General features: G+C 53.0%; 59 protein-coding genes and 4 pseudogenes (2 of these 63 only partly in view). 49 read left to right on the top strand and 14 right to left on the bottom strand.

Going from position 1 to position 55,763, the window contains the following annotated elements:
- Positions 1–457 carry the 3' portion of a tRNA(1)(Val) (adenine(37)-N(6))-methyltransferase TrmN gene (gene trmN, locus BFV63_RS16430; protein ID WP_003860724.1) on the top strand. The gene continues 281 nt to the left of window position 1, outside the view, so only the last 457 of its 738 coding nucleotides appear in the window; its start codon lies off the left edge, out of view; the stop codon is at positions 455–457.
- Here trmN and nadB read toward each other — a convergent pair.
- On the bottom strand, positions 442–2,061 hold the full coding sequence (gene nadB / locus BFV63_RS16425; protein WP_045330529.1) for an L-aspartate oxidase: 1,620 nt from the start codon (positions 2,059–2,061) through the stop codon (positions 442–444). The genes trmN and nadB overlap by 16 nt on opposite strands.
- 425 nt (positions 2,062–2,486) lie before the next feature.
- Here nadB and rpoE point away from each other — a divergent pair, with 425 nt between their 5' ends.
- The 5 genes from rpoE to BFV63_RS16400 all read left to right on the top strand — a co-directional run bounded on the left by rpoE (position 2,487) and on the right by BFV63_RS16400 (position 6,831).
- On the top strand, positions 2,487–3,062 hold the full coding sequence (gene rpoE, locus BFV63_RS16420) for an RNA polymerase sigma factor RpoE (RefSeq protein WP_006176728.1): 576 nt from the start codon (positions 2,487–2,489) through the stop codon (positions 3,060–3,062).
- 31 nt (positions 3,063–3,093) lie between these two features.
- A complete protein-coding gene (rseA, locus tag BFV63_RS16415; protein WP_003860719.1) occupies positions 3,094–3,744 on the top strand; it encodes an anti-sigma-E factor RseA in 651 nt (216 codons plus the stop codon).
- Positions 3,744–4,697, top strand: a complete 954-nt coding sequence (gene rseB / locus BFV63_RS16410; protein ID WP_003860717.1) for a sigma-E factor regulatory protein RseB — start codon at positions 3,744–3,746, stop codon at positions 4,695–4,697. The genes rseA and rseB overlap by 1 nt, the downstream gene beginning before the upstream one ends.
- Positions 4,694–5,170 (top strand): SoxR-reducing system protein RseC, encoded by a 477-nt coding sequence (rseC, locus tag BFV63_RS16405; RefSeq protein WP_069597573.1) that lies wholly within the window; start codon positions 4,694–4,696, stop codon positions 5,168–5,170. The genes rseB and rseC overlap by 4 nt, the downstream gene beginning before the upstream one ends.
- A gap of 431 nt (positions 5,171–5,601) precedes the next feature.
- Positions 5,602–6,831, top strand: coding sequence for a tyrosine-type recombinase/integrase (locus BFV63_RS16400; RefSeq protein ID WP_006811608.1), 1,230 nt, complete (start codon positions 5,602–5,604; stop codon positions 6,829–6,831).
- Here BFV63_RS16400 and xis read toward each other — a convergent pair.
- The 5 genes and pseudogenes from xis to BFV63_RS23490 form a co-directional block, all read right to left on the bottom strand.
- On the bottom strand, positions 6,809–7,063 hold the full coding sequence (gene xis, locus BFV63_RS16395; RefSeq protein WP_229692509.1) for an excisionase Xis: 255 nt from the start codon (positions 7,061–7,063) through the stop codon (positions 6,809–6,811). The two genes, BFV63_RS16400 and xis, sit on opposite strands and share 23 nt — an antisense overlap.
- Positions 7,064–7,139: 76 nt before the next feature.
- Positions 7,140–7,382: a DUF4060 family protein gene (locus BFV63_RS16390; protein ID WP_045896629.1), complete on the bottom strand. Its 243-nt coding sequence runs from the start codon at positions 7,380–7,382 to the stop codon at positions 7,140–7,142.
- Positions 7,369–8,061, bottom strand: coding sequence for a hypothetical protein (locus BFV63_RS16385; RefSeq protein WP_241866034.1), 693 nt, complete (start codon positions 8,059–8,061; stop codon positions 7,369–7,371). The genes BFV63_RS16390 and BFV63_RS16385 overlap by 14 nt, the downstream gene beginning before the upstream one ends.
- A gap of 34 nt (positions 8,062–8,095) precedes the next feature.
- Positions 8,096–9,254: pseudogene (locus tag BFV63_RS16380) on the bottom strand (RecT family recombinase); the annotation flags it as partial.
- Positions 9,217–9,339 (bottom strand): hypothetical protein, encoded by a 123-nt coding sequence (locus BFV63_RS23490; protein WP_257785626.1) that lies wholly within the window; start codon positions 9,337–9,339, stop codon positions 9,217–9,219. The pseudogene BFV63_RS16380 and the gene BFV63_RS23490, both read right to left, overlap by 38 nt.
- 183 nt (positions 9,340–9,522) lie before the next feature.
- On the opposite strand from BFV63_RS23490, the gene BFV63_RS16375 reads away from it, so the two are divergent.
- The 7 genes from BFV63_RS16375 (at position 9,523) to BFV63_RS16345 (ending at position 12,546) form a co-directional block, all read left to right on the top strand.
- Positions 9,523–9,756, top strand: coding sequence for a DinI family protein (locus BFV63_RS16375; RefSeq protein ID WP_045332197.1), 234 nt, complete (start codon positions 9,523–9,525; stop codon positions 9,754–9,756).
- Positions 9,757–10,160: 404 nt separating this feature from the next.
- Positions 10,161–10,760, top strand: coding sequence for a DUF1367 family protein (locus BFV63_RS16365; protein ID WP_069597571.1), 600 nt, complete (start codon positions 10,161–10,163; stop codon positions 10,758–10,760).
- Between the two features lie 5 nt (positions 10,761–10,765).
- Entirely contained in the window at positions 10,766–10,966 is a 201-nt protein-coding gene (locus BFV63_RS16360) for a hypothetical protein (protein ID WP_017692885.1), read from the top strand.
- A 2-nt stretch (positions 10,967–10,968) separates the two neighbouring features.
- Positions 10,969–11,250, top strand: a complete 282-nt coding sequence (locus BFV63_RS16355; RefSeq protein WP_017692886.1) for a hypothetical protein — start codon at positions 10,969–10,971, stop codon at positions 11,248–11,250.
- Entirely contained in the window at positions 11,247–11,603 is a 357-nt protein-coding gene (locus tag BFV63_RS16350; protein WP_006811583.1) for a RusA family crossover junction endodeoxyribonuclease, read from the top strand. Before BFV63_RS16355 ends, BFV63_RS16350 begins: the two co-directional genes overlap by 4 nt.
- Positions 11,600–11,737 carry a YlcG family protein gene (locus BFV63_RS23130; protein WP_006811582.1) on the top strand — a complete coding sequence of 46 codons (138 nt, stop codon included), beginning with the start codon at positions 11,600–11,602 and terminating at the stop codon, positions 11,735–11,737. Before BFV63_RS16350 ends, BFV63_RS23130 begins: the two co-directional genes overlap by 4 nt.
- Positions 11,734–12,546, top strand: coding sequence for an antitermination protein (locus tag BFV63_RS16345; RefSeq protein ID WP_006811581.1), 813 nt, complete (start codon positions 11,734–11,736; stop codon positions 12,544–12,546). Before BFV63_RS23130 ends, BFV63_RS16345 begins: the two co-directional genes overlap by 4 nt.
- Before the next feature lie 143 nt (positions 12,547–12,689).
- Here the strand turns inward: BFV63_RS16345 and BFV63_RS16340 are convergent, their stop codons facing one another.
- Positions 12,690–13,061, bottom strand: a complete 372-nt coding sequence (locus BFV63_RS16340; RefSeq protein WP_006811580.1) for a hypothetical protein — start codon at positions 13,059–13,061, stop codon at positions 12,690–12,692.
- Between the two features lie 506 nt (positions 13,062–13,567).
- Here BFV63_RS16340 and BFV63_RS16335 point away from each other — a divergent pair.
- The 12 genes and pseudogenes from BFV63_RS16335 to BFV63_RS16275 form a co-directional block, all read left to right on the top strand.
- A complete protein-coding gene (locus BFV63_RS16335; protein ID WP_006811579.1) occupies positions 13,568–14,539 on the top strand; it encodes a P63C domain-containing protein in 972 nt (323 codons plus the stop codon).
- Between the two features lie 178 nt (positions 14,540–14,717).
- Complete coding sequence (locus BFV63_RS16330) at positions 14,718–15,104, top strand: phage holin family protein (RefSeq protein WP_063155753.1); 387 nt, start codon at positions 14,718–14,720, stop codon at positions 15,102–15,104.
- Complete coding sequence (locus BFV63_RS16325) at positions 15,091–15,372, top strand: phage holin family protein (RefSeq protein WP_022651286.1); 282 nt, start codon at positions 15,091–15,093, stop codon at positions 15,370–15,372. The genes BFV63_RS16330 and BFV63_RS16325 overlap by 14 nt, the downstream gene beginning before the upstream one ends.
- Positions 15,372–16,001: a glycoside hydrolase family 19 protein gene (locus BFV63_RS16320; RefSeq protein WP_023304238.1), complete on the top strand. Its 630-nt coding sequence runs from the start codon at positions 15,372–15,374 to the stop codon at positions 15,999–16,001. The genes BFV63_RS16325 and BFV63_RS16320 overlap by 1 nt, the downstream gene beginning before the upstream one ends.
- A gap of 7 nt (positions 16,002–16,008) precedes the next feature.
- Entirely contained in the window at positions 16,009–16,278 is a 270-nt protein-coding gene (locus tag BFV63_RS16315) for a hypothetical protein (RefSeq protein WP_023314673.1), read from the top strand.
- A 1,095-nt stretch (positions 16,279–17,373) separates the two neighbouring features.
- A complete protein-coding gene (locus tag BFV63_RS16300; protein WP_063155751.1) occupies positions 17,374–17,604 on the top strand; it encodes a hypothetical protein in 231 nt (76 codons plus the stop codon).
- 219 nt (positions 17,605–17,823) lie between these two features.
- The gene (locus BFV63_RS16295; RefSeq protein WP_047721184.1) at positions 17,824–18,804 is read left to right on the top strand and encodes a terminase small subunit; all 981 of its coding nucleotides are present in this window, start codon (positions 17,824–17,826) and stop codon (positions 18,802–18,804) included.
- Positions 18,782–18,982, top strand: a pseudogene (locus BFV63_RS22755) (terminase large subunit domain-containing protein); the annotation flags it as partial. The gene BFV63_RS16295 and the pseudogene BFV63_RS22755, both read left to right, overlap by 23 nt.
- Positions 18,981–19,280, top strand: a pseudogene (locus BFV63_RS23195) (phage tail tip fiber protein); the annotation flags it as partial. The pseudogenes BFV63_RS22755 and BFV63_RS23195, both read left to right, overlap by 2 nt.
- Positions 19,281–19,323: 43 nt before the next feature.
- The gene (locus BFV63_RS16285; protein ID WP_069597569.1) at positions 19,324–19,638 is read left to right on the top strand and encodes a hypothetical protein; all 315 of its coding nucleotides are present in this window, start codon (positions 19,324–19,326) and stop codon (positions 19,636–19,638) included.
- Positions 19,639–20,238 carry a phage tail fiber protein gene (locus BFV63_RS16280; RefSeq protein WP_234794286.1) on the top strand — a complete coding sequence of 200 codons (600 nt, stop codon included), beginning with the start codon at positions 19,639–19,641 and terminating at the stop codon, positions 20,236–20,238.
- A 323-nt stretch (positions 20,239–20,561) separates the two neighbouring features.
- Positions 20,562–21,032 (top strand): annotated as a pseudogene (locus BFV63_RS16275) (phage tail fiber protein); the annotation flags it as partial.
- Here BFV63_RS16275 and BFV63_RS23445 read toward each other — a convergent pair.
- On the bottom strand, positions 20,998–21,732 hold the full coding sequence (locus BFV63_RS23445) for a phage tail fiber protein (protein WP_232969905.1): 735 nt from the start codon (positions 21,730–21,732) through the stop codon (positions 20,998–21,000). The pseudogene BFV63_RS16275 and the gene BFV63_RS23445 sit on opposite strands and share 35 nt — an antisense overlap.
- A 145-nt stretch (positions 21,733–21,877) precedes the next feature.
- On the opposite strand from BFV63_RS23445, the gene BFV63_RS16265 reads away from it, so the two are divergent.
- From BFV63_RS16265 to acpS, 11 genes are all read left to right on the top strand, one after another.
- On the top strand, positions 21,878–22,426 hold the full coding sequence (locus tag BFV63_RS16265) for a recombinase family protein (protein WP_058670589.1): 549 nt from the start codon (positions 21,878–21,880) through the stop codon (positions 22,424–22,426).
- 116 nt (positions 22,427–22,542) lie between these two features.
- Positions 22,543–22,965: a hypothetical protein gene (locus tag BFV63_RS23125; protein ID WP_006811569.1), complete on the top strand. Its 423-nt coding sequence runs from the start codon at positions 22,543–22,545 to the stop codon at positions 22,963–22,965.
- Positions 22,966–23,724: 759 nt separating this feature from the next.
- The gene (locus BFV63_RS16260) at positions 23,725–25,449 is read left to right on the top strand and encodes a FliC/FljB family flagellin (RefSeq protein WP_063155750.1); all 1,725 of its coding nucleotides are present in this window, start codon (positions 23,725–23,727) and stop codon (positions 25,447–25,449) included.
- A gap of 145 nt (positions 25,450–25,594) precedes the next feature.
- Entirely contained in the window at positions 25,595–26,527 is a 933-nt protein-coding gene (locus BFV63_RS16255; protein ID WP_048240400.1) for an RNA-guided endonuclease InsQ/TnpB family protein, read from the top strand.
- 976 nt (positions 26,528–27,503) lie between these two features.
- Positions 27,504–29,309 carry a translation elongation factor 4 gene (gene lepA, locus BFV63_RS16250; RefSeq protein WP_003860714.1) on the top strand — a complete coding sequence of 602 codons (1,806 nt, stop codon included), beginning with the start codon at positions 27,504–27,506 and terminating at the stop codon, positions 29,307–29,309.
- Positions 29,310–29,324: 15 nt separating this feature from the next.
- On the top strand, positions 29,325–30,299 hold the full coding sequence (lepB, locus tag BFV63_RS16245; RefSeq protein WP_003860712.1) for a signal peptidase I: 975 nt from the start codon (positions 29,325–29,327) through the stop codon (positions 30,297–30,299).
- A gap of 223 nt (positions 30,300–30,522) precedes the next feature.
- Positions 30,523–31,203: a ribonuclease III gene (gene rnc / locus BFV63_RS16240; protein ID WP_003860711.1), complete on the top strand. Its 681-nt coding sequence runs from the start codon at positions 30,523–30,525 to the stop codon at positions 31,201–31,203.
- Entirely contained in the window at positions 31,200–32,105 is a 906-nt protein-coding gene (gene era, locus BFV63_RS16235; RefSeq protein WP_003860709.1) for a GTPase Era, read from the top strand. The genes rnc and era overlap by 4 nt, the downstream gene beginning before the upstream one ends.
- Positions 32,106–32,122: 17 nt before the next feature.
- A complete protein-coding gene (gene recO / locus BFV63_RS16230; RefSeq protein ID WP_003860708.1) occupies positions 32,123–32,830 on the top strand; it encodes a DNA repair protein RecO in 708 nt (235 codons plus the stop codon).
- 75 nt (positions 32,831–32,905) lie between these two features.
- A complete protein-coding gene (gene pdxJ / locus BFV63_RS16225; protein ID WP_003860707.1) occupies positions 32,906–33,637 on the top strand; it encodes a pyridoxine 5'-phosphate synthase in 732 nt (243 codons plus the stop codon).
- Positions 33,637–34,017, top strand: coding sequence for a holo-ACP synthase (gene acpS, locus BFV63_RS16220; RefSeq protein ID WP_003860706.1), 381 nt, complete (start codon positions 33,637–33,639; stop codon positions 34,015–34,017). The genes pdxJ and acpS overlap by 1 nt, the downstream gene beginning before the upstream one ends.
- Here acpS and BFV63_RS16215 read toward each other — a convergent pair.
- Both BFV63_RS16215 and BFV63_RS16210 read right to left on the bottom strand, forming a co-directional pair.
- Positions 34,014–34,274, bottom strand: a complete 261-nt coding sequence (locus BFV63_RS16215; RefSeq protein WP_003860704.1) for a YfhL family 4Fe-4S dicluster ferredoxin — start codon at positions 34,272–34,274, stop codon at positions 34,014–34,016. The genes acpS and BFV63_RS16215 overlap by 4 nt on opposite strands.
- Before the next feature lie 56 nt (positions 34,275–34,330).
- The gene (locus tag BFV63_RS16210; protein WP_003860702.1) at positions 34,331–35,179 is read right to left on the bottom strand and encodes a MurR/RpiR family transcriptional regulator; all 849 of its coding nucleotides are present in this window, start codon (positions 35,177–35,179) and stop codon (positions 34,331–34,333) included.
- 118 nt (positions 35,180–35,297) lie between these two features.
- On the opposite strand from BFV63_RS16210, the gene murQ reads away from it, so the two are divergent.
- The 4 genes from murQ to tadA are packed head-to-tail and all read left to right on the top strand — an operon-like array spanning position 35,298 to position 38,771.
- Positions 35,298–36,194 carry an N-acetylmuramic acid 6-phosphate etherase gene (gene murQ / locus BFV63_RS16205; RefSeq protein WP_003860700.1) on the top strand — a complete coding sequence of 299 codons (897 nt, stop codon included), beginning with the start codon at positions 35,298–35,300 and terminating at the stop codon, positions 36,192–36,194.
- 9 nt (positions 36,195–36,203) lie between these two features.
- Complete coding sequence (locus BFV63_RS16200; RefSeq protein WP_023314660.1) at positions 36,204–37,568, top strand: PTS transporter subunit EIIC; 1,365 nt, start codon at positions 36,204–36,206, stop codon at positions 37,566–37,568.
- Positions 37,569–37,571: 3 nt separating this feature from the next.
- Positions 37,572–38,207 carry a phosphatidylglycerophosphatase C gene (yfhb, locus tag BFV63_RS16195; RefSeq protein WP_048240402.1) on the top strand — a complete coding sequence of 212 codons (636 nt, stop codon included), beginning with the start codon at positions 37,572–37,574 and terminating at the stop codon, positions 38,205–38,207.
- A 24-nt stretch (positions 38,208–38,231) separates the two neighbouring features.
- A complete protein-coding gene (gene tadA / locus BFV63_RS16190; protein WP_022651606.1) occupies positions 38,232–38,771 on the top strand; it encodes a tRNA adenosine(34) deaminase TadA in 540 nt (179 codons plus the stop codon).
- On the opposite strand, the gene mltF is transcribed toward tadA, so the two are convergent.
- Positions 38,659–40,209, bottom strand: coding sequence for a membrane-bound lytic murein transglycosylase MltF (mltF, locus tag BFV63_RS16185; RefSeq protein ID WP_022651605.1), 1,551 nt, complete (start codon positions 40,207–40,209; stop codon positions 38,659–38,661). The genes tadA and mltF overlap by 113 nt on opposite strands.
- A 267-nt stretch (positions 40,210–40,476) precedes the next feature.
- Here mltF and purL point away from each other — a divergent pair, with 267 nt between their 5' ends.
- From purL to glnB, 5 genes are all read left to right on the top strand, one after another.
- The gene (gene purL / locus BFV63_RS16180; protein ID WP_057059256.1) at positions 40,477–44,364 is read left to right on the top strand and encodes a phosphoribosylformylglycinamidine synthase; all 3,888 of its coding nucleotides are present in this window, start codon (positions 40,477–40,479) and stop codon (positions 44,362–44,364) included.
- Between the two features lie 532 nt (positions 44,365–44,896).
- Positions 44,897–46,330 carry a two component system sensor histidine kinase QseE/GlrK gene (gene qseE / locus BFV63_RS16175; RefSeq protein WP_114079442.1) on the top strand — a complete coding sequence of 478 codons (1,434 nt, stop codon included), beginning with the start codon at positions 44,897–44,899 and terminating at the stop codon, positions 46,328–46,330.
- Positions 46,327–47,079 carry a two-component system QseEF-associated lipoprotein QseG gene (qseG, locus tag BFV63_RS16170; RefSeq protein WP_045894651.1) on the top strand — a complete coding sequence of 251 codons (753 nt, stop codon included), beginning with the start codon at positions 46,327–46,329 and terminating at the stop codon, positions 47,077–47,079. The genes qseE and qseG overlap by 4 nt, the downstream gene beginning before the upstream one ends.
- Positions 47,076–48,413, top strand: a complete 1,338-nt coding sequence (gene glrR / locus BFV63_RS16165; RefSeq protein ID WP_003860687.1) for a two-component system response regulator GlrR — start codon at positions 47,076–47,078, stop codon at positions 48,411–48,413. The genes qseG and glrR overlap by 4 nt, the downstream gene beginning before the upstream one ends.
- An 80-nt stretch (positions 48,414–48,493) precedes the next feature.
- Positions 48,494–48,832, top strand: a complete 339-nt coding sequence (glnB, locus tag BFV63_RS16160; RefSeq protein ID WP_003860685.1) for a nitrogen regulatory protein P-II — start codon at positions 48,494–48,496, stop codon at positions 48,830–48,832.
- Positions 48,833–48,908: 76 nt separating this feature from the next.
- Here the strand turns inward: glnB and hmpA are convergent, their stop codons facing one another.
- A complete protein-coding gene (hmpA, locus tag BFV63_RS16155) occupies positions 48,909–50,099 on the bottom strand; it encodes an NO-inducible flavohemoprotein (RefSeq protein ID WP_048240406.1) in 1,191 nt (396 codons plus the stop codon).
- 304 nt (positions 50,100–50,403) lie between these two features.
- Here hmpA and glyA point away from each other — a divergent pair, with 304 nt between their 5' ends.
- Positions 50,404–51,657, top strand: a complete 1,254-nt coding sequence (gene glyA, locus BFV63_RS16145) for a serine hydroxymethyltransferase (RefSeq protein ID WP_003860678.1) — start codon at positions 50,404–50,406, stop codon at positions 51,655–51,657.
- Between the two features lie 53 nt (positions 51,658–51,710).
- Here glyA and BFV63_RS16140 read toward each other — a convergent pair whose 3' ends face one another.
- The gene (locus BFV63_RS16140) at positions 51,711–52,133 is read right to left on the bottom strand and encodes a DoxX family protein (RefSeq protein ID WP_003860675.1); all 423 of its coding nucleotides are present in this window, start codon (positions 52,131–52,133) and stop codon (positions 51,711–51,713) included.
- Positions 52,134–52,305: 172 nt separating this feature from the next.
- Between BFV63_RS16140 and BFV63_RS16135 the strand changes: the two genes are divergently transcribed.
- Complete coding sequence (locus BFV63_RS16135) at positions 52,306–53,445, top strand: 3-phenylpropionate MFS transporter (protein ID WP_048240408.1); 1,140 nt, start codon at positions 52,306–52,308, stop codon at positions 53,443–53,445.
- On the opposite strand, the gene csiE is transcribed toward BFV63_RS16135, so the two are convergent.
- The gene (gene csiE / locus BFV63_RS16130; RefSeq protein ID WP_003860672.1) at positions 53,446–54,723 is read right to left on the bottom strand and encodes a stationary phase inducible protein CsiE; all 1,278 of its coding nucleotides are present in this window, start codon (positions 54,721–54,723) and stop codon (positions 53,446–53,448) included.
- 125 nt (positions 54,724–54,848) lie between these two features.
- Here csiE and BFV63_RS16125 point away from each other — a divergent pair, with 125 nt between their 5' ends.
- Together BFV63_RS16125 and BFV63_RS16120 are read left to right on the top strand one after the other, a co-directional pair.
- Positions 54,849–55,487: a DUF1007 family protein gene (locus BFV63_RS16125; protein ID WP_048240409.1), complete on the top strand. Its 639-nt coding sequence runs from the start codon at positions 54,849–54,851 to the stop codon at positions 55,485–55,487.
- Positions 55,478–55,763 carry the 5' end (the start) of a nickel/cobalt transporter gene (locus BFV63_RS16120; protein WP_045330514.1) on the top strand. The gene runs 695 nt beyond the window's last position, so the window shows 286 of its 981 coding nt (coding positions 1–286); it begins with the start codon at positions 55,478–55,480; its stop codon lies beyond the right edge, outside the window. Before BFV63_RS16125 ends, BFV63_RS16120 begins: the two co-directional genes overlap by 10 nt.

Here is a 55,763-nt window from a genome sequence, read left to right as displayed (position 1 = left end):
GGCAGAACGCATCAGGGTAGAATGCGCCGATGTCCTGACCTGGGCGCCGGAGCAGACCGCGCGTTACGATTTGATTGTCAGCAATCCGCCGTATTTCACGCCAGGCGTGGAATGTGGCACGCCGGAACGCGAGCAGGCACGTTACACCGGCTCGCTCGATCACAAGGCGCTACTGACCAGTGCGGCGGAGCTCATCTCGGAAGAGGGATTTTTCTGCGTGGTCTTGCCTGAAAGCACGGGTAATACCTTCATTGAGATCGCACATGAGATCGGCTGGAATCTGCGTCTTCGTACCGATATTTCGGATACGGAAGGACGCTTACCGCACCGCGTGTTGCTGGCACTCTCGCCGAAAGAGGGCGAGTGCTTTATCGACAGGATGGTCATTCGTGGGCCAGACCAGCGTTATTCCGAAGATTACACAGCTCTGACCCAGGCCTTTTATCTGTTTATGTGAACCTGCGGCGTCAACACCGACGGCCCGGACGTTTCAAGCGGTTCGGGATAGTCCAGCGTATAATGCAGGCCACGGCTCTCTTTGCGCATCATTGCACAGCGCACAATCAGCTCGGCAACCTGCACAAGGTTGCGCAGCTCCAGCAGATTATTAGAAACGCGGAAGTTGGCGTAATATTCATCGATTTCCTGCTGCAACATCATGATGCGGCGTAACGCGCGTTCCAGACGCTTCGTTGTACGTACAATCCCGACATAATCCCACATGAAAAGCCGCAGCTCGTGCCAGTTATGCTGGATTACCACCAGTTCGTCCGGGTTTTCTACCCGACTTTCATCCCATGCCGGCAAGTGTGTTGTCGGACGTGCATAGGGCATGCGTTTGGTAATATCTTCCGCAGCCGACCACCCATACACCAGACACTCCAGCAGCGAGTTTGAGGCCATGCGATTCGCACCATGCAGGCCGGTATAGCTGACCTCGCCGATCGCATACAAACCATCCACGTCGGTACGACCATGATCGTCAACCATCACCCCGCCACAGGTATAGTGGGCGGCAGGTACAATCGGCACCGGATCGCGGGTTAGATCAATACCCAGACTCAGCAGCTTTTCATAAATCATCGGGAAGTGCTGGCGAATAAAGTCTGCCGGTTTATGGCTAATGTCCAGATACATACAGTCCACGCCAAGCCGCTTCATCTCGTGGTCAATGGCGCGGGCCACGATATCCCGCGGTGCCAGTTCACCTCGGGGGTCGAAGTCCGGCATAAACCTGGAACCGTCCGGACGCTTCAGATACGCGCCTTCGCCACGCAACGCTTCAGTTAACAGGAAGTTACGCGCCTGCGGGTGGAACAGGGCGGTAGGATGGAACTGATTAAACTCCAGATTCGCCACGCGGCAACCTGCGCGCCAGGCCATGGCGATACCGTCTCCGGAGGCGATATCCGGGTTAGTCGTGTACTGGTAAACCTTGGAGGCGCCGCCGGTGGCCAGCACAACGGCTTTTGCCAGGCAGGTTTCCACCTTCTCTTTATTCCGATTCCACACCCATGCGCCGACAACACGGCGCGTGCCGGGCAGGCCAATTTTATCGGAAATAATCAGGTCGACGGCGTTGCTGCGCTCCAGTACCCGAATATTGGGATGGCTGAGGGCTTTGCTGACCAGCGTGGTTTCAACCGCTTTTCCGGTTGCATCAGCAGCGTGCAGAATACGGCGGTGGCTGTGCCCGCCTTCACGGGTCAGGTGATAGCTCTCTTCACCATTAGGCTGAACCTGCGTATCAAACAGCACGCCCTGATCGATAAGCCATTGCACGCAGTGGCGGGCATTGCTGGCGACAAACTCTGCGGCATGCTCATCCACGATCCCAGCACCGGCAATCAGGGTGTCTTCTACGTGCGAGGCAATGCTATCCGTTTCATCAAACACCGCGGCAATACCGCCTTGTGCATAGAAGGTGGAACCTTCGCTCATCGGCCCTTTACTCAGCACGATTACGTTCTGATGTTCCGCCAGGCGCAGTGCGAGGGAGAGGCCGGCAGCACCGCTGCCAATGATCAGTACATCACAATGAAGTTCAGGCGTCGTGTTCATGATGTTTGTTTAATTTACTAAACATGGTGTGGGGAGAATAGCATTGCGATGCGAGATATCGCACGTTTTTTTTGAGGTGTGTTGCAATGACTAAACGGAATCCCGGAGGTTAAATCTGCGCTAAATGGCCGGAAATATTTTGCGAAGCAGATCGTTAGCTTCAGATTTTGTGGTGAAATAAAGCCTGTGTTGCGTTACTCTTCTGACGATAAAGTTAATGATTCTTGTCAGAAAGCGGGTGCGTATCGTGAACAGACTTATAATGAGAGAAAATGAATGGTCTGCGGCGCGATGAACAAAAACAAAGGCGTTACGGAACTTATTGAAGAACAGACACTCTAATTCGGTGCTTGCTCAAAGTGCAATGTTGTTAGAGTGGCGTTTCGATAACGCGTGGAATTTGGTTTGGGGAGACATTACCTCGGATGAGCGAGCAGTTAACGGACCAGGTCCTGGTTGAACGGGTCCAGAAGGGAGATCAGAAAGCTTTTAACCTACTGGTGGTGCGCTACCAGCATAAGGTAGCGAGTCTGGTTTCCCGCTATGTACCGTCAGGCGATGTTCCTGATGTTGTACAAGAGTCTTTTATTAAGGCCTATCGCGCGCTGGATTCATTCCGGGGGGATAGTGCTTTTTATACCTGGCTGTATCGTATTGCAGTCAATACGGCTAAGAATTATTTGGTTGCTCAGGGCCGGCGTCCGCCTTCAAGTGATGTTGACGCTATCGACGCAGAAAACTTCGAAAGTGGCGGCGCGCTGAAAGAAATTTCGAACCCTGAGAACTTAATGTTGTCAGAAGAACTGAGACAAATCGTTTTTCGCACGATCGAGTCGCTCCCGGAAGATTTACGCATGGCAATTACGTTACGGGAGCTGGATGGCCTAAGCTATGAAGAGATAGCCGCCATCATGGATTGTCCGGTCGGCACGGTTCGTTCACGAATTTTCCGTGCGCGAGAAGCCATTGATAATAAAGTTCAACCGCTTATCAGGCGTTGACGATAGCGGGATACTGGAAAAGGTATTAGGCATGCAGAAAGAAAAACTTTCCGCTTTAATGGATGGTGAAACGCTGGATAATGAGCTGCTCGATGAGTTGTCTCATTCTCCCGAAATGCAACAGACCTGGGAGAGCTATCATCTTATCCGCGACACGCTGCGCGGTGATACCAGTGAGGTTCTCCATTTCGATATCTCAGCACGCGTTATGGCGGCCATTGAGAACGAACCTGTTCATCAGACCACGCCGCTGATTCCTGAAGCGCAGCCTGCACCTCACCAGTGGCAGAAAATGCCGTTCTGGCACAAGGTGCGTCCATGGGCCAGCCAGCTCACCCAGATGGGGGTCGCTGCGTGCGTATCGCTTGCAGTTATCGTTGGGGTCCAGCACTATAACACTCAGTCTGAAGCCAATCAGCAACCTGAAGCGCCAGTGTTTAATACGCTGCCGATGATGGGTAAAGCCAGCCCGGTTAGCCTGGGCGTACCGGCAGATGCCTCCGCAAGCGGCGGACAGCAACAGCAGGTACAGGAGCAGCGCCGTCGCATTAATGCGATGTTGCAGGATTACGAGTTGCAGCGCCGTCTGCACTCCGAGCAGCTTCAGTTTGAGCAGGCCCAAACCCAGCAGGCTGCTGTGCAGGTGCCAGGAAACCAAACTTTAGGAACGCAATCGCAGTAATGAAGCAACTTTGGTTCGCCATGTCTTTGATGGCGGGTAGCCTGTTCTTCTCTGCTAACGCCTCGGCTGATGTTTCATCCGGGGCGTTGTTGCAGCAAATGAATCTGGCCAGCCAGTCACTCAATTACGAGTTGGCATTTATCAGCATCAATAAGCAGGGTGTCGAATCGTTACGCTATCGCCACGCCCGCCTTGATAACCAGCCGCTCGCCCAGCTTTTACAGATGGATGGCCCGCGTCGGGAAGTGGTCCAGCGTGGGAACGAAATCAGCTATTTCGAGCCTGGCCTTGAGCCGTTTACGCTCAATGGTGACTACATCGTTGACTCCCTGCCGTCGCTCATTTACACCGATTTTAAACGTCTCGCCCCCTACTATGATTTTATCTCGGTGGGGCGAACGCGTATTGCCGACAGGCTGTGCGAAGTGATCCGCGTTGTTGCGCGGGATGGGACGCGTTACAGCTATATCGTCTGGATTGACGCAGAGACGAAGCTGCCGATGCGCGTTGATCTGCTCGATCGCGACGGTGAAACGCTGGAGCAGTTCCGTGTGATCTCCTTTGACGTAAACAGTCAGGTCGGCAACAGCATGCAGAATCTGGCCAAAGCCAGCCTGCCGCCTTTGCTTTCCGTGCCTGCCGGCGATTCTGTCAATTTTAACTGGGTACCATCCTGGATCCCGCAAGGGTTCAGCGAAGTTTCCAGCAGTCGTCGCCAGCTGCCTACTATCGAAACTCCGGTTGAGTCGCGACTCTATTCCGATGGGCTGTTTAGCTTCTCGGTGAATATTAATCGCGCTACGGCGAACAGTTCCGAACAGATGCTCCGTACCGGTCGCCGGACGGTCAGCACGACGGTGCGCGATAATGCGGAAATTACCATTGTCGGTGAATTACCGCCGCCAACGGCAAAACGTATTTCAGACAGCATTAAATTCAGGGCTGCGCAATGATTAAAGAGTGGGCCACGGTCGTATCCTGGCAGGATGGCGTAGCGCTTGTTAGCTGTGACGTTCAAGCATCATGCAGCAGTTGCGCTTCGCGAGCCGGTTGCGGCAGCCGCGTGTTGAATAAGCTGGGGCCGCAAACGTCGCACACTATTACTGTGCCGAGCGCTCAGCCGCTGGTGGCAGGGCAAAAAGTGGAGCTCGGCATCGCTGAAGGTAGCCTGCTCACTTCCGCCATGCTGGTTTACCTTTCTCCGCTCGCAGGCCTGTTCGTGATGGGCGGGGTTTTCCAGATGCTGTTCGGCACAGATTTGGCCGCCATGTGCGGGGCCGCGTTGGGCGGCGTGGGCGGGTTCTGGCTTGCTAAAGGCGTTTCCCCAAGGCTTGCCGCCCGGGAAGCGTGGCAGCCTGTCATCCTCAGCGTTGCACTGGCACCCGACCAACTTCGTGTTGAGACGCTCTCTTCTGAGGCCCGGTGATCTGCCGGGCTTTATTATTATTTACATCGCCATAAAGAAAACGCCGTCTCTTCGCGCTATACCTGGCTCTAAGTGCAGTTCCAGCTGACGAGGATGTAGTGTAGAATGCTGCGTTTTCGCACTGAAAAACGTCAGGCTAAGAACAGCGGCCTCCAGGAATTCGTAAGGCATAATTATTTAACTATATGAAGAACATACGTAACTTTTCGATCATTGCTCACATCGATAATTGATACCCCGCCAGCCTTCGCAAACCTCCGACAAAAACGCCTCAAGATCCCCATCAAATCAGCCTTTCCAAAAATTATACTGTTTGCATGTACAGTCAACCTACGACATCATAAGTCATGGTTTTTGTGTCCACCAGTGCGTCCATATTCTATGATGGACACATAACCTCCCGTTCTGATGGACACACGCAGGGACAAATCATGGCTATTTCAGATAGTTATCTAAAGTCGTGCCTTGGGCGCGAACGAGACAAAGTTGAAGAAAAGGCAGACCGTGATGGTCTGTGGGTACGCATCTCCAAAAAGGGGGCCGTTACTTTTTTCTACCGATTCCGCTTCCTGGGCAAACAGGACAAGATGACGATCGGCAGCTATCCGGAGTTCGGATTAAAAGCCGCGCGCGATGAAGTCGCAAAGTGGGCAGCTATTCTTGCCCGTGGCGAAAACCCTCGGATCAGGCAAAGCCTCGATAAAGCCAAGATTAACAGCCAGTACACCTTCGAAGAGCTGTTCCGTGAATGGCACTCAATGGTCTGCATTCAGAAAGAATCAGCCGGGCAGGTCCTCCGCTCGTTTGAACTGCACGTTTTCCCCAAGCTCGGGAAATACCCTGCGCATCAGCTCACGCTACACAACTGGCTCACTGTCCTGGACAGATTGGCCCAGGGTTACAGCGAGATCACCCGGCGCGTGATCAGCAACGGCCGACAGTGTTATTCCTGGGCAGTGAAACGGCAACTGCTGGAAGTTAACCCGCTGTCAGAAATGTCTGGGCGTGATTTCGGCATCCAGAAACAAATGGGTGAGCGAACCCTGGACCGTAAAGAACTGGCGATTGTCTGGCGAGCCATTGAGGATTCCCGCCTCATTGAGCGAAACAAGATCCTCTATAAATTGTCTCTGATATGGGCGTGCAGGGTTGGCGAACTCCGGCAGGCTGAAGTCGCACACTTTGATTTTGAAGAAGGGATCTGGACTGTTCCATGGGAAAACCACAAGACAGGGCGGAAGACAAAGAAACCGATAATTCGACCTATCATCCCGGAAATGCTCCCGCTGATAAAACGGGCCATTGAGCTGGCGCCAGGACGCTTTGTTTTTTCAAAATATGAAGACAAGCCGATGAGTGAAGGCTTCCATATGAGCATCAGCAGTAACCTGGTTAAGTTCATGCTCAAGGCCTATAACGAGCAGGTCCCACACTTTACTATTCATGATCTGCGCAGGACTGCGCGAACGAATTTCTCAGAGCTAACCGAGCCGCATATCGCCGAAATAATGCTTGGCCACAAACTGCCTGGTGTGTGGTCAGTGTACGACAAGCACACCTATGTTGAGGAAATGAGAGTGGCATATGGTAAGTGGTGGGCCCGACTTATGAGCATCGTCGAGCCCGACATTCTGGAGTTCACGCCGCGTCAGGTCGGGTGAGACGGCCTTTATCATCACGGGTTAGGTTCAGGTGAGACATCGGCTTACGGGTTGATCGTGACATCTCTTTAATCTGCCAGGCGGTGACTTTGGTTCTGAGCCATTTATTGGGTCCACCCATGTAAGCGCAATCTGGCTCAGGGAAAGGGTTCTCGTTTGGGGCTCTTTTCCTGTAGCGTTCGAGCGTACGTGAGGAAATACACAGCTGCCCGCAGATGTCTTTAGTGCTCATCAGCTCAAATTTATTCGTTGCTTTGCTCATCTTCGTTCTCCAAGGGCCCCAACCGGGGCCGTTTGATAATTCTTTATCAGGACGCCTGGCCGGGAAGGGCACGCAAGCGGCGCATGCCTGTCATTGCCGTGGCCACATAGCTCGCCTTGCGGTTCACCACCTCCACCCAGACCTTCACGCCTTCAACCTTCACCGTATACGTCTCTTTCATCTTGCTGCGCCCATAGTCGCCGTATCTTTGCTGGTGAGCAGCCAGCGCGATTTCGCATGCCTGACGCGCTAACGGGGATTGCTGACTACCACGATTAATTAGTCGCATGCTCATCTCCTTCGATACGGTTAAACTCGACCACCCAGACCCAAGGATTTCTATCCCATTCACCAGAGCCGTAAATGGAATCCCAGAGCGTAGCGAATGATCCCCTGGCGCTTAGCTGATGCTGCGTCCAGCCCGGCTGGTAATGTTTCCAAAAACCTTCACGCAATCGGGCAACACCTTCTGATCGGGCCTCCTCTTCGCTGATGCTCTTTAACTGCTCGACCCGAACGCCGGTAATCTCCAGCGTGATGCGGGACGCCCAGCGCGGCATGTGGATTGACGGGCGCCAGCCACAATGCAGATTGTCGTCAGCGTCAAAAAACTCAGGAGCTGGCTTTCCATCAGCTTTGTAGACACAAAATTCTGGCTTTTTGAATTTCGAAGAATCTTCCTGATAGGCTTCCATTTGCTCGAAATCAAAGAGAGGCCCTTGGAAGGTCTCCCGCACCCATATGCGATCGCCTGGTACTCCGTACGTGCAGCATTCCCTGATTAGTTCGGGAACATCTTCCGGGTAACAACCGATAAACTTCTTCCCGATCTGAATGAATTTTGAAATTGGGTCTCTTCCGACCGTGCAGTCCTTAATAATCCTACGTGTCTGGGTCTTACGGCCGTCGAGGATGGCGCGCACCATCTCGCCGTTAAAAATCATCCCACGTTCAATAATTTTCGTCATATCGTTACTGGGAGGGCGGACCCTCCCGCCTCCCTTAGTCCACGTATTCCGGTTTCATATCCGCCAGGGTGATGCTGAACTGATCGTGCAGCTCGTCGCCTAGGTGACGCTTTGAAGATGCGAGCACACGCTCGGCTTCCGTGAACCGCTCTATCGCGTCCGGTTCTTCCGGAGAAGGTAGGGAGTTGATAGCCGCCTCAACCTTGTTACGTGCATCGACCAGGTAGTACCGCTTAACGGCTTTGTTTTTCAGCTCGGTGAACAGTGCGGATCCAAGCGTCGCTTTAGCGGTTTCGATGTCGGCACGGACCGCTTTGGCGCTATCTACGTCCTGAGCGGCTTCAATGCGGTCGCGGAAATCCTTGGCCAGAGTGTCGATATTTTCTGAAGACTGATGCGTATTCTGTGGGCTAGATACGTTGTCCGCAGCAATTTCAGCCATGCTCATTCGCTGCGGCGCCGGATTTATTTCTTTCTCAGTGCGCTGCTCAACTTCGTCCGGACTATAGACGCCGAGGATGACTTCAGGGCAATACAGGCGAGCCCAGTACTTCACCGCCAGATAAGCGATCTGTTGCTTAGGATTGGAAACCCAGAGCGGTGAGTTGCGAGTGACAATTCCTGAAAGGTAAACAGGTTCACCCCAGGTGATTTCAGATTCACCTCGCAAAATGGCGCCAACCTGTACAAATAAGCCGTTTTCATCTTCATCATTCCAGCCACGGATGCGTTCTGTGACAGTGTATTCCCCGTTTTTCCCATGCTTTTTACGCTGAATCTCTTTCGTTTTTGCGCATCGCTCCCATTCGCCGCCGTAGCGGTAGTGGAAGCGTCCGCGAATAGCGCTTGAACTGGCAATCACAGCGTTGATCAGTTGAGCTTCATATCCCAGTACGCCGTTAACCAGATGTGTTTTTTGCGCCACTGCGTAAGGATTCATACCCCATTGCATAGCCTGCATGACAATCGCCATGCAATCGGCAGGCTTCCCTGCCAGGTGTGCAGGAACAGTAACCTGAGAGTCAGCCATCAGGTTTGCAAAGGCGGTAAGCTGCCCAAGAGCCTGCACATTGAAAATTGCATTGCTGGCAGAGATTGTGTTTGGAGCCTGCTGCTCAGCAGTTACGATATTCATGTTTTCCATCATCATTCCCCTTATGCCTGAGTACGCAGCGCTTCGAGGCGGCGCTGGTCGAAGTCGTTCAGTTCGTCGGTGTAGTCGGCAGTGATAGGTGCTGGCCATTCACCTGTGTCGAATCCGGTTGCGATAGCGCGCATCGCTTTACGGTATTCCAGTGCTATTGAGCAACGTATGTTAAAGCAACTAATAACCTGCCTTATTCGGCAGGTTTTTTTATGTCCAAAGCCTTCTATTTTTAACATTTTGTGCTCTTAACAGGTTGATCATTCTGAGTTTGCGGGTTACTGTATAAAAACACAGTATGTGCAAAGGAGGCCACCATGAAAATTGAGTTAACCATTGATCGCACAAAGAAACTTCCAGATGGAGCAATGCCAGCGCTGGAAAAAGAACTGCTAAAACGGCTGCGGAATCAGTTCGAGGATTGCAGTCTGGTTGTTCGTCGTGCTGGTTCGGATGGGTTAAGCGTTTATGGTGGGGCAAAGGAAGCGAAGAAGACGGTTGAAGGTATCCTTCAGGAAACCTGGGAAAGTGCAGACGACTGGTTCTATTAAGGGTGTACTCAGGGGTAGCGCGCATTTTTAGAATACCGCAATTTGCGAATCCCTTTGATGCTGCTGCCGACAATTTCTAATCGCGTCTGTATGTCGCTCAGGGGGATTCCGTGGAGGGTGTAGTTCAGTCAGATCTGCGAGTGACCATAACCGATGGGAAAGGAAGGGAGTTGCTGTCCTTCAAGTTGGGGGCGGAAGAGCGCTATATAATTTCCACCAAAGATTGCTCCATAACTCACAGAAAACTAAGCAGGGATGATCATTACTGGTCCAAAGAAACCATTATGGAAGTTGTAAGGGAAATGGCTTCTAAAAATTGACTTGTCACTACGTACGCAATCATAATTCTTGAGCTGGCCTGAACAACCAGCAACCTGACCGCGATGCGCCACGGAGTGAACACCATGGCGCAGTTACAACTCATTAAGCAGTCCTCAGGGATCCTGATCCCGGCTACGCCGGAGACCAGCGATTTGCTGCAATCAAAAATCAAGCTCGGCGCCGTGCTGGTGGCCGACTTCAAACAGGTACGCAATCCTGCGTTTCATCGTCGCTTCTTCGCTCTGCTGAATCTGGGCTTCGAATACTGGGAGCCTACCGGCGGCGCAATCTCCTCCAACGAGCGCAAGCTGGTTACCGGCTACGCTAAATTCCTGGCTTCCTATGGCGGAAACGAAGGCGCACTGCTCGATGCCGCTGAGCACTATCTTGAGCAGGTTGCGAGCCGCCGCGTAACAAACGGGATCAGCCTCTGTAAATCCTTCGATGCATACCGCGCCTGGGTGACTATTCAGGCCGGGCATCATGACGCTATCAAACTTCCGGATGGCACACTTCAGAAGCACCCACGCAGTATTTCATTCGCCAACATGGACGAAATTGAGATCCAGCAGCTGTACAAGGCCGCGCTTGATGTCCTCTGGCGCTGGATATTATCCAAGGCATTCAGGGACCAGCGCGAGGCGGAGAACGCCGCTGCGCAACTCATGAGCTTCGCGGGGTGACGGGAATGAAGAAGACCTGGTTCCATCATACCGATTGCACAACCCAGCAGTCCGAAGAACTTATTGCGGAATACCAGCGCCGCGGCGTGAAGGTAGAGCGCAACCTGAACTCAGATTATCTCACCTGGACCGTCAGCGCCCGGCTGCCTGAAGGCAATAAACCACCGCGTATAAATCGCCGGTGGCAAAACCGGATATGGGGGTGAGCATGGCTATTTATCGCAGCAAAAAATGGCTCGCCGCCGTCGGCCAGATCGAGCGTTGTGTTCTTTGTGGAGCATGGGGGACGCAGGTGGCACACCGGAACGAAGGGAAAGGCATGGGATTAAAAACCGATGACTGTGCGACAGCTGCGCTCTGCGTTTGCTGTCATGACAGCATTGATAACGGAAATAAGCTGAACAGAGATGAGCGTCGGCAGCTTATGGACCGCGCGATTGTTCTGACAGTGATTGAAGTTGCCCGCCGCGGGCTGGTGGTGCCCGCATGAAAATTTACGAAATTACGCCGATTGGCAAACCCCGAATGACCCAGCGAGACCGATGGCATAAACGCCCGGCAACGGCTGCTTACTGGGCATACAAAGAGCAGGTCCGGCTGCTGGGCATTAAATTGCCTGAAGCCGGATATCACGTCACTTTCGTTATCCCCATGCCAAAGAGCTGGAGCAAGGCAAAGCGGGAGCAATATGTCGGCCAGCCTCATCAACAAAAGCCGGACAAAGACAACTTGGAAAAAGCTTTGCTGGATGCAGTGTTTGACGAGGATAGCCATGTCTGGGACGGGCGGGTTACCAAAATCTGGGGAGAAACCGGGCAAATTATCATCGGGGAGGCCACATGAAGCCAGAAACGCTTGAGGTACTACGCGCGCGCTGGCAGCGCCTTCGCATTTACCGCTACCGGGGATCGGTGCTGGTGGATTACCGCATCTTCCGTAATTACATCAGAATTGAATCAAAGCAGAGGGGCACATGAAACTGGAAGCAGCACTTAAACATTTTAGTCCTCAGGGAATGCATATCAGCGAAGATGTAAAGGGAACCTCTCCGGATCGTCTCACCGGCACTGATGTTATGGCGGCCATTGGCACCACCAGCAGCCGTGCGCGCTTCGGCCTGGCTGCTTTCTTCGGCAAAGCCGGCATTAGCAAAACAGATGAACAACTCGCAGTTCAGGCGCTGGCGCAGTTTGCCATTAAAAACGCCCCTAAAAATGTCCGCAAAGCCGCTGGCGATAAGCTCGGAGCCTGCATGTTGACGCTGGCGCAGTTTGCTTTCGCGGAGTATTCCTGTTCGGCGGCTACCAGCGTGATGTGTCACAGCTGTTGTGGTACCGGCCGGACCACTAAAGAGCAGGTCACCCGCAAGGTTTCGTACCCTTGGGGTAAAGCGCCATACTGGGCCAGCCGCTCCCGTGCCGTTCGTCCGTCTGACTGGGAGCTGTGGACAGAGGTAACAGAGGTTGTACCGGCGGTCTGTGATGTTTGCGAAGGCAAGGGAACGATAAGCGCCCGTTGTCGTTGCGGCGGCATAGGTGAAGTGGTGGACCGTAAAGCAACGAAGGAACGTGGCGTACCAGTTTTCAAAACGTGTGAACGTTGCTCTGGTATTGGCTTCTCTGCTATCTCCTCGGCGACGGTATATCGCGTCATTCTGAAGCGACTCCCTGACCTTCATCAGTCATCATGGTCGCGTAACTGGAAACCACTCTTTGAAATGCTTGTGGACACGCTGCGCAAGTGGGAATGTCAAGCGGCTGTCGAATTCGAGAAGGCAACAACTTAATAATATGATCGAAGCAAATGACGACGCATTTTTGCATGTTAGGGTTGACTTTGCATAAAAATGTCCTGTATGATTTCCACAGTTGATTATTGCGACCAAATGAAATTAAACCCGCTTTAGTGCGGGTTTTTGTAGCTAATTCATTAATTTCCACAGACAAGATCAGCTATGTAAGCGGCTGCACTTGAGCCACCTTTAACATAATCATATTTTCCAGCAACTTTTCCGCTCATTTCATACATTGTTATTTCACCAAACTCATTTTTGCATGCTTTAGAAGGAATGGTGAAATGAGAGTAGAGAATTTTCGCACTGGAGTTCTTGGAAATTGGAACTTCTTGTATGATTATTGACCGAATACCTTTGTTTTCAGTCAATGAACGTTCCTTACCATAGAAGTTGAAATTGTTTGTATTTGTCAGAAAGATCCAGCCGTCAATTTTGTCAGCTGTGTATGCAGGAAGAGAAGAAATAGCTAATAAAAATGCTCCTGCTAACTTCAATTTTTTATGCATTAATGGTTTTCCTCGTTATCCATTTTTGACTGGTACGCTTAAAGATGACACATCATCATTTGGTGATCAGGTTATCGGCACCATTCGCAAGCTATTTAATTAAAATTTCTGGTCGTGATCCGGCGTGCCTTTGCCATATCCGCGTCATGAGTTACACGATGGGTCACAGAACCTTCCGAGTGTGAGCCATAGGAATATGGCAAAGCGATTTTTTACCGCGATGCTATAGTTAAAGTGGCATTCGATAATGCTCTCGATACTGAAAATACTGGGTGGGGAGACACCCGCTTCGCAGAGACAACTGCATGACCCATGACCAGCAACCCAATGCTGGTCTTTTTTTTCCACTGGTCAGTGCACGGAGCTTCTACCTCTGTGGTTCAAGGTTCGAATCCTCGATGGTGGACCATTAAGCACTACAACATTCGTTTACTGAAGGCTACCATCCGTCGGCCTTTTATATGCTCTTGACTATGCAAGCATGTTTTACAGAAAGGTGCTTGCATATGTCAGGCGACAAGAAAGATCCAAAGGGTAAAGCTAAGGGCGGGGTTGCCAGGGCGAAGTCTCTTACTAAAGAGCAGCGTTCTGACATTGCCAAAAAGGCTGCTGCTGCAAGGTGGAGGGATAAAATTCACAAAGCCACCCATATGGGTAATTTCAAAGATGAATTTGGAATAGATGCTGAGTGTTATGTCTTAAGTGATGAATCGAAAACCGCAGTAGTTACTAAGGCTGGACTTGCTCGACTTTTAGGTATCGGCAACTTCGCAAGGGATGTCGATAAACTACTAAGCGCTGGTTACATGAAGGAGTTTGGTGGTCCAAGTTTAAAAGCGAAAATTGAAAATCCTATTAATTTTCAATATAGTGGGCAGTCCAAAAACATCAATAACGCTCATGGGTTTGATATTGATGTGATCGTTGATATCGGAAAGGCGCTGATAGATGCAAAAAGTGCCGATGCTCTGCCACCGTCTAGAATCCCTGCTGCCGATACAGCTCAAAAACTAATAAATGCTTCCGCTAAATCAGGTATAAAAGGCGTAGCCTATGCATTGGCCGGTTATCGACCTGAAGTTCAAGAGGTAATCGATGCTTTTAAGGCATTTGTACGAGAGGAAGCCCGCCAATATGAGAAAGAGTTTCCCGACGAGTTGTATGAGGAATGGTATCGGTTATATGGACTTAATCGTCCGGAAAAAGGCAGGCCGATCCGCTTTGGACAGTTGACTAATATGCAAATTTACGTCCCACTGGCTAAGAGTAAGGGGAAGATATTAGAGCAAATTCGCGCCAGTAGGGATGAGAATGGAAAGCAATCAGATAAGTTACACCTCTTCCTTTCTGAAATTGGCGTCAAGGCCTTACGACAACACATCGGCAAACTTCTTGGCGTTGCAGCAATGAGCGACAACAAAGAGGAGTATGAGGCCGGCATTGAAAAAGTTTTTGGCCGTATCAAGCCAGAATTATAAACTTTCTGCCCGGCCACCGCGCCGGGTTTTTATTGTCTAAAGTCTTTCCCAATACTGCCGATAATCTTCGTTCTGAAATTGAAAAAAATAAATATCTGCATTCGTTGCCCGCTCCCGTGCGGGCTTTTTTTATTCCCCTCATTACTGAGAGGATACACAGCTATATGAGGGGAGACCTATGTCCGATCCATTTTCCGGCACAGGGCTGGCCGGTTTAGCTTTGACTGGAGCCAGTGTTTACGGTCTATTGACCGGAACTGATTACGGTGTTGTTTTTGGAGCATTTGCAGGCGCAGTATTCTACATAGCGACAGCGGCTGACCTGAGTGTGTTACGTCGCCTGGCATACTTCTTCGTGTCGTATATCGTCGGCATTCTTTGTTCGGGGTTGTTGGGGGCAAAACTCACATGCTGGACGGGGTACACCGAGAAGCCTCTGGATGCTATTGGTGCCGTAATAGCTTCTGCGTTAGCCGTTCAAATCCTTACGTTCCTGAACAAGCAGGACATCGGCTCGCTGGTGGCGCTGATAACGCGCCGGGGAGGTTCAGGTGGTACTAAATGACCCAACAGCAACTATCAACGCGCTGCTCTGCGCCGGAGTTGTAATTACTCTGATGTTTTACCGCCGTGGTGATTCGCGGCATCGGCCATGGATTTCGCGTTTAGCCTGGCTGATTACCGTCACTTACAGCGCTGTACCGCTGGCGTACCTGTGTGGGATCTACCCGCATTCATCATGGGCCACCATTGCGGCCAATATCATATTCCTTTCCGTGCTGGTGGCCGTCAAAGGCAACGTTGCACGTCTGGTTGATCATCTGAGGCACTAATGAACCAATCACAATTTCAGAAGGCGGCTGGTATCAGCGCCGGATTAGCTGCGCGCTGGTTTCCGCATATCGACGCCGCCATGAAGGAATACGGCATCACCGCACCGCTTGATCAGGCCATGTTTATTGCCCAGATGGGGCATGAAAGCACCAGATTTACCCGACTGGTGGAGAACCTGAATTACGCGGTTGAAAACCTGGTACCGACGTTCGGCAGCCACCGCATCACTCAACAGCAATCCGCCGCACTTGGCAGAACGGCAACGCAACCGGCAAACCAGAAAGCGATCGCCAATCTGGTATACGGTGGTGAGTGGGGAAAAGAACACCTTGGCAATCAGGTCGCTGGTGATGGCTGGAAATATCGCGGTCGTGGGCTGAAACAGATTACCGGCCTGAGCAACTATCGCAGTTGTGGCCAGGCGTTGAAACTGGACCTTGTTACTCATCCGGAGCTGCTTGAAAAGGATGAATACGCCGCGCGCTCTGCCGCATGGTTCTATGCCTCCCGCGGTTGCCTTCTTCATTCCGGCGACATTGAGCGCGTGACACTGTTAATCAATGGCGGCCGCAACGGGCTGGATAAACGCCGTGCGCTGTTTAATCTGGCGAAATCAGTTTTGGTGTGAGGTGAGAGTGGGTATCGAAACGATAATCGGGCTGGCCGCACTGGTGATTTCCGCCATTGCAGGCGCTTTTGGCCTGGGCCATATTCGCGGCACCAGCAAAGCTGAAGCGAAAGCCGACCAGCAGCGCACCAAAGATAACGCAGCGGCAACGGTCGCAGCAGCCGAACGCCGGGTAGAAGCAACGAAAGAGGCCAGCAATGTACAGCAGACTGTTAACCATATGTCTGACGACGATGTTGATCGCGAGCTGCGGGACAACTGGACCCGTAAGGGTTGAGGTAGCCGATACGTCTTGCGACTGGGTTAAACCCATCTACTGCACAGCGCACGACTGGGATGTACTGGACAGGCAGACGAAGCGCGACATCCTGGCGCATAACAAAGCGTGGCAGGCGAACTGCAAGTAGGCCTTAATTGAAAGATAACTAAATAAATTTTCCAAATGGTCGTTATATAGAGAGTGTGTTTAATTAAGGGGGCAAACAATGCCTTTTCTCATGGTGTTCTTTGTTGTCATTATGGTGTTACTCCTCTGGAAGGCAGGAATACCCCAGGCTATCATTATGTTAATCATACCCATCATGTTTAGTACTTTGGGAGGTATGGTTGCCGCCGTGGGAGTAAGCGCGTTCGCTACACCTATTGTTGGAGTGCCTGTTGGAATCGTTGTATTTTTAATGTTGATGGGTAAGTTTTTATCCAGGAGGTAACCTAAATCCAATACTGAGGACAGGCATGTCACATGAATAGCTATGGCTTTCTTATGCGCATTCTTCATCTATTACAAAGCTCATCTGCTGGTTGCTAATGATGATAAAATGCAGAGTCCCATGGATTTTGGGGTAGGAAAAGCCTGGATATGATGCTAGAAATCATAACATTAAAAAGACCGTGAGATGCAGTATGAAAATCTTAGGATTGGATGAGTACAGAACCCTTCGTGAGGGAGGGACAATGAAGTATTTTGAACTGGAACGCATGCCTAACAGCACTTGGGCTGCCATTTTCGAAAGTTTGTTTGCCGAAAAGGATGAAAAGGCATGGGTAGAGGGTTACTGCATTGTAACGAACTGCTCAAACAGTGAAGTATCCACCCGGTTCATATACTTGAAAGAAAAGTGCGAAGAAGCGAACTCTATATACAGGGTTAAGCATTCTGCACTATAACTAATTAAAGAAAGTTAAACTCCTGGTGATTTGTTTGCTGCCATTTTCACTTCTTTCAGAATTGAATTCAGGTGAATGAGTTAAAAAAGACTTTTGGGCTATTAAAGGTAACGTAAATCACAGGCAAAAGATTCGTCAATGTGATTGAGTGTTCATGGGACTAACAATCTTCTCTTGTAAGGAATTATGTGTAGAAGGAGATTTTATGGCACAGCTATTGATTTTTGCTGATGATGAGCCTGCTAAGTTGCTGAAAATTCGAAGTTATCGGAGCAAGATTCTTTATCTGTATGCTAATGATGAGGTGAGGTGTTTGGATGTGGTGATTTTTTTTTCAACTTTTCTGAAAGGCGAAAGTGGAGCCATATTGGTGGCAGCCGACAGATACGTGAGCAGGAAAGAAATTATCGAGGCTTATGATGCTCTGCTTGGTTGAAAGCAGCGAGACTGGCGCGTAGCAGTAGGATGGGGCATGCTTGGTTCTATACGTCAGTAGAGTGATACAGGAGTTCATATCGGCCAGACGAAGCGTGATGCTACTTTAATCCAGCGGGTGAGCGCTTAATATTGTTTGTCCCAACGGTTCGAACCCATTTCTGATTACCACATTCAAGCCACTGGCACTCGCTGGTGGCTTTTTTTATTGGAGTGAATAATGGCAAAACCGGACTGGGGAGAGCTTCAGCAACGGTTCCTGTCCGAACATGCCGCAACCGGCGTATCACCAAAGGAATGGTGTGAAGCGCAGGGACTGAACTACGCTACCGCCCGACGATATATCAAAAAAACTTCTGCGCAAAAACCTGCGCAGAAAAAAATGCGCACTGCGCAGAAAGATAAAAGCGCAAATGAACTGGTGGATGATGATGGACTTACTGCTCAGCAGTGCTTATTTGTCGCGGAGTATCTGAAGGACAACAACGCCACCGCTGCCGCTGCACGTGCTGGTTATAGTGACCCAAACTACGGCCGTCAGCTCATAACGAATCCTAACGTTGCGCAGGCCATTGCGCATCAGCAGAAAGCCTCCATTGCGCGCACGCTTGGCGGTGCCGATGAAGTCCTCGCGCAGATTTGGCAGCTCGCCACCTTCGATGCAAACCAGCTTTCACAGTATCGTCGCGGCGCGTGTCGTTACTGCTGGGGATTCGGTCACCAGTACCAGTGGCGCGATATGGTGGAGTTCGAAGAGAAACGCCTCGAAGCGCTTGAACGGAAAAGTCGCGAGCCCGTCGATGTAGGCGGCTATGGCTACGATCACACCAGAGAAGCTAACCCTGGCTGTCCGCGCTGTAACGGCGATGGTATTGGTCAACCGTATTTCCCTGATACACGAAAGCTCCCGGCAACTTCTCGGCTCGCTTACTCCGGCGTAAAAGTCGGTAAGAACGGCGTCGAGATAACCGCTATCAGCCGTGAGCGAATGTTCGAAGCCGTAATGAAACGGCTTGGCCTGGCGGATAGCGAGTTCGCTCAGCGTCTCCAGCAGATCGAAATCGACCGCCGGTTGCTGGAAGTGGAAAAACTCCGCAAAGAGCTGGCCGGTGATGGTGATGATGACGAACCGACCCCAGTGCAGATTAATATCAACGTAGTGGACGCGAGGGCGGAAGATGGGGATCAGCCCGACACTTAACATTCCTCAGGCGCGTTTCCTCGCGATGCAGCACAAATTCAAAGCCTACGTTGCCGGGTTCGGTTCCGGCAAGACGTGGGTGGGTTGTGGCGGCATCTGTAAAGGGATGTGGGAGCATCCGAAAATCAACCAGGGCTACTTCGCTCCAACATATCCGCAGATTCGTGACATCTTCTACTCACCAGGCCGGAGCGACCGTTACGCTTCCGTTCGTTATTCAGAACGGGCAGGTGTTCATCAGAGACGCGCTGATAGGTGATGGCACCATCAACAACAACAAGATCGGCAACTACATCCAGTCCAATAACTATGTCGCTGGCTCAGTCGGATGGAGGCTGGATAAGGGAGGTACGTTTGAGAACTACGGTTCGACAGCTGGTGAGGGGGCCATGAAGCAGACTAATCAAACGATCAGTGTCAAGGATGCCAACAATGTGTTGAGGGTGCAGATAGGGAGAATCACTGGCACATGGTAACGGGAGGCCTCTTACGGGGCCTCTTTTTTTTCAGGAGGACTGGATGGCGGAATATGGTGTTCAGACATGGGACGCCTCAGGCAATGTTAATAATTATGGCGTTAAGCCTGTCAGCGTTTGTGGCTATCTCCAGCTGGCCCAGAACCAGAAAACAGCCTCTTACACCGTAGCGCTTCCACCGGGTTGCAGGCTGACCTATTTTCAGAGCATGAACGGCGAACAGTTTGGTACGAGTCGGAGGAAGATCACCATTTCAGGGGGAACCGCAACAGTGTCAGCAGTAGGCGATACCGACTACTCAGCAGGGACTGAGCCTGCGGCAGCGGCTTATCTCATTTTCCAGATCGAGAGGGCATAAATGGCGGAGTATGGCGTTTTACTGACGACGACCAGCGGGGAAGTATGGGTGACCGCGAACAGCTCGCCAATCGCTCTACAGGAACGAAAGATAGCGGCACTTCAGGGAACATCGGGGTTTAATACCAAAGTGACGCACACATTCCCCGCAGGTCAGCCTGTTAAGGCTGCCTCCCCAGTAGTTAAGTTGTTTGCAGACGGTTCGTTTGAAACTAATGACGAATCAGAGGGCTGCACTGTAACCCGTCTGGCTACCGGCCAATATCTGGTGGAAGGGTGTCAGGGGCTGAACTCAGACGCAGCATGGGGCGGCATCGATGGAGGTTTTGACATCCCAACCGATCGCAACAAGCAACCGCTTATCTGGCTGGATTATGAAGTTAACGCCGATGGTTCTTTACTGGTGAAAACCTATCACCGTACTCACCCTGATGCGCCAGCTTTCGGCAGGAACGAAATAGAAGGCGTAAGTGATGGTGATCCGGCCGACATCCCCCGCGACCAGTTTGTATCCGTTCGTGTCGAAATGCCTGCCGATTCTTTATACAACCAAAAAATCAGAGCAGCAGAGCTGGCCATGATTGCCGATGCGGGTGAATAAAGGTCGGTTTGGGAAGTGCAGCTATTCTTGATTCTGGGGCAGGACTGAATCAGGTGCTTACATCAACGAATGATGGCACTAAAAGTTTTGGGTTAGGAGCAACGTATCCATCTGTCAGCACTAATGGCCAAGTGGCTACAGATTCAACGGGGTTTTACAGACAAAATAATACAACGGGCTCCAATTTCTTTGGGCATTGGGGGGCTGGGGTTGGGATTATGTATAGCTCCCCAACTAAATTTAATATTTTCGTCAGGCAAGATGGCCAAATTTATTTCAATAAAGTTTCATCTGGATCAGAAGACTGGAGAGCTATAGCCAAGACAACACTTAACACGACTGTCGATAGCAATGGTTTCCTTAAAACGGCCTCACCCGTCGTTAAGATTTTCAGCAGCGGTAGATGTGAAACTAATGAAGAATCGGAAGGTTGTACTGTAACTCGCATGAAAACTGGAGAGTATCTGATCGAGGGCTGCATGGGAATGAACTCAGATGCTGCCTGGGGAGGTGTTGATGGTGGGTTTGTTATCCCTAAAGATCGCAATGGGCAGGCATTAATATGGCTTGACTACGAGGTAAATGCCGACGGGTCAGTGCTCGTGAAAACATTCCACCGGGAATACCCGACAGCACCGATATTTGCGAGGAACTCACGGGAAGGTTTAGTAGATGGTGAACCGGCCGATATTCCGGCCGATCAGTTTGTCAGTGTCCGGGTAGAGATGCCGCAAAACAGTATCTGGAATCAGCGTGTGGCTATGGCTGAAGTTCCTGATTTATCCGCTGATTAAAGGCAGAATCATCTGGCATATCCAGGCGAACATCGATCCAACTGTTCACCGGCACGTCCATCGGTTCCCCTTTCGTTTTGACGATCTCCACGCCATCGCTCAGCATGTATTTCTGTTTAAACAAGCGGATAGTCAGTCCGCCGCTTTCAGTCTGCTCCGCTTCAACAACACCCATCTCGCCCATGCCGCCAGGGTCCATTGGCGGCAGCAGCTGCCAGCCTTCTGATGCCAGTCCATCCGAACCGGTAAGAATATATACCCCAACATCCAGCCGAGAGATTTTGATCCCTTCAGCCTCGGCGTTCGCCGTACCGCACCCGCACCAGACAAAACCTGATTCATCTATATCAGTGCGTTGACATTCCTCCTGGCTTTTCACAATACGGGCAACCGGTGAAGCAGCCTTAAGAGTTCCGTCGCTGGCTTTGGTGGTATTACCATCATCGTAAACTTTTCGCCAGGCATTGAAACTGAGAGCCTCTCGAGTGCGCCAAAAGAAACCAATTTGCCCCCTGGCTGCAAACTGTGCAGCATAACCTGCATCGGCATGGTGAGATGCATTTACTCCATAAAATAATGTATTTTGAGCTGGAGCGTCGGTCTGACTGGAAACGAATGAGGATCTACCTTGCCTTGCAATATCTCCCCAGGAAATTGAGTTTACACCTCCAGCGCCAAGACCCCATGCACCGTTAATCAACGTAACCCCGACTGTGGTGTCAATTGTGGAGGATTGAGCCTCTTTCGTTGCGCTACTTCCCAAACCGACGTTTTATAGATTGCCCTGCGGCATCCATGCCGATAACTTCACCTGATTTTTTTGCAGAAAATATTGGGTGAAAAATATGCAAATTGGCTACGTTAGGGTGTCAACAAATGACCAAAACACAGATCTTCAGCGACAAGCTCTCGAACGCGCAGGATGTGAACAGGTTTTTGAGGAAAAAATGAGCGGGACGGTAGCGAACCGGCCAGCGCTTAAAAAGCTTCTTCGTACGCTGAGTGAGGGCGATACGCTGGTAGTGTGGAAGCTGGATCGCCTCGGGCGAAGCATGCGAAATCTGGTACTGCTGGTCGACGAACTCCGGCAGCGCGGCATCCACTTCAAAAGCCTTACGGACAGCATCGACACTTCCAGCCCAATGGGGCGTTTCATATTCCACATCATGTCAGCCTTGGCCGAGATGGAGAGGGAGTTAATCGTGGAACGCACCCGGGCAGGACTGGCGGCAGCCCGGGAGAAAGGGCGCATAGGCGGCAGAAGGCCGAAGTTAACCCCTGAGCAATGGGCGCAGGCTGGCAGGCTGATCGCAAACGGAATGGACAGAAAGCAGGTGGCGATTATTTACGACGTTGCGGTGTGCACCTTGTATAAAAAATTTCCGGCGCGGTAGGGGTAGAGGAAAAAAATATTGAACATTTAATCCAATTTTCGGAATAAAGTATTGAAATGATGTAATAAAGTTGTTGAAATTTTGGTAAGCGGTTGGGTTGAGCATTGGGGGTATTCATGGCAAAAACAGATTCTATTACACCTGAAGAGTTTAGGGCTATTCACTTTGAATTGTCTAAAATCTCATCAACATGGGCAGACTTATGGCTAACATTGTTTTCTCTCCGTGCTGAAGGCAGCAGGGTGATTACTATTAGATATTCCGATATCGAAGATGACATGCTGCACTTGGCTGGAACTCCAAAATTTGAGCCACGAACAATTAGATTAAATTTATTGCTTTCTAAGTTAATTGCGTACAGAAAGGATTGCAATCCTTCTGATATTTATGTTTTCCAGAGTAGATCAAATCGAGTTAAAGGATTAGCTAGGCCTGTGACTGTAATAGCAATGAATAATGCCTTAAAACAAGCATCCAAATATGTAACAAGGAAAAACATCACCATGAAAAGTGCTTTAAGGGTGATCGGAAGGAACTAGATGGACGGGGGTTCATACACTACATACCCACCTGTGTATGGAAGGTTAGGGCGATGGTCTATGAGCACGTCCTTTATCAAGTCATTATTCATCCCTGATGCTTTTCGATTTACTACTCGATTGGATGTAAGATATGTACATGCATGAATCTTAGGAGGGATTTCGAGTAAGTAAAATGAGATCCTGATCAGAATAAATCAAACCTGGCATTGAGTAGAGTAAATAATAAAGCAGCGCATGCAAGATTTAAGAGTATAACAAAACGGGCGGAAACATTCACTGAACAAATCTCCTGATCATGTATTAGACAGAGAATGACTGTAATGTAAAACCATCTTACATACACCTACTAAAAAAGACAGATAAAACAAGGTGCCATCCGATGAGATAGCTAAGCATTTGCGCCTTGGATAGGTCTTACCATCGGAGCATCGGGTTATGCTCGCTTGTTGAGTGCTGAGAAATGAAGAGATTAGAGGTTTATAAGAGGTAGCCAGTTTGTCAAACGAGATAGTTTATTTACGATGCTCAACATATTGAATTATATGGCTTTATTATGGTGGGTTGAAGGGCATTAAAACGAAATTATCACAAGCATACAGTTCTGTTTCGCTTGGGGCCTGAAAGCAGATGGGGACGGTTTTCACTTTTTCTTCTAAAGGTCCAGAATACTTTGCCGATAGTGAACATAGCGGCGCAGGAGCCAAATGGTGCAAGCCGTAAACTTAATTTAAGTTCAGTCAAATAGGAATTACTATCATGGCACAAGTCATCAATACCAACAGCCTCTCGCTGATCACTCAGAACAACATCAACAAGAACCAGTCTGCGATGTCAACAGCCATTGAGCGTCTGTCATCCGGCCTGCGTATCAATAGTGCAAAAGATGACGCTGCTGGCCAGGCGATTGCCAACCGCTTCACCTCTAACATTAAAGGTCTGACTCAGGCTGCGCGTAACGCCAATGACGGTATTTCTGTTGCGCAGACCACTGAAGGCGCACTGTCTGAAATCAACAACAACTTACAGCGTATCCGTGAACTTACCGTTCAGTCTTCTACAGGTACTAACTCCCAGTCTGACCTGGACTCCATCCAGGACGAAATCAAATCCCGTCTGGACGAAATTGACCGCGTTTCCGGTCAGACTCAGTTCAACGGTGTGAACGTGCTGGCAAAAGACGGCTCCATGAAAATTCAGGTTGGCGCGAACGATGGCCAGACCATCACTATCGACCTGAAAAAAATTGACTCGTCTACTCTGAACCTGACTGGCTTTAACGTTAATGGTGAAGGTTCAGTAGCTAATAAGGCAGCAACTAAAGCTGATTTGACAGCTGCTCAGCTCACTACAACAGCTGCTGGCGGTTCTATCGCTGCTCCTGCTGCAGATGCTAATGGCGTAACTAAGTATACAGTAAGCGCGGGATTGAACGAATCTACCGTAGCTGACGTGTTTGCTGGCTTAGGTGATACTGCCGTAGTTAATGCTAATATTACCAGTGGTTTCGACGCTGTTACTGGTAGTAACTATACGTATCATAAAGATACTAATGATTTTACATTCAATGCTACTATTGCAGCTGGTGACGCAACAACTCCAAGTAATAGCGCCAAGTTACAATCTATCCTGACTCCTAAAGCAGGTGATACCGCTAATCTGAACGTTAAGATTGGTACAACATCTGTAGATGTTGTTCTGTCAAGCGATGGTAAAATCACTGCGAAAGATGGTTCCAAGCTTTTCATTGGTATTGATGGCAACCTGACTCAGAACAATGCTGGTGCTGATATTAAGCCTGCAACTCTTGATGCTCTTACTCAAAACACAACTACTCCTGCGGCGGCAGTTCCAGTCACCATTACGACCGAAGATAAGACTGAAATCAAATTAGCGGGTGCAACTGTTGCTGGTCAGAGTGGTGCAATTGTAGTTACTGGTGCCCGAATCAGCGCTGAAGCTATGCAGTCTGCTACCAAAACGACTGGTTTCACAACTGGCACAACGACAGTAGCAGCTAATACTGGCAAAGTTACAATTGGTGCTAAGCAAGCTTACACTCAGACTGACGGTACGTTAGCTGCCAAGAATGAAACTGAGATTTTCCTGCAGAAAGACGGCTCCATTACTAACAATTCCGGTAAGGCTGTATATGTACAGGAAGATGGGAAATTCACCACAGATGCAGCAACTAAAGCAGCAACCACTGCTGACCCACTGAAAGCGCTGGACGATGCTATTGCCTCTATCGATAAGTTCCGTTCTTCTCTGGGTGCAGTACAGAACCGTCTGAGCTCTGCTGTGACCAACCTTAACAACACTACCACTAACCTGTCTGAAGCGCAGTCCCGTATTCAGGATGCCGACTATGCGACTGAAGTGTCGAATATGTCCAAAGCGCAGATCATTCAGCAGGCTGGTAACTCCGTGCTGTCCAAAGCTAACCAGGTTCCTCAGCAGGTTCTGTCTCTGCTGCAAGGCTAATTTCATATTAAGTGTCAAAGCCCCATATATGTGGGGCTTTTTTATTGGCTGAATAAGGTCGTTAAAAGTAGTCAAATCCTTTAATCAAAGCTCGCACGATGATTTAGCATTTCACCAGTTTCGCTCCGTTTACACAGGTCCAGTTGTGATTAAAAAACAGGCATTCAAATTTTTGCTTGAACCAAACAAAGGTCAGTTATCTGACTTTTTGGCCTTTGCTGGTTCCTGTCGTTTTGTTTACAACAAAGGCCTTGCTCTTCTTAACGAGAGTTACCGTTCGGGTAAAAAATTCATAGGCTACAATCAGCTGGCTTCTGAATTAGTGCAATGGAAGAATGAAGAGAGCCTTTCTTGGTTGAAAGAAGCTCCATCTCAGTGTTTACAGCAATCGTTAAGAGATTTAGACAGAGCATTCAGAAACTTTTTCACCGGCAAATCACAATATCCAAAGTTTAAAAAGAAAGGTCGGCATGATTCTTTCCGTATACCATGCCAAAGGGTTAGAGTAGATCAAGAAAAAAAACTGGTATCTCTCCCTAAAGTCGGCTGGGTAAAGTATCGCAAGAGCCGTGAAATCATTGGTGATTTAAAAAATGCAACTATTTCCCTTAATCAGGGGAAATGGTATATCAGTTTTAATACAGATCAAACAGTTCCTGATCCAATACACCCCTCTGATATCAAAACTACAATTGTACTTAATAATGTGAATAGCGTTCATCTGTCATCTGGGGTTGGCGGTGATAACACTTACCAAGCGGAAGAAAGGAAAAAGTTAATCCGTCTCAATAAAACACTGGCGAGAAGAAAGAAATACAGCAAAAATTGGCTAAAAACCAAAGGTAAAATTGATAGAGTAAGATCAAAGGCAGCAAGGATAAGACTTGATAATATCCATAAAGCAACCACGGCAATTTGTAAAAATCACGCAGTTGTTGAGGTTGTGAACTTGATGGATTCTGTATCTGCCAAGAACGATAAGACTCTGAGTATGAGATACGAATTTGTCAGGCAGTTGATATACAAACAAGAGTGGCTAGGTGGTGAAATTATTCGCCGAGAAAGTAAACTCTTGTAACGGTTTTTTTCCGTGATGATGTTGTACTATGTGATGAATTTTAAGCGGCAGGGCATGTCGTTTATGCTTGTGGAGGAAGGTTAATTCAACTTCCGTTGAAGCAAGAATCTCTTGATTGTTATTGAGAATGTCAACGTCTGGTCCAATACTTTACAAGCGGAAGTATATAAGTGTGTTGAAATGGATTTGCGAGTTTTCGGTTGTGAAAGCTAAAAGCTAACTCAAAACGTAATTTATAAACTACTCGGTATCTCAACTAGTACCTCCCCTCAGTGATTCTTGAAAATAGGCTTAAAACTTACTGGGTCAGCGACAGACTCAGGTTACCAAGCTTGTTTACAAAATAGAATTACTTGACTGCTCTATTGGCTGTGTACGGAACAATGAGTGAAAATTGAAGTATAGGAGCAATTTACGAGGCAGAAAAAGAAGATAAAAAAAGCTGAGTAAAACACGCAATATCCTTAATAGAACGAGTTAAGTAAACTGCCGCCCGTCTTATGCAAAACGGGCGGCGAATGGCCGGTGATGGGGCGATAGTAAGAGTTGCAGAGCGAGCTTCGAAACTGATAAAGGCTTTGCGGTAATCGAACCTGTAATGAAGAAGACGCCAAGTGATGTGTTGTTGATTCTGTGCGACTGCCACACACAGTTTGCCAATCTGATGGGGCTGTCACTCATGACAGATGATGGCGAAGCGAGCGAAGGTGCTGCTCTGGAAGGGGGAGGTGCTTGGCAGAGTGACGTTCTTCATCAACCGCGCGCTGGGTGATGATGACTGCCCAACAATTTAATTTACATTGCTTAACTGTAGGCACTCGTTATCACTCAATGAACAGGAGATCGTATGCTGACGATTTGGGCGCTACAGTGTAATATGCATGCCAGTCGTTGATGGGGTAGTTACTGTGGAGTGTCCACCGCTGTGTCCATCAAGAAGATTTAATCCGCATAGCGAGTAAATAAATCCATACATATGAAGAACATAAGAAATTTCTCCATCATTGCTCACATTGACCACGGTAAGTCGACGCTGTCTGACCGTATTATCCAGATTTGCGGTGGCCTGTCTGATCGTGAAATGGCAGCCCAGGTTCTGGACTCCATGGACCTGGAACGCGAACGCGGTATTACCATCAAAGCGCAGAGCGTGACGCTCGACTATAAAGCTTCCGATGGTGAAACCTATCAGCTGAACTTTATCGACACCCCAGGGCACGTTGACTTCTCTTATGAAGTGTCACGCTCGCTGGCGGCCTGCGAAGGCGCGCTGCTGGTGGTGGATGCCGGACAGGGCGTAGAGGCCCAGACGCTGGCAAACTGCTACACCGCCATGGAAATGGATCTCGAAGTGGTGCCGGTTCTGAATAAAATCGACCTGCCAGCCGCCGATCCTGAGCGCGTAGCGGAAGAGATTGAAGACATCGTCGGTATTGATGCGACCGATGCAGTGCGCTGCTCGGCGAAAACCGGCGTCGGCGTTCCGGATGTACTGGAACGTCTGGTGCGTGATATTCCGCCGCCGGAAGGTGACCCGGATGCGCCGCTACAGGCGCTGATCATCGACTCCTGGTTTGATAACTACCTCGGCGTTGTTTCGCTGGTGCGTATTAAAAACGGCACCATGCGTAAAGGCGACAAAATCAAGGTCATGAGCACCGGCCAGGTCTACAACGCTGACCGTCTGGGCATCTTCACGCCAAAACAGGTTGACCGTACCGAGCTGAAATGCGGCGAAGTGGGCTGGCTGGTCTGTGCCATTAAAGACATCCTCGGCGCGCCGGTGGGTGATACCCTGACCGGTGCACGTAACCCGGCAGATAAAGCGCTGCCAGGCTTCAAAAAGGTGAAACCGCAGGTTTATGCGGGTCTGTTCCCGGTCAGCTCTGACGATTACGAAAACTTCCGCGATGCGCTCGGAAAGCTGAGCCTCAACGATGCCTCCCTGTTCTACGAGCCAGAAAGCTCAACGGCGCTGGGCTTCGGCTTCCGCTGTGGCTTCCTCGGTCTGCTGCACATGGAGATCATTCAGGAACGTCTGGAGCGTGAATACGATCTGGATCTGATCACCACCGCCCCGACGGTTGTCTACGAAGTAGAAACCACGTCTAAAGAGGTGATCTACGTCGACAGCCCGTCCAAGCTCCCGCCACTGAATAATATTCAGGAACTGCGCGAGCCTATCGCAGAGTGTCACATGCTGCTGCCGCAGGAGTTCCTCGGCAACGTGATCACCCTGTGTATTGAGAAGCGTGGCGTGCAGACCAACATGGTTTACCACGGTAACCAGGTGGCGCTGACCTATGAAATTCCGATGGCGGAAGTAGTGCTCGACTTCTTCGACCGTCTGAAGTCTACCTCCCGTGGCTATGCGTCGCTGGACTACAACTTCAAACGCTTCCAGGCCTCGAACATGGTTCGCGTGGATGTACTGATCAACGGCGAGCGTGTTGATGCCCTGGCGCTGATCACCCACAACGATAACGCACCGTACCGTGGTCGTGAGCTGGTTGAGAAGATGAAAGATCTCATCCCGCGTCAGCAGTTTGACATTGCGATTCAGGCGGCCATTGGTAACCACATCATTGCCCGTTCAACCGTGAAGCAGCTGCGTAAAAACGTTCTGGCTAAGTGCTATGGCGGCGACGTCAGCCGTAAGAAAAAGCTGTTGCAGAAGCAGAAAGAAGGTAAGAAGCGTATGAAGCAGGTCGGTAACGTTGAGCTGCCGCAGGAAGCATTCCTTGCCATCCTTCATGTTGGTAAAGACGGTAACGGTAAATAACCTTAAGGAGTTGGCATGGCGAACATGTTTGCCCTGATCCTGGTCATCGCTACCCTGGTGACAGGTCTGTTGTGGTGCCTGGATAAGTTTATCTTCGCCCCAAAACGCCGTGAACGTCAGGCTGCCGCGCAGGCAGCCACGGGCGATGCGCTGGACGCGAAAACCCTGAAAAAAGTCGGCCCAAAACCGGGCTGGCTGGAAACAGGGGCATCGGTATTCCCGGTGCTGGCGATTGTGCTGGTGGTGCGTTCATTTATCTATGAACCGTTCCAGATCCCGTCAGGATCGATGATGCCAACGCTGCTGATCGGTGATTTCATTCTGGTTGAGAAGTTTGCCTATGGCATCAAAGATCCGATCTACCAGAAAACGCTGATCGAAACGGGTCATCCGAAACGTGGCGACATCGTGGTGTTTAAATATCCGGAAGATCCACGGCTGGATTATATTAAACGCGCGGTAGGTCTGCCGGGCGATAAAGTAACCTACGATCCGGTGGCGAAAGAGGTGACCATTCAGCCAGGCTGTAGCTCTGGAACTGCATGTGAAAATGCGCTGCCAGTCACTTACTCCAACGTTGAGCCAAGTGATTTTGTGCAGACCTTTGCCCGCCGTAACGGCGGTGAAGCGACCAGCGGATTCTTCCAGGTGCCCAAAGGTGAAACCAAAGAGAACGGTATTCGTCTGGTTGAACGGAAAGAAACGCTGGGCGATGTCACTCACCGCATTCTGACCGTGCCAATCGCACAGGATCAACTGGCAATGTACTACCAGCAGCCAGGCCAACAGCTGGCGACCTGGATTGTGCCACCGGGACACTACTTCATGATGGGTGACAACCGCGATAACTCTGCGGACAGCCGTTACTGGGGCTTTGTGCCGGAAGCGAATCTGGTCGGTAAAGCAACGGCTATCTGGATGAGTTTTGAGAAGCAGGAAGGCGAGTGGCCGACCGGCGTTCGCCTGAATCGTATTGGCGGAATTCATTAATTTTCGTCAAAAATAACACGTAGCGGCTTTTATTCGCCGCTACGTGAATTATTTCAGCGATAAATCTCTTTGAACTAACGACATCCCCTGTCGTTGTGTATAGAATATTCCCCCGAAGTTTAAGGTTGGCCCTGCAAGGGTGCCACGGCACACGAAACCGCGTTGGTTTTCTCAGGTCGGTTTCGTGTGCTGCATTTTTGACGCATTCATTTATTGGTATCGCATGAACCCCATCGTAATTAATCGGCTTCAACGGAAGCTGGGCTACACTTTTCATCATCAGGAGTTGTTGCAACAGGCATTAACCCATCGCAGTGCCAGCAGCAAACATAATGAGCGTCTCGAGTTTTTAGGCGACTCTATTTTAAGTTTCGTGATTGCAAATGCGCTTTATCATCGTTTTCCGCGTGTGGACGAAGGTGATATGAGCCGCATGCGCGCCACGCTGGTGCGCGGCAATACCCTCGCTGAAATCGCACGCGAGTTTGAGCTGGGTGAATGTCTGCGTCTGGGGCCAGGTGAGCTGAAAAGTGGTGGTTTCCGTCGTGAATCCATCCTTGCCGATACGGTCGAGGCATTGATCGGTGGCGTGTTCCTGGACAGCGATATCCAGACCGTAGAAAAGCTGATCCTGAACTGGTATCAGACCCGCCTGGACGAAATCAGCCCGGGCGATAAACAAAAAGATCCTAAAACGCGTCTGCAAGAATATTTGCAGGGTCGTCATCTGCCGCTGCCATCCTATCTGGTGGTGCAGGTACGTGGCGAAGCGCACGATCAGGAATTTACCATCCATTGCCAGGTCAGTGGCCTGAGTGAACCGGTGGTCGGCACGGGTTCAAGTCGTCGTAAGGCTGAACAGGCTGCCGCCGAACAGGCGTTAAAAATGCTGGAGCTGGAATGAGCATCGACAAAACCTATTGCGGATTTATTGCCATCGTCGGACGTCCGAACGTTGGCAAATCCACCCTGCTGAATAATCTGCTTGGGCAGAAGATTTCTATCACCTCGCGTAAGGCGCAGACCACGCGTCACCGCATCGTCGGTATCCATACTGAAGGCGCGTATCAGGCGATTTACGTCGATACCCCGGGCCTGCACATGGAAGAGAAGCGCGCCATCAACCGTCTGATGAACAAGGCGGCGAGCAGCTCCATTGGCGACGTAGAGCTGGTGATTTTCGTTGTGGAAGGCACCCGCTGGACGCCGGACGACGAAATGGTCCTGAACAAGCTGCGCGACGGCAAAACGCCGGTGATCCTTGCGGTCAATAAAGTGGACAATGTGCAGGAAAAAGCCGATCTGCTGCCGCACCTGCAATGGCTGGGCAGCCAGATGAACTTCCTCGACATCGTTCCGCTGTCTGCGGAGACGGGTCTGAACGTTGATACCATCGCGGGCATCGTGCGCAAGCATCTGCCGGAAGCGACTCATCACTTCCCTGAAGACTACATCACCGATCGCTCTCAGCGTTTTATGGCGTCTGAAATCATCCGTGAGAAGCTGATGCGTTTCCTGGGCGCTGAACTGCCGTACTCTGTGACGGTGGAGATCGAGCGTTTCCAGAGCAACGAGCGCGGCGGTTACGATATTAACGGTCTGATCCTCGTTGAGCGTGAAGGGCAGAAGAAGATGGTGATCGGTAATAAAGGCGCCAAGATCAAAACTATCGGAATCGAAGCCCGTAAAGACATGCAGGACATGTTTGAAGCACCGGTTCACCTGGAACTGTGGGTGAAAGTGAAATCTGGCTGGGCCGATGATGAGCGTGCGCTGCGCAGCCTCGGTTACGGCGAAGATCAGTAACCTAAGACGACGAGCATATGGATGGATGGCAGCGCGCCTTTGTCCTGCATAGTCGTCCCTGGAGCGAAACCAGCCTGATGCTGGACGTCTTCACGGAAGAGTCCGGTCGCGTGCGCCTTGTTGCCAAAGGCGCACGTTCCAGACGTTCTAATCTCAAAGGTGCCTTGCAGCCTTTCACCCCACTGCTGGTCCGCTTTGGCGGGCGAGGGGAAGTCAAAACCCTCCGCAGTGCTGAAGCCGTTTCCCTCGCGCTTCCTCTTTCTGGTATCACGCTCTACAGCGGTTTGTACGTCAACGAACTCATCTCACGGGTGCTTGAACATGAGACCCGCTTCTCTGAACTTTTCTTTGATTACCTGCACTGTATCCAGTCGCTCGCTGGCGCAACCGGCACTCCTGAGCCTGTGCTGCGTCGTTTCGAGCTGGCGCTGCTCGGTCACCTTGGATACGGTGTTGATTTTCTGCACTGCGCGGGGAGTGGGGACGAGGTAGAAGATACCATGACCTATCGCTATCGTGAGGAAAAGGGCTTTATTGCCAGTGTCGTCGTCGATAACAGCACCTTTACCGGGCGCCAGCTCAGAGCACTGTATGAACGCGAGTTCCCGGACGCCGACACCCTGCGTGCGGCAAAACGCTTTACCCGAATTGCGCTCAAGCCGTATCTTGGGGGCAAACCTTTAAAGAGCCGCGAATTATTCAGGCAGTTTATGCCGAAACGCTAATGTTTTACCCCTCACCCCAGCCCTCTCCCGGAGGGAGAGGGAGAAGGTAAATGAACAAAAATACCGAGGATTGTCATGGCTGAATTACTGTTAGGCGTCAACATCGATCACATTGCCACCCTGCGCAACGCGCGCGGCACGGCGTATCCGGATCCGGTTCAGGCGGCGTTTATCGCCGAGCAGGCTGGGGCGGACGGCATTACCGTCCATCTGCGTGAAGACCGTCGCCACATCACCGATCGCGACGTGCGTATCCTGCGCCAGACGCTGGATACCCGCATGAATCTGGAGATGGCAGTAACGGAAGAGATGCTGACGATTGCCTGCGATACGAAGCCGCATTTCTGCTGCCTGGTGCCGGAAAAACGACAGGAAGTGACCACCGAAGGCGGTCTGGATGTGGCCGGGCAGCTCGACAAAATGCGCGATGCCTGCAAACGCCTGGCGGATGCCGGTATCCTGGTTTCACTGTTTATCGACGCCGATTTCACCCAGATTAAAGCCGCTGCCGACGTGGGCGCGCCGTATATTGAAATTCACACCGGCTGCTATGCCGATGCTGAAAACGACGCAGCGCAGGCGAAAGAGCTGGAGCGGATCGCCAAAGCGGCAACCTACGCCGCGAGCCTGGGACTGAAGGTTAACGCCGGTCACGGCCTGACCTATCACAACGTAAAAGCCATCGCTGCCCTGCCGGAAATGCACGAGCTGAACATCGGCCACGCCATTATTGGTCGTGCGGTGATGAGCGGCCTGAAAGAAGCGGTTTCCGAGATGAAGCGCCTGATGCTGGAAGCGCGTCAGTAATGGCTATTCTGGGCTTAGGCACCGACATCGTTGAAATAGCCCGCATCGAAGCGGTGATCGCCCGGAGCGGCGATCGCCTCGCAAGACGCGTGCTGAGCGATAACGAATGGGCTATCTGGGAGGCGCATCAGCAGCCGGTGCGCTTTCTGGCAAAGCGTTTCGCGGTAAAAGAGGCGGCGGCGAAAGCGTTCGGCACGGGCATTCGTAACGGCCTGGCGTTTAACCAGTTTGAAGTGTTTAACGATGAGCTGGGTAAGCCACGTCTGCGTTTATGGGGCGAGGCGCTTAAGCTGGCGGAGAAGCTGGGCGTGGCGCACATGCACGTAACGCTTGCAGATGAACGCCACTACGCCTGTGCGACGGTGATTATCGAAGGTTAAATTTTGTCCGCATGGTGCATCAGGACAAACTTATCCCACAGCTGTTCTTCGTTCTCGACATGTGCCGGATCTTTTAAGATCGTATTGGGAATGGGGCACACCTTCTGGCAGGTCGGCGTCTCATAGTGGCCAATGCACTCGGTGCAGCGGTCGCTGTTAATCTCATAAATGCTGTCGCCCATCGAAATCGCCTCGTTCGGGCATTCGGGTTCGCACATATCGCAGTTGATGCATTTTTTGGTGATTAACAGCGCCATCAGGAAATTCTCAGAAACATCACAAACAGGGCGGGCATTATACGCTCATTCGTTGTTCAAACCAGTTTTTTTACCAGCTCTTCGCTGTGACGAATACGCTCTGGCGCACGCTCCAGATCCTGCTGAACCAGCGCCATAAACAGCAGGTCCGTCAGCATCATCTGCGCACTCGTCGACGAAATCGCCGCGCTGCGAGTGGCCTGTTCCTCGGCGATGGTATACAGACAGCGGGTGGCCCGCTGCTGGAGCGCATTCGGGCTGAAGCCAGTAATGGCCAGAATTTTTCCTCCTACGCGCAGGGCTTCGTCGGTAGCCATATTAATTTCACGGCGCTCGCCGGAATAGGAGATGGCCAGCAGTAAATCGTCAGGATCCATGGCCTGCACGGTCGCCAGCAGCGCGTGCATATCCTGTTCAACGATGGCGTTATAGCCGATTTTTGTCAGCTTCCAGCCAAAGTTACGCGCAACCAGTCCGGACGCACCGATCCCGGTCAATACAATACGCCGCGCGTCGCGAAGCATGGCTACGCTTTCCAGCAGCTTCTCTTCCGTGTTCACATCCAGCGTGGCATGCATTGCCGCCACGTTCTCTTTGATCAGCTTTTCGCCGACCAGACGCATCGGATCGTCGCCGCGGATCTGGTTATGCACCGGCATTGACTGCGGATTAGGGTTGCTTACCAGTGCTTCACTGATCGCCAGTTTTAGCGCCGGAAAGCCTTTATAGCCTATCTTTTGGGCAAATTTCACCACGCTCGACTGGCTCACCCCGGCTTCGCCTGCCAGCTGCTGGGAGCTGAGGTGTCGCGCGCGATCGGGCTGGGAAAGTAAATAATCCGCCAGCTTTTTGTCACTCTGGGCAAACCCTGCGTAGCGCTGGCGAATACGAATTAAACAGTTCATACGGTCTCCTGGCGAAAATGTGATTACCTGCGCAAATACGAATTATGCTCGCCTGAATGAATTTTATATTCCATTATAGTGCGTTTATTATGAATTAAAAATTCCAGAGGTAAATAACATGAATCTAGGCTCTCTTGTTTCTGAAACGCGTAACCCGCAAACCATGGATCTTGATGCACTGTCCACGCTGGAGCTGGTAAACCGCTTTAATCAACAGGATACCCTCGTCGCGCTGGCAGTCAAAGAGACATTGCCCGAGGTGGCGAAAGCCGTAGACGCCGCTGCCGACGCTCTGAAAGCAGGAGGACGCATTATTTACATGGGGGCGGGTACCAGTGGGCGCCTCGGTGTGCTGGATGCCTCAGAATGTCCCCCGACCTTTGGCGTTCCGCACGGTCTGGTCGTTGGCCTGATTGCCGGTGGCCCCGGCGCGCTGCTGAAAGCGGTGGAAGGGGCAGAAGACAATAAACAGCTTGGGGAGGACGATCTCAGGGCGCTGAACCTGACCGCGCAGGATCTGGTCGTCGGGCTGGCGGCTTCTGGTCGTACGCCGTACGTCATTGGTGGGCTGGAATACGCCAGACAGACGGGATGTACCACGGTGGCCATCTCCTGTAACCCGGGCTCGCCGATTGCGCAGGTGGCCGCCATTGCCATCTCTCCGGTCGTCGGGCCGGAAGCGCTCACCGGCTCCACGCGCCTGAAATCCGGAACCGCACAGAAGCTGGTGCTCAATATGATCTCCACCGGCGCGATGGTGAAATTTGGCAAGGTCTACCAAAACCTGATGGTGGATATGCAGGCCACCAACGTCAAGCTGGTGGACAGAGCCTGCCGCATGGTGATGGAAGCGACAGGCGCCAGTCGTGAAGAGGCGGAAAAGGTGCTTCAGCAGACCGATCACGATGTAAAACCCGCCATTCTGATGATATTAACCGGGCTGGATGCAGCCGCGGCCAGAGCCAGGCTTGAAGCCCATCACGGGTTTTTACGGGCGGCATTAGAACATCAATAAGAGGCGTTTATGGACAAAACAGCAGCGCTCGCCAGCGACATCCTGCTTGGGATCGGTGGGGAAAAAAATATTCAGCGTCTGGAAAACTGCATGACGCGTGTACGCGTCGAGGTGTACAACGACGAAAAGCTTGATTTAACGCGCCTGAAGCAGCTCCCTGGCGTGAGCGGGTACGTTAAACAGGGGCAACAGCACCAGCTGATTGTCGGTCCGGGCAAAGCGGCGCAGGTGGTTGATGCCATGCGCGCCCTGATGACGGGCGGTGAAACGGCTCCCGCCTTTGACGACGCGGAACGCACCAAAGCGCAGGCGAAAGCCAAATACAAAGCCCCCATGAGCGATGCGCTGCGCCAGCTGGCAAACGTCTTTATTCCTCTTATCCCGGCGTTTATCGCGTCGGGGCTGATCACCGGGATTATCAATATCCTCAAGCGTCCGGATATTGTCGGGAATTTCGCCACCCAGTATCCGAACCTGCTGGGTATTCTGGCGATTTTCGGCAGCGCGGTGTTTGCCATCATGAATATTCTGGTGGGGGTGAACACGGCCAAAGTGTTCGGCGGCTCGCTGGCGATGGGCGGCGTAATGGCGGGTATCCTCTCCAGCCCGCAGCTGGCGCAGATTACGCTGTTTGGCGAGGCGCTTCAGCCTGGCCGCGGTGGGGTGATTGCCGTGCTGCTGGTGGTCATTCTGATGTGCTGGATTGAGAAAAAGCTACGCGCGTTGCTGCCAGGCTCGATTGAACTGATCCTCAACCCGCTGCTGACCACATTGATTACCGGGAGCGTGGCGATTGTGGCGCTGCAACCGTTAGGCGGCGCGATCTCTGAAGCCATCGCCCACGGCGCGTCTCTGGCGATCGATCGCGGCGGGCTGCTGGTGGGGGCCGTGCTGTCCGGGACCTTCCTGCCGTTAGTGCTGACCGGTCTGCATCAGGGGCTGGTGCCGATTCACGTCGAACTGGTACAGGCGCACGGCTATAACGCCCTGCTGCCGATCCTGTCGATGGCGGGCGTTGGGCAGGTCGGCGCGGCCATCGCGGTGCTGATGAAAACCCGCAACGCGCGTTTAAAAAAGGTCATTAAAGGGGCGCTGCCGGTCGGGTTGCTCGGTATCGGCGAGCCGCTGATTTTCGGCGTGACCTTGCCGCTGGGTAAGCCGTTCCTGGCCGCTTGTCTCGGTGGGGCGGTGGGCGGGGCGTTAATCAGCTACTGGAAAGTGGCGACCGTCATTACCTTCGGGATCTCCGGGTTACCGCTGGCATTAACCATCGTGACCGGAAAAGTGATGCTCTATCTGTTAGGCTATCTGGTAGCGGTGATCGCCGGGTTCCTGTTTACCTGGCTGTTAGGATTCAACGACCCAGAGGAGTAAGGTTTGGCCAGTCACGAGCGTCGCGTTGTCTTTTTTGATCTGGATGGAACGCTGCATCAGCAGGATATGTTCGGCACCTTTATGCGCTACCTGCTACGGCGCCAGCCCCTTAACGCGTTGCTCGTATTACCCCTGTTACCCGTTATTGGCATCGCGCTGCTGGTGAAAGGCCGTGCAGCGCGCTGGCCGATGAGCCTGCTGCTCTGGGGATGCACGTTTGGTCATAGCGAAGCGCGCCTCAAGCAGCTCGAACAGGATTTTGCGCACTGGTTTCGCGAGCACGTCGCCGCGTTTCCCGTGGTACAGGCGCGCCTGACCAGCTATCTCGACGCCAATGATGCCGATATCTGGCTGATTACTGGCTCCCCGCAGACGCTGGTGGAGCAAGTCTATTTTGATACGCCCTGGCTGCCGCGCGTAAATCTTATCGCCACGCAGATCGCGCGCGGCTACGGCGGCTGGGTGCTCACCCTGCGCTGCCTCGGACATGAAAAAGTGGTGCAGCTGGAGAAACGCATCGGTACGCCGCTGCGTCTGTACAGCGGCTACAGCGACAGCAAGCAGGACAACCCGCTGCTCTATTTTTGCCAGCACCGCTGGCGCGTCACGCCTCTGGGCGAACTTCAGCAACTCGAATAGTCTTATCTGTACCGGCTGTGTATAATGCCGCCCGCTTTTCGACTGGAGTATCAGCCCTTGTCCAACCCTGAACACAATCATGAATACTGGATGCGCCATGCGCTGGCGCTGGCTCAGCGCGCCTGGGAAGAGGGCGAAGTGCCCGTGGGCGCGGTACTGGTCCATAACAATCAGGTGATTGGGGAAGGGTGGAACCGTCCGATTGGCCGTCACGATCCTACCGCGCATGCTGAAATTATGGCGCTGCGTCAGGGCGGACTGGTGCTGCAAAACTATCGTCTGCTTGATACCACCCTGTATGTCACCCTTGAGCCGTGCGTAATGTGCTCCGGGGCGATGGTGCACAGCCGAATCGGTACGCTGGTGTTTGGCGCGCGGGATGAAAAGACGGGCGCTGCTGGTTCACTGATGGACGTACTTGGGCATCCGGGGATGAACCACCAGGTGAAAACTATCGGCGGGGTACTTGCACCAGAATGTTCGGGTCTGTTAAGTGACTTTTTTCGAATGCGTCGGCAGCAGAAAAAGCAACAAAAGGCAGAATTGAAACCGCAGGGTGATTAAGCTCTTCCGGTGCGACCACCGGATAGCTTTCAGCCAGCTGTTGCGCCTCGGCCGCCTCTTTTTCTTTCTCCAGCAGATATCCCACCAGGCTTATCTGATACTTACGAATATTTTCCACGTAGGCATACGCTTCATGGCCGCGCGCATAGCCATACGTCAGCTTCTGGTACCACTGTTTCTGGCTAAGCAGCGGCAGGCGCTGTTTTACATCTGACCAACTGTCCGGGTTACCTTTGGTTTTCGCCGTCAGCGCCCGCGCGTCGAGCATATGCGCATACCCCATGTTATAGGCGGCTAGCGCAAACCAGATCCGCTCCCCTTCCGGGACCGTCTCCGGCACTTTCGCCATCATATCCTGTAAATACTGCGCGCCGCCGCTGATGCTCTGTTCCGCATCGGTCCGGTCGCTGATGCCGAGGCTCTGGGCGGTATTTTTGGTGAGCATCATCAACCCGCGCACGCCCGTGGGGGAGGTGGCCTGAGCATCCCAGTGCGATTCCTGGTAGGAAATTGCCGCCAGCAGCTTCCAGTCAATCTCCTGGGCGTACTTCTCAAACAGCGGTTGCAGGTCCGGCAGCACGCTGTCCACCGCGCGCAGGAAGGTGCGGGTGTCAACGTAATCAAAATCGTCCCCGTGACCGAGATATTTCTCTTCCAGACGCGCCAGGGTGCCGTCTTCATTGATGGAATTAAAGAAATCGAGCATGGCCGCAGAGACGGTTTGATCGTCGTCCAGCTGGGTAAACCAGGTCACCGGCTGTTCGTCGGTCACATCCAGCGCCACGGCGATTTCAGGATGAACGCGCTGGAAAAGACTGATCGCCACCGAATCAGCAATGGTATAGGCCAGCTTTTTATCTTTTACCTGCTCCAGCAATTCGGTCGTGCCGAGTTTAGGATCGACCGTCCAGCTGAGGTTAGGGTATTTTTTCTCTTTCAACGCCCGCAGATCGTCAATCACCACATGGCCTGGCGCAATGGTCAATTGCTGGTCGGTGATGTCGGCCAGTGAGCGCGGGCGCAGGCTACCCACACGATAAACCACCTGCTGCGACACGGAGTAGTAGGTCGGGCCCGGCTGATAGTTTTTGCTGCGTTCGCTGTTGTACACCAGACCTGCGGCGAGAATATCGGCACGGTCATGGTCCAAATCATCAAACAGCTGGTTGATGTTCTGCCGCACGGTAACTTTCAGCTTCACGCCCAGATAGTCCGCAAACAGCTGTGCCAGTTCGTAATCAAGACCGATGGTTTTACCGTTGATATCGTCGTAAATAAGCGGGGAGGAGAGGGTACTGACGCGCAACTCCCCCCGCTCCTGAATGGCGGCGATACGGTTTTCGGCCTTGCCGAACCAGGGGATAGACGGCCAGAGGGCCACTGCCAGCAGCAACGTAACAATGCCGATGAGCAGATAATTAATCTTTAATTTTTTCAATTAGTTAATTCTCTGCGACGCCGGTTGCCTCAGTGTGCTGTAGTCATGTTAAGAGTAGAGTTTGCCATTGATTGAGCGGCATTTTGCGCAAAGTAGCGCCAGTTGGCAACCAATTAGAGAGACAGGTCACATCTATTGTTAAACATAAAGGTTGATTTTATTTCGACGCAAACGGTTTCGTCGGCGCTCAGGATTCTCTATAATGACGCCCGTTTTCCCCCCTTGCGCACACTGTAAGCGCCCCGGCGCTTCGAAGACGAGAGACTTATGATGGAAATTCTGCGTGGTTCGCCTGCACTGTCTGCCTTCCGTATTACCAAACTGCTGGCACGTTTTCAGGCGGCCGACCTTCCGGTAAGCAATATTTACGCTGAGTATGTCCATTTTGCTGACCTGAATGCCCCCCTGAATGCAGAGGAGCGCGTACAGCTGGAACGTCTGCTTAAATATGGCCCAAGCCTGAGCAGCCATACGCCGACCGGCAAATTAATCCTCGCCACGCCACGCCCTGGCACCATCTCCCCCTGGTCTTCCAAAGCAACAGACATCGCTCACAACTGCGGCCTGAACCAGATTAACCGTCTGGAGCGCGGTGTGGCGTACTACGTGGAAGCCTCTACCCTGAGCGACGCGCAGTGGCAGGCGGTTGCGGCTGAACTGCACGACCGCATGATGGAGAGCGTGTTTGACTCTCTGGATGATGCGCAGAAACTGTTCTCCCACCATCAGCCTGCGCCGGTACAGAGCGTGGATCTGCTGGGGCAGGGCCGTCAGGCGCTGATTGACGCAAACCTGCGTCTTGGTCTGGCACTCGCAGAGGATGAAATCGACTACCTTCAGGATGCATTCGTTAAGCTGAATCGCAACCCGAACGACATCGAACTGTATATGTTCGCGCAGGCCAACTCCGAGCACTGCCGCCACAAGATTTTCAACGCCGACTGGATTATCGACGGCGAACAGCAGCCGAAGTCGCTGTTCAAAATGATCAAAAACACCATGGAGCAAACCCCTGACCACGTGCTGTCTGCCTATAAAGACAACGCCGCGGTGATGGAAGGTTCCGAGGTGGGCCGCTTCTTCGCCGATCGCGAAGCAGGGCGCTATGACTTCCATCAGGAGCCCGCGCATATCCTGATGAAAGTGGAAACCCACAACCACCCGACGGCGATCTCCCCATGGCCGGGTGCGGCGACCGGCTCCGGCGGTGAAATCCGTGACGAAGGGGCGACCGGTCGCGGCGCGAAACCAAAAGCGGGTCTGGTCGGTTTCTCCGTCTCCAACCTGCGTATCCCGGGCTTTGAACAGCCGTGGGAAGAAGATTTCGGCAAGCCAGAGCGCATCGTGACCGCGCTGGATATCATGACCGAAGGCCCGCTGGGCGGCGCGGCGTTTAACAACGAATTTGGTCGTCCGGCGCTGAACGGTTACTTCCGTACCTATGAAGAGAAAGTGGACAGCCACAACGGCGAAGAGCTGCGCGGCTACCACAAACCGATCATGCTGGCGGGCGGGATCGGCAACATCCGTGCCGATCACGTGCAAAAAGGCGAGATCGTCGTCGGCGCGAAGCTGATCGTGCTCGGCGGCCCGGCGATGAATATCGGTCTGGGCGGCGGTGCGGCCTCTTCGATGGCCTCCGGTCAGTCTGATGCGGATCTTGACTTCGCGTCCGTGCAGCGTGACAACCCGGAGATGGAGCGTCGCTGTCAGGAAGTGATCGACCGCTGCTGGCAGCTGGGCGATGCTAACCCGATTCTCTTTATCCACGACGTAGGAGCGGGCGGTCTGTCCAACGCCATGCCGGAGCTGGTGAGCGACGGCGGCCGCGGTGGTCGTTTCAACCTGCGTGACATCCTGAGCGATGAGCCTGGCATGAGCCCGCTGGAAATCTGGTGTAACGAATCCCAGGAGCGCTACGTGTTGGCCGTTGCGGCGGATCAGCTGCCGCTGTTTGACGAGCTGTGCCGCCGCGAGCGCGCGCCGTATGCCGTCATCGGTGAAGCGACCGAAGAGCAGCACCTGACTCTGAGTGACACCCATTTCGACAACCAGCCGATCGATCTGCCGCTGGACGTGCTGCTCGGCAAAACGCCGAAGATGACCCGCGACGTAACCACCCGTAAAGCGGCGGGCAAAGCGCTGGATCGCCAGGGCATCACCGTGGCACAAGCGGTCAACCGCGTGCTGCACCTGCCTGCTGTGGCAGAGAAAACCTTCCTGGTGACCATCGGCGACCGTACCGTTACCGGTATGGTATCCCGCGATCAGATGGTTGGCCCGTGGCAGATCCCGGTCGCTAACTGCGCCGTGACCACCGCGAGCCTCGACAGCTACTACGGCGAAGCGATGGCGCTGGGCGAACGCACCCCAGTGGCGCTGCTGGACTTCGCCGCCTCTGCACGACTGGCGGTTGGTGAAGCGCTGACCAACATCGCGGCGACGCAGATTGGCGACATCAAACGTATCAAACTTTCCGCGAACTGGATGGCGGCAGCCGGTCACCCTGGTGAAGACGCCGGCCTGTATGAAGCCGTGAAAGCGGTGGGTGAGGAACTGTGCCCAGCCCTCGGCCTGACCATTCCGGTGGGTAAAGACTCCATGTCGATGAAAACCCGCTGGCAGGAGGGTAACGAGCAGCGCGAGATGACCTCTCCGCTGTCGCTGGTGATCACCGCGTTTGCGCGCGTGGAAGACGTACGTCATACCGTTACGCCGCAGCTTTCCACTGAAGATAACGCCCTGCTGTTGATTGACCTCGGCAAAGGCCATAACGCCCTGGGCGCCACCGCGCTGGCGCAGGTTTACCGTCAACTTGGCGACAAGTCAGCCGACGTGCGCGACGTCGCCCAGCTAAAAGGCTTCTACGACGCAATTCAGGCGCTAGTGGCACAGCGCAAGCTGCTGGCCTACCACGACCGTTCCGACGGCGGCCTGCTGGTGACCCTGGCAGAGATGGCCTTCACCGGCCACTGCGGCGTGGAAGCGAACATTGCAACGCTTGGCGAAGACCGCCTGGCGGCGCTGTTTAACGAAGAGCTGGGTGCGGTGATTCAGGTTCGCGCCGCAGACCGCGAGGCGGTGGAAGCGATTCTGGCGAAGCACGGTCTGGCAGACTGCGTCCACTATCTGGGGAAAGCCGTTCAGGGCGACCGCTTCGTCATTGAGGCCGACGGTCACGCTGTGTTCAGCGAAAGCCGCACCACGCTGCGCATGTGGTGGGCAGAAACCACCTGGCAGATGCAGCGGCTGCGTGACAACCCGGAATGCGCCGATCAGGAACACAACGCGAAGGCGAACGACAACGATCCAGGCCTCAACGTGAAGCTCTCCTTCGACATCAATGAAGACATCGCTGCGCCGTACATTGCGACCGGTGCGCGTCCGAAAGTGGCGGTGCTGCGCGAGCAGGGCGTTAACTCCCACGTTGAGATGGCTGCGGCCTTCCACCGCGCGGGCTTTGATGCCATCGACGTCCACATGAGCGACCTGCTGGCCGGGCGTACCGGGCTGGATGATTTCCAGGCGCTGGTTGCCTGCGGGGGGTTCTCCTACGGTGACGTGCTGGGCGCGGGCGAAGGCTGGGCGAAGTCTATTCTGTTCAACAGCCGCGTGCGTGACGAGTTCGAAACCTTCTTCCACCGTCCGCAGACGCTGGCGCTGGGCGTGTGTAACGGCTGTCAGATGATGTCTAACCTGCGCGAGCTGATCCCGGGCAGCGAAGCCTGGCCGCGCTTTGTGCGTAACCAGTCTGACCGCTTCGAAGCGCGCTTCAGCCTGGTAGAAGTGACCCAAAGCCCGTCTCTGCTGTTGCAGGGAATGGTCGGTTCACAGATGCCAATCGCGGTTTCGCACGGTGAAGGTCAGGTTGAAGTGCGTGATGCAGCGCACCTGGCTCAGCTTGAAAGCAAAGGACTGGTGGCGCTGCGCTTTGTTGATAACTTCGGCAAGGTCACCGAAACCTATCCGGCTAACCCGAACGGTTCGGCAAATGGCATTACCGCGGTCACCAGCGAAAGCGGTCGGGTGACGATCATGATGCCGCACCCGGAGCGTGTCTTCCGCACCGTGAGCAACTCCTGGCACCCGGAAAACTGGGGCGAGGACAGCCCGTGGATGCGCATTTTCCGCAACGCGCGTAAACAACTGGGTTAAGTTTCAACGCCCTGACTGTAGGCCCGGTAAGCGCGAGCGCCACCGGGCTTTTTTGTACCTGTCGCAAAATTGCGACAATCCTCTGGATTGAGTGTCTCCAATAAGAGACATATAAATTGTTGATTTATCTATGGCAGGACAGGTTTCCATTAAGGTGTTGCTTAATAGCGACACTTAGCCTGGAAATCATTCACCTGACAAGCAATGCATTTTAATAATAAAACAATTATTAATCATAAGGATAGTATCAAAGTTTGCAATCTGGCACGCATGTTGCATAATAGTAGCCAGTGGCTCATTCACCTTCTTATGTCAGCCCCTTCGGGACGTGCTACATAAACTTCGAATGACGCACAAAAAGGTGCCTGCCGTCCAACTACTGATTATTGCAATGCTTTATCAGGCCAGGGCGAAACGTCGAGTTAGGCACCGCCTTATTCCATGACAAAGCCGGGTTTTTACCCGGCTTTGTTGTATCTGAAGGGCAGACTCAGTTACGCTCTCCTCAAACCCGGATGATGAGAGTAATGTGTTGAAACGCTGGCCCGCTTTCCCTCGCTCCCTGCGACAGCTCGTTATGATGGCCTTCCTGCTGATCCTGCTACCTTTGCTGGTTCTGGCGTGGCAGGCATGGCAAAGCCTGAATGCGTTAAGTGCCCAGGCGGCCCTGACTAACCGCACCACGCTTATTGATGCCCGCCGTAGCGAGGCAATGACCAACGCCGCGCTGGAGATGGAGCGTAGCTATCGCCAGTACTGCGTGCTGGACGACCGTACGCTGGAGAGCGTCTATCAGAACCAGCGTAAACGCTACAGCGAAATGCTGGATGCCCATGCCGGGGTCTTGCCGGATGACAAACTCTATCAGGCGCTGCGTCAGGATCTGAACGATCTGGCGCAGCTCCAGTGCAAAAACAGCGGTCCTGATGCCGCCGCCGCCGCCCGACTTGAAGCCTTCGCGAACGCCAATACGGAGATGGTGCAGTCCACCCGTACGGTTATCTTTTCCCGTGGTCAACAACTCCAGCAGGAGATTGCCGAGCGCGGCCAGTTCTTCGGCTGGCAGGCGCTGGTGCTGTTCCTCGTCAGCCTTGGGCTGGTACTGCTCTTTACCCGCATGATCATCGGCCCGGTAAAGGGGATCCAGCGGATGATTAACCGCCTGGGGGAGGGCAAATCTCTCGGGGATACGGTTGTTTTTAAAGGCCCGCGCGAGCTGCGCTCGGTCGGTCAGCGCATCATCTGGCTTTCTGAACGCCTGGCGTGGCTGGAATCGCAGCGTCATCAGTTCCTGCGCCATATCTCACACGAACTCAAAACACCGCTGGCCAGTATGCGTGAAGGCACGGAGCTGCTGGCAGACGAAGTAGCGGGACCGTTAACCCCTGAGCAAAAAGAGATCGTGGCGATTCTGGATGCCAGTAGCCGCAATTTACAAAAACTTATTGAACAACTGCTGGACTATAACCGCAAGCTGGCGGATGGTGCTGTGGTGCTTGAAAGCGTTGAGATTGAACCGCTGGTGGACATGGTGATCTCCGCCCATAGCCTGCCAGCAAGAGCTAAAATGATGCATACCCAGGTGGATCTCAATGCGCCATCCTGCCTGGCAGAGCCGATGCTCCTAATGAGCGTACTGGATAATCTTTATTCCAATGCGGTGCACTATGGTACTGAATCCGGTACCATTTATATCAGAAGCAATAACAACGGTTCGCGGGTATTTATTGACGTAGCGAATACGGGAAGCCCGATTCCGGATGATGAAAAAACGATGATCTTTGAGCCCTTCTTCCAGGGGAGTCATCAGCGAAAAGGTGCGGTAAAAGGAAGTGGTCTGGGGCTGAGTATTGCCCGCGACTGCATACGACGCATGCAGGGTGAGCTTAACATCGTGAGTGATGAACGCGCCGATGTCTGTTTTCGTATCGAACTGCCTCTTGAGCCGGAAAAATCAATGAAATGAATAACAACCTGGTGAGTATGTCACACGTCTTTTACCGCGCACTGCGCGCGGTGTTTTCCAGCAAAAATGTGCGCCTCAGCCTGCCCTGCTTACTGCTGGCCGGCTGTGTAACCCATGCACCAAAAAGTGCGATTAGCCACAAACAGGAAGATAAATGGCCGCAACAACAGCTGGCCGATTTCCTTTCAACACGTTGCGATGATATCTGGAGCCTGTCGGGGCGTGATGTTGAATCCAATCCGCTGTTCTGGCTGCGCGGAATAGACTGCGCCCAGCGACTGGCGCCCGCCGAGGCCCGTGCCCAGGCGGCGATGCTGATGGACGATACCTGGCAGGACGCGTTTAAACGCGGGATCGTGATGGCGGATGCCAGAATCACGCCTGTCGAACGCCGCGCCAACGTGACGCGGCTGGATACTTACGTGATCAATATTCCCCCCCAGGTGCGCCCGGTTTATCAGCTCTGGCGGGACGGACAAACCCTGCAATTACAGCTGTCCGAAGAGCGTTTCCGCTACAGCAAATTGCAGCAGTCGAGCGACAGCGAGCTTGATGCGCTTCGCCAGCAGCAGGAGTCGCTGCGCGAGCAGCTGGAAACCACCACCCGCAAGCTCGAAAATCTGACCGATATCGAAAGACAGCTCTCGACGCGTAAGCCGGCAGGCAGCTATCTGCCCGATGGGTCGAAAGGCAACTCTGCCACGACGCCAGACAGTGAGACGCCGAAACAAGAGGATGTGAAGCCATGACAAGCCGTAAACCTGCCCATCTGTTACTGGTGGATGACGATCCCGGGCTGTTAAAGCTGCTGGGGATGCGTCTGGTCAGCGAAGGCTACAGCGTGGTCACCGCTGAAAGCGGGCAGGAGGGGCTGAAAGTGCTCAGCCGCGAGAAAATCGATCTGGTGATCAGCGATTTGCGCATGGATGAAATGGATGGCCTGCAACTGTTCACGGAGATCCAGAAGCAGCAGCCCGGGATGCCGGTGATTATCCTCACCGCTCACGGATCTATTCCTGATGCGGTGGCCGCGACGCAGCAGGGGGTATTCAGCTTCCTCACCAAACCGGTGGATAAAGACGCCCTCTATAAAGCGATCGACAGTGCTCTTGAGCACGCTGCGCCATCCGGCGACGACGGCTGGCGTGAATCCATCGTGACGCGTAGCCCTGTGATGCTGCGCCTGCTGGAACAGGCGCGGATGGTGGCGCAATCCGACGTTAGCGTGCTGATCAACGGCCAGAGCGGGACCGGGAAAGAGATCCTGGCCCAGGCGATCCACAACGCCAGCCCACGCAGTAAAAATGCCTTTATTGCCATCAACTGTGGCGCGCTGCCGGAACAACTGCTTGAGTCTGAGCTCTTCGGCCATGCCCGCGGCGCCTTTACCGGCGCGGTGAGCAGCCGTGAAGGGCTGTTCCAGGCGGCTGAGGGGGGCACGCTGTTCCTTGATGAAATTGGCGATATGCCCGCGCCGTTGCAGGTCAAACTGCTGCGCGTGTTGCAGGAGCGGAAAGTGCGTCCGCTTGGCAGCAACCGCGATATCGATATCAACGTGCGCATTATTTCCGCTACCCATCGCGATTTGCCCAAGGTGATGGCGCGCAACGAGTTCCGCGAAGATCTCTACTATCGACTGAATGTCGTCAACCTGAAAATCCCGGCGCTGGCCGAGCGTGCGGAAGATATCCCGCTGCTGGCAAATCACCTTTTGCGCCAGGCCGCTGACCGCCACAAACCATTCGTGCGCGCGTTCTCCACCGATGCGATGAAACGCCTGATGACGGCAAGCTGGCCGGGCAACGTACGCCAGCTGGTGAACGTGATTGAGCAGTGCGTGGCGCTGACGTCATCGCCGGTGATCAGCGATGCGCTGGTGGAGCAGGCGCTCGAGGGGGAAAACACGGCCTTACCGACGTTTGCGGAAGCGCGAAACCAGTTCGAGCTGAACTATCTGCGCAAGCTGCTGCAAATCACCAAAGGCAACGTAACCCATGCGGCGCGCATGGCCGGGCGTAACCGTACCGAGTTTTATAAATTGCTTTCACGCCACGAGCTGGAAGCGAACGATTTTAAAGAGTAATACCGCAAAATTCGCCTGAATATGATACTGTGAGCAACCGATTACGAGGCTGCTTACTGGCAAGAGTTTAAGGACCCACCATGAAAAAGATTGATGCGATTATTAAACCTTTCAAACTGGATGATGTACGTGAAGCGCTGGCAGAAGTAGGCATCACCGGGATGACCGTAACTGAAGTGAAAGGTTTTGGTCGTCAGAAGGGCCACACCGAGCTATACCGTGGCGCAGAGTACATGGTGGACTTTCTGCCGAAAGTGAAAATCGAGATCGTGGTGAGCGATGATATCGTCGATACCTGTGTGGATACCATCATCCGCACGGCGCAGACCGGTAAAATTGGCGACGGGAAAATCTTCGTCTTTGACGTGGCGCGCGTGATCCGTATCCGTACCGGCGAAGAAGACGACGCGGCGATTTAAAAAAGATTTGGTAGGCCGGGTAAGGCGCAGCTGCCACCCGGCGAAAAAAAAGCCCCTCGTTGAGGGGCTTTTTGCATTACAGCACTTTATGCGGGCCGAAACATTCGTAATGAATGTTGTCTTTATTCACGCCCAGGTCTACCAGCTGCTTCGCGGCATACTGCATAAACGCTACCGGCCCACAAACGTAGAACTGCATCCCCGGTGCGCTGAACGCCCCTTCATGCTGCCCTAAATTCATCAGGCCTTCGCTGTCGAAACGAGCCGCTGCGCGGTCGGCTTCCGTGGGTAAACGATACCAGGTATGCGCGGTAAAGTGTGGCAGACCCGCTCCCAGCGCTTTCACCTCGTCCGCGAAGGCGTGAACATCACCGTTCTCCGCCGCGTGGAACCAGTTAACCTGCGCGCTGTGGTTTGCTTTCGCCAGCGTATCCAGCATCGCCAGCATTGGCGTCTGACCCACGCCTGCGGAGATCAGCGTCACCGGGGTATTCGTTTCAACGGCCATAAAGAAATCGCCCGCCGGTGCCGCCAGATGGACCACGTCGCCCACGCTGGCTTCGTTATGGAGCCAGTTGGATACCTGACCACCTTCCTCACGTTTAACCGCAATGCGATAGCCTTTGCCGTCTGGCTTGCGGGTCAGGGAGTACTGGCGAATCTCCTGATGCGGGAAGCCTTCAGGCTTCAGCCAGACGCCCAGATACTGGCCCGGCTGGTAATCGGCAACTGGCTGACCGTCAACTGGCTCAAACTCAAAGCTGGTGATCAGTGCGCTGCGCGGGGTTTTCTCAACGATGCGGAAGGCGCGCGTGCCTTCCCAGCCGCCATTCTTGCTGGCGTTTTCGCTGTAGATCTGTGCTTCACGGTTGATGAATATGTTTGCCAGTACGCCATAGGCCTTCCCCCAGGCATCCAGTACTTCCTGGCCCGGGCTGAACATTTCGTCCAGGGTCGCCAGCAGGTGACTGCCGACGATGTTGTACTGCTCAGGTTTGATCTGGAAGCTGGTGTGCTTCTGCGCGATTTTTTCCACCGCAGGCAGCAGAGCCGGCAGGTTTTCGATGTTGCTGGCATAGGCGGCAATAGCGTTAAACAGCGCTTCGCGCTGATCGCCGTTACGCTGGTTGCTCATGTTGAAAATCTCTTTGAGCTCCGGGTTATGCGCGAACATGCGATCGTAGAAATGGGCGGTCAGTTTAGGACCCGTTTCAACCAGCAGGGGGATTGTGGCTTTTACGGTAGCGATGGTTTGGGCGTCGAGCATAGCAGCTTCCTTCTGATGTTACTTTAATGATGTATTTTATATGCATCTTATAAAAATACCCCTGCAATGTAAATGGTTCTTTGCAACGTGAAAAATATGCATCACAAAGCTGAAAAGAAATCCGTCGAGAATGGCGAGAGCTTTATTGCTCAAACCCTTGCGTGGCGTGGAGGTAAACGTTTGCGTAAAATCGTTTGTCAAGACCTGTTATCGCAGAACTATTCAGTTATACTGTTGCCCGTCGTCCAACAGGACTGCCTTTTCAGGCCAAAAATTTACTTGTTAGCTGAGTCAGGAGATGCGGATGTTAAAGCGTGAAATGAACATTGCCGATTATGATGCCGAACTGTGGCAGGCTATGGAGCAGGAAAAAGTACGTCAGGAAGAGCACATCGAACTGATCGCCTCCGAAAACTACACCAGCCCGCGCGTGATGCAGGCGCAGGGTTCTCAGCTGACCAACAAATATGCTGAAGGTTATCCGGGCAAGCGCTATTACGGCGGTTGCGAATACGTTGATATCGTTGAGCAGCTGGCGATTGACCGTGCGAAAGAACTCTTTGGCGCTGACTACGCGAACGTCCAGCCGCACTCTGGCTCTCAGGCTAACTTCGCTGTTTACACCGCGCTGTTGCAGCCGGGCGATACCGTTCTGGGTATGAACCTGGCGCAGGGCGGCCACCTGACTCACGGCTCCCCGGTTAACTTCTCTGGCAAACTGTACAACATCATCCCTTACGGTATTGATGAGTCCGGTAAAATTGACTACGAAGATATGGCGAAGCAGGCCAAAGAGCACAAGCCGAAGATGATCATCGGTGGTTTCTCTGCTTATTCTGGCATCGTTGACTGGGCAAAAATGCGTGAAATCGCTGACAGCATCGGCGCGTACCTGTTCGTCGACATGGCGCACGTTGCCGGTCTGATTGCGGCAGGCGTTTACCCGAACCCGGTTCCACATGCGCACGTTGTGACCACCACCACCCACAAAACCCTGGCGGGTCCACGCGGTGGGCTGATCCTGGCGAAAGGCGGTGACGAAGAGCTGTACAAAAAGCTGAACTCCGCCGTATTCCCAAGCGCCCAGGGCGGCCCGCTGATGCACGTTATCGCCGCGAAAGCCGTCGCGCTGAAAGAAGCGATGGAGCCAGAGTTCAAGGTTTATCAGCAGCAGGTTGCTAAAAACGCCAAAGCGATGGTGGAAGTGTTCCTGAATCGTGGCTACAAAGTGGTCTCTGGCGGGACTGAAAACCACCTGTTTCTGCTGGACCTGGTTGATAAGAATCTGACCGGTAAAGAAGCTGACGCAGCCCTCGGCCGCGCCAACATCACCGTGAACAAAAACAGCGTGCCAAACGATCCGAAGAGCCCGTTCGTGACCTCCGGTATCCGTATCGGTTCTCCGGCCGTAACTCGTCGTGGCTTTAAAGAAGCGGAAGTAAAAGAGCTGGCGGGCTGGATGTGTGACGTTCTGGACAACATCAATGACGACGCGGTTATCGAGCGCGTTAAAGGTAAAGTGCTGGACATCTGCGCACGCTTCCCGGTGTACGCATAATTCTCTGCGTTGCAGAACTGAAAAAGGCCGCTCATGCGGCCTTTTTTTATGGGCTAACGTCGATCGAGGGAGATGGCCCCCGGCCCGGTAATCGCCAGCAAAATAAATGCGCCAGCGATACTCACATTTTTGTAGAAGTTAATCATATTTGGCAGGACCGCATCGCCCGTCATATCCCAGTAGTGGTGACCAATCACCGCCGTTCCCAGCGTATAGAAGACAAAGATCACCGCGAGAGGGCGGGTGAAAAAGCCCAGCACGATTAGAATCGCGGCGGGGACTTCCATCACCACCGCAATAATCGCGGCCAGCATGGGCATGGGGGCGCCGAGCGACGTCATATACTGAACGGTGCCGCTAAACCCCGTCAGCTTGGGATAACCGAAAATAATAAACAGGACCACGATAGCAATGCGGGCAATTAAAAGCAGGAGAGAACGAGAGGAGCCGAAATCGAAATAACGTAAGCTGTTCATGGCAAACGACCTCTTCAGGCGATGTCTTATAAACGTAATACAGTTTTACCGCTCTCGCCATACGCTGTCCGGCTGGTGATGATGTTAATTGTTAGTTAATTTATAGCGCGCTAACGACTTGCTAAAGTCAGGGATTAACGCCAGACTATCGCCTCCATTTCGGGAGGGATTCATGGTCTTGCATTCCACGCGCTGGCTGGCGCTCAGCTATTTCACCTATTTCTTTAGTTACGGTATTTTTCTGCCTTTCTGGAGCGTCTGGCTCAAGGGAATTGGTCTGACGCCTGAGACCATTGGCATCCTGCTGGGCGCGGGGCTGGTGGCACGCTTCCTGGGTAGTCTGCTGATTGCGCCCCGCGTCAGCGATCCCTCCTTACTGATTAAAGCGGTGCGAATTCTGGCCCTGCTGACGCTGGTCTTTGCAGTCTGCTTCTGGGTTAGCCACCAGTTTGCCTGGCTGATGGTGGTAATGGTTGGCTTTAATCTGTTCTTCTCCCCGCTGGTGCCGCTGACGGATGCCCTGGCGAACACCTGGCAAAAGCAGATCACCATGGACTATGGCCGCGTGCGCCTGTGGGGATCGATTGCCTTCGTGATCGGCTCTGCGCTGGTCGGGAAACTGGTCAGCCTCTATGACTATCGTGCCATTCTGGCGCTGCTAACGCTCGGCATCGCCTCAATGCTGCTCGGTATGTTGCTGCGTCCGTCGGTGATGCCGCAGGGCGAAAGCCGCCATCAGGAGAGCGCCGGCTGGCCCGCCTGGCGCTCGCTGGTGGCGCAAAGCTGGCGTTTCCTGGCCTGCGTCTGTCTGCTTCAGGGGGCGCATGCGGCCTATTATGGCTTCAGCGCCATCTACTGGCAGGGGGCGGGTTACTCGGCTTCTGCGGTAGGCTACCTGTGGTCGCTCGGCGTGGTGGCGGAGGTTATTATCTTCGCGCTGAGCCAAAAACTGTTCCGTCGTTTCGGGGCGCGTGACCTGCTGCTGCTTTCCGCCGTGTGCGGCGTGGCGCGCTGGGGCATCATGGGCTGGACGACGGAGCTGCCGTGGCTGATTATGGCGCAAATTCTGCACTGTGGAACCTTCACCGTCTGCCATCTGGCGGCGATGCGCTACATCGCGGCGCGAGAGGGTGGGGACGTTATTCGTCTTCAGGCGGTCTATTCAGCGGTGGCGATGGGCGGCAGTATTGCGGTGATGACCGTATTTGCCGGTTTCCTCTATCAGCACCTGGGGCACGGTGTGTTCTGGGTGATGGCGCTGGTCGCTTTACCGGCCATCGTTATTCGCCCTAAAGTCGCTGCTCGCACGTAACTACGATTCGAGCATAACGCGAATGTGTTCCTGCTGCTGCGTGTTCAGGGTCTCAACGGCATGAATGAGCGGCGGCGAGAACAGCGGCAGGGCGGTTGGATAAGGCGTAATGACCAGCGCTGCCTCGCGGGGGGCGCCCTCCTTCTTAAACGCCTCCAGGCTAAGATAACGAATATTGAGCGGCAGAAGCGTCAGCTCGCGAAGCTGCTGCTCAATTAACTCTTCGCAGGCTTTATCTTCCCCCGTTAACAGGACCACCTGTTTTTCATGCAGGTCGGTCTCCTGCATCAGCCAGGCACCAAAAATCACCGCCACCAGAGCCATCTCTTCACCGGAGAATCGCAGACCAAATTCGGCTTCCAGCTCAAACAGCGCCTCTTTAGTGGTGCGCAGCAGCCGGGGGTATAAACGGTGGATCTCTTCCGGCAGACTGTTGTCGATGCCGATGTCAAATAAGGAGCGGTCCAGCGCCTGAGCCAGATGGATATAAAGCTGATCGGTCAGCCCTTGCTCATCGCTGAAGTTCATCCCGGTTTGCGCCCGGAAGCGGGCAATCATACGCACGATGGCGCGACGCAGGCGCTGATCCTGCTGGTGTTTATCCATCACCGGGTCGGGTGTGCGAAGCATCATAAACAGCAGCGCCAGGAACAGCTGTTCATCGCTGTGCGTTCCCTGCGGGACGCGCCGTTTCCAGTGGCGGACAATTTCCTGCGCCGTAAAGTATTCCCCTCGGGACTGCGTCCAGCTGCGCTGAACGGGCGAAAACTCCGGCGTATTGCCCAGATGATGCTGAATCAGACAATATTGCAGATAGAGCTGTAAAAATTGTACGTCGCGGGACTCAAACTGGCGCTGAAGCTTGCGCGCACAAAAGTTGATAAGCGCCCGAAGGTTCGCATCGTCATAAAGCGGGCGGGCAATGCCGTGCTGTTTGAGCGCGGTTTTTAAGGCAGGGGTAAACTGTTGGGCGACAAAATGTGGACAGAGCCGAAGCGCCCTGCGCAGCCAGTGCAGCAGGCACAAACGTTGATTAAGGGCGGAACCCTCAATTCGGTAGCAGCCATCATGGTGCGTGACGATATCAAGCCGATGATAGCGCTGGATTTCATCGCGCGTCTCGGCTATATCTTGCCGTGCCATGACGTCGTCCACGCCGTTGGCAGCGATTATGCTCTGTGCGGTGACGGCAGCATCGGGCAGGTAAAGCATCAAAAGCACCTGGCAGCGGCGCTGCGAACTGGAAAGCACAGATGGAATTTCAAGCGTCGTCATCATCTGTCGGGTATCCAGTGTGAATGTTTGATAAGAATAGCTAAAGGATGGGCGCTGAAAAGCGCACCGGCAGGCCTTTCACTCAGGATTGCTGGCGAACATCACAGAATTTTTGACGTGAGGAACAGATGCAAATAGTTAAACAAAGCGCGGTAGCGTTATTTTTGGCGGTTTTCACTTTCGCCGCCGGCGCACATCCTCACAGTTTTATCAGCCTGAAAACCGAACTGGTGACGGACGGCACGCAGCTCAGTGGCCTGAAGATGCACTGGACGATGGATGAAATCACCTCCGCCGACCTGCTGTACGATGCCGGAAACGCAAAGCCCGGCGATGAGATCTGGAAAAAGCTGGCGGCGGAGGTGATGGCCAACGTGCTGGGTCAGCACTACTTCACCGAGTTCTGGCACAACGGACAAAAGGTGAAATTTCTTAACCGTCCCACGGAGTACGGCATGACCCGCGAAGGTCATCAGGCGGTGCTGACGTTCGTGCTTGCGCTGGCGCATCCTCAGCCGCTGGCCGGGCAAACGTACCGCTTTTCCACTTTTGACCCTACCTACTATGTCGATATGCGCTATGACAAAGACAGCGACGTACGGCTGCCGGACGCGCTGCAAAAAAGCTGCAAAATTGGCGTGCACACCCCTAAACCCAGCGAAGAGACGCTGAACTTTGCGATCTCGCTGGATAAAGCAGATGCCCCGCCTGAGGACATGGAGCTGGGTAAACAGTTCGCGCAGGAGGTGACGTTACAATGTCAGTGATCTCCTCTCCCGTCAGTAAGCCGCGTCGCTGGCTACACCTCTGGCCTCTGGCGCTCTTTTTGTTGTTAGCGGTTGGCGGCGCGCTCTGGCTGTGGCAGGCATGGCCGCAGGTGATGGTGAAAAGCGTCCTCTGGCAGCGGGAAGTTAATCAGCAGATGAGCGTGCTGCTGAAAGCCGTGGCGGAAAATCCGACCAAAGCGGGCGGCGCTCTTCTGGCGTTCAGCTTTATCTATGGCGTGCTGCATGCCCTGGGACCGGGGCACGGCAAAATTGTCA

Source organism: Enterobacter hormaechei subsp. xiangfangensis (assembly GCF_001729785.1).
Taxonomy (GTDB): Bacteria; Pseudomonadota; Gammaproteobacteria; order Enterobacterales; family Enterobacteriaceae; genus Enterobacter; species Enterobacter hormaechei_C.
This window is presented reverse-complemented; position numbering and strand designations above follow the sequence as displayed.

Excerpts from the sequence above, each read along its gene's own strand:
- BFV63_RS16355 (WP_017692886.1), top strand. The coding sequence starts at position 10,969 with ATGGCTATTTATCGCAGCAAAAAATGGCTCGCCGCCGTCGGCCAGATC.
- rpoE (WP_006176728.1), top strand. The coding sequence starts at position 2,487 with ATGAGCGAGCAGTTAACGGACCAGGTCCTGGTTGAACGGGTCCAGAAG.
- BFV63_RS16335 (WP_006811579.1), top strand. The coding sequence starts at position 13,568 with ATGTCAGGCGACAAGAAAGATCCAAAGGGTAAAGCTAAGGGCGGGGTT.
- lepB (WP_003860712.1), top strand. The coding sequence starts at position 29,325 with ATGGCGAACATGTTTGCCCTGATCCTGGTCATCGCTACCCTGGTGACA.
- BFV63_RS23130 (WP_006811582.1), top strand. The coding sequence starts at position 11,600 with ATGAAGCCAGAAACGCTTGAGGTACTACGCGCGCGCTGGCAGCGCCTT.
- glnB (WP_003860685.1), top strand. The coding sequence starts at position 48,494 with ATGAAAAAGATTGATGCGATTATTAAACCTTTCAAACTGGATGATGTA.
- BFV63_RS16300 (WP_063155751.1), top strand. The coding sequence starts at position 17,374 with ATGGCACAGCTATTGATTTTTGCTGATGATGAGCCTGCTAAGTTGCTG.
- glyA (WP_003860678.1), top strand. The coding sequence starts at position 50,404 with ATGTTAAAGCGTGAAATGAACATTGCCGATTATGATGCCGAACTGTGG.
- tadA (WP_022651606.1), top strand. The coding sequence starts at position 38,232 with ATGCCGCCCGCTTTTCGACTGGAGTATCAGCCCTTGTCCAACCCTGAA.
- lepA (WP_003860714.1), top strand. The coding sequence starts at position 27,504 with ATGAAGAACATAAGAAATTTCTCCATCATTGCTCACATTGACCACGGT.
- BFV63_RS16260 (WP_063155750.1), top strand. The coding sequence starts at position 23,725 with ATGGCACAAGTCATCAATACCAACAGCCTCTCGCTGATCACTCAGAAC.
- BFV63_RS16125 (WP_048240409.1), top strand. The coding sequence starts at position 54,849 with ATGCAAATAGTTAAACAAAGCGCGGTAGCGTTATTTTTGGCGGTTTTC.
- era (WP_003860709.1), top strand. The coding sequence starts at position 31,200 with ATGAGCATCGACAAAACCTATTGCGGATTTATTGCCATCGTCGGACGT.
- BFV63_RS16340 (WP_006811580.1), bottom strand. The coding sequence starts at position 13,061 with ATGCATAAAAAATTGAAGTTAGCAGGAGCATTTTTATTAGCTATTTCT.
- BFV63_RS16295 (WP_047721184.1), top strand. The coding sequence starts at position 17,824 with ATGGCAAAACCGGACTGGGGAGAGCTTCAGCAACGGTTCCTGTCCGAA.
- BFV63_RS16385 (WP_241866034.1), bottom strand. The coding sequence starts at position 8,061 with ATGACGAAAATTATTGAACGTGGGATGATTTTTAACGGCGAGATGGTG.
- BFV63_RS16280 (WP_234794286.1), top strand. The coding sequence starts at position 19,639 with ATGGCGGAGTATGGCGTTTTACTGACGACGACCAGCGGGGAAGTATGG.
- rseA (WP_003860719.1), top strand. The coding sequence starts at position 3,094 with ATGCAGAAAGAAAAACTTTCCGCTTTAATGGATGGTGAAACGCTGGAT.
- glrR (WP_003860687.1), top strand. The coding sequence starts at position 47,076 with ATGACAAGCCGTAAACCTGCCCATCTGTTACTGGTGGATGACGATCCC.
- BFV63_RS16345 (WP_006811581.1), top strand. The coding sequence starts at position 11,734 with ATGAAACTGGAAGCAGCACTTAAACATTTTAGTCCTCAGGGAATGCAT.
- BFV63_RS16135 (WP_048240408.1), top strand. The coding sequence starts at position 52,306 with ATGGTCTTGCATTCCACGCGCTGGCTGGCGCTCAGCTATTTCACCTAT.
- BFV63_RS16140 (WP_003860675.1), bottom strand. The coding sequence starts at position 52,133 with ATGAACAGCTTACGTTATTTCGATTTCGGCTCCTCTCGTTCTCTCCTG.
- BFV63_RS16375 (WP_045332197.1), top strand. The coding sequence starts at position 9,523 with ATGAAAATTGAGTTAACCATTGATCGCACAAAGAAACTTCCAGATGGA.
- recO (WP_003860708.1), top strand. The coding sequence starts at position 32,123 with ATGGATGGATGGCAGCGCGCCTTTGTCCTGCATAGTCGTCCCTGGAGC.
- BFV63_RS16390 (WP_045896629.1), bottom strand. The coding sequence starts at position 7,382 with ATGCGACTAATTAATCGTGGTAGTCAGCAATCCCCGTTAGCGCGTCAG.
- acpS (WP_003860706.1), top strand. The coding sequence starts at position 33,637 with ATGGCTATTCTGGGCTTAGGCACCGACATCGTTGAAATAGCCCGCATC.
- BFV63_RS16320 (WP_023304238.1), top strand. The coding sequence starts at position 15,372 with ATGAACCAATCACAATTTCAGAAGGCGGCTGGTATCAGCGCCGGATTA.
- xis (WP_229692509.1), bottom strand. The coding sequence starts at position 7,063 with ATGAGCACTAAAGACATCTGCGGGCAGCTGTGTATTTCCTCACGTACG.
- qseG (WP_045894651.1), top strand. The coding sequence starts at position 46,327 with ATGAATAACAACCTGGTGAGTATGTCACACGTCTTTTACCGCGCACTG.
- csiE (WP_003860672.1), bottom strand. The coding sequence starts at position 54,723 with ATGATGACGACGCTTGAAATTCCATCTGTGCTTTCCAGTTCGCAGCGC.
- murQ (WP_003860700.1), top strand. The coding sequence starts at position 35,298 with ATGAATCTAGGCTCTCTTGTTTCTGAAACGCGTAACCCGCAAACCATG.
- nadB (WP_045330529.1), bottom strand. The coding sequence starts at position 2,061 with ATGAACACGACGCCTGAACTTCATTGTGATGTACTGATCATTGGCAGC.
- BFV63_RS16330 (WP_063155753.1), top strand. The coding sequence starts at position 14,718 with ATGTCCGATCCATTTTCCGGCACAGGGCTGGCCGGTTTAGCTTTGACT.
- BFV63_RS16365 (WP_069597571.1), top strand. The coding sequence starts at position 10,161 with ATGGCGCAGTTACAACTCATTAAGCAGTCCTCAGGGATCCTGATCCCG.
- hmpA (WP_048240406.1), bottom strand. The coding sequence starts at position 50,099 with ATGCTCGACGCCCAAACCATCGCTACCGTAAAAGCCACAATCCCCCTG.
- pdxJ (WP_003860707.1), top strand. The coding sequence starts at position 32,906 with ATGGCTGAATTACTGTTAGGCGTCAACATCGATCACATTGCCACCCTG.
- BFV63_RS23125 (WP_006811569.1), top strand. The coding sequence starts at position 22,543 with ATGGCAAAAACAGATTCTATTACACCTGAAGAGTTTAGGGCTATTCAC.
- rseB (WP_003860717.1), top strand. The coding sequence starts at position 3,744 with ATGAAGCAACTTTGGTTCGCCATGTCTTTGATGGCGGGTAGCCTGTTC.
- BFV63_RS16400 (WP_006811608.1), top strand. The coding sequence starts at position 5,602 with ATGGCTATTTCAGATAGTTATCTAAAGTCGTGCCTTGGGCGCGAACGA.
- BFV63_RS16350 (WP_006811583.1), top strand. The coding sequence starts at position 11,247 with ATGAAAATTTACGAAATTACGCCGATTGGCAAACCCCGAATGACCCAG.
- BFV63_RS16285 (WP_069597569.1), top strand. The coding sequence starts at position 19,324 with ATGGCGGAATATGGTGTTCAGACATGGGACGCCTCAGGCAATGTTAAT.
- BFV63_RS16265 (WP_058670589.1), top strand. The coding sequence starts at position 21,878 with ATGCAAATTGGCTACGTTAGGGTGTCAACAAATGACCAAAACACAGAT.
- BFV63_RS16210 (WP_003860702.1), bottom strand. The coding sequence starts at position 35,179 with ATGAACTGTTTAATTCGTATTCGCCAGCGCTACGCAGGGTTTGCCCAG.
- BFV63_RS23490 (WP_257785626.1), bottom strand. The coding sequence starts at position 9,339 with ATGCGCGCTATCGCAACCGGATTCGACACAGGTGAATGGCCAGCACCT.
- rseC (WP_069597573.1), top strand. The coding sequence starts at position 4,694 with ATGATTAAAGAGTGGGCCACGGTCGTATCCTGGCAGGATGGCGTAGCG.
- purL (WP_057059256.1), top strand. The coding sequence starts at position 40,477 with ATGATGGAAATTCTGCGTGGTTCGCCTGCACTGTCTGCCTTCCGTATT.
- BFV63_RS16215 (WP_003860704.1), bottom strand. The coding sequence starts at position 34,274 with ATGGCGCTGTTAATCACCAAAAAATGCATCAACTGCGATATGTGCGAA.
- rnc (WP_003860711.1), top strand. The coding sequence starts at position 30,523 with ATGAACCCCATCGTAATTAATCGGCTTCAACGGAAGCTGGGCTACACT.
- BFV63_RS16360 (WP_017692885.1), top strand. The coding sequence starts at position 10,766 with ATGAAGAAGACCTGGTTCCATCATACCGATTGCACAACCCAGCAGTCC.
- BFV63_RS16200 (WP_023314660.1), top strand. The coding sequence starts at position 36,204 with ATGGACAAAACAGCAGCGCTCGCCAGCGACATCCTGCTTGGGATCGGT.